Raw genomic sequence first — 56,775 nt, 5'->3', positions numbered from 1 at the left:
TGATAGCAGGGTCTGCGGCCTAATGGCACACCGGTCGGCAGCAGCCCTGCAAGCACGTCAATGGAGCTTGGATTCGTCCTTGCCCTTGACGCAGGCGAAGTCTTCTTCACGCAGCTCGGGCAGATCTTTCGCACAGTAATTGCTGCCCAGATCCTTCAACGCGCCGCACATTCCCTCCAGACGCCCGTCCACCGCTTGCAGGTGATCGAGCAACTGGCCAATGGCGCGCGCCACCGGATCGGGCATGTCTTCGCTGACGCCGTAGGCATCGAAACCGATCTTTTCGGCCATCGCCTTGCGCTTGGCGTCGACCTCATCATCAGACTTGACGATGATCCGCCCCGGAATCCCCACAACAGTGGCGCCCGGAGGCACTTCCTTGGTGACCACGGCGTTGGAACCGACCTTGGCGCCAGCACCTACAGTGAACGGACCAAGCACCTTTGCGCCCGCACCCACCACAACGCCGTCACCGAGCGTCGGGTGACGCTTGCCCTTGTTCCAGCTGGTGCCACCCAGAGTCACACCCTGATAGATCGTCACGTCATCGCCGATTTCAGCGGTTTCGCCGATCACGATGCCCATGCCATGGTCAATGAAGAAGCGTCGACCGACCTTGGCGCCCGGATGGATCTCGATCCCGGTCAGCCAGCGACCGAAGTTCGACACCAGCCGCGCCAGCCATTTCAAATCGTTGCGCCAGAGCATGCCGGCCAGTCGGTGAATCCAGATTGCATGCATGCCGGGGTAGCAGGTCAGGACTTCAAAAGCGTTACGCGCCGCCGGGTCTCGGTGGAATACGCTCTGGATATCTTCACGCAAACGCTCGAACATCATTAATCCTTCCGCTTAAGGAGCTCGCCACGGGCCGCTTTCTGGGTTTCCGTGAGGATGCCACGCAAAATATTCATTTCCGCCCGGCTGACCGAGCTGCGTCCGTACAACCGGCGCAGGCGCGCCATCAAGTGCCGCGGTTTTTCCGGATCGAGGAATTCGATGGCCACCAGGGTTTGCTCAAGGTGTTCATAGAACCGCTCCAGCTCATCCATGGTCGCAAGCTCTGCGCTTTTCACGGAGGCCACTTCTTCCTTCTCGATCTTGGTCGGCTGGCCTTGTGCAGCCAGCCACGCCATGCGCACTTCATAACTCAACACCTGCACCGCCGCCCCGAGGTTCAGCGAGCTGAACCCAGGATCGGAGGGGATGTGCACGTGATAGTGACATCGCTGCAGCTCGTCATTGGTCAGGCCGGAATCTTCACGACCGAACACCAGCGCGATTTCCGCGCCCTGCCCTGCCTCCTCGACCACTTTGGTCCCGCACTCGCGCGGATCCAGCAATGGCCAGGGAATACGCCGGTCACGGGCACTGGTGCCGAGAACCAGATTGCAACCGACCAGGGCGTCTTCCAAGGTGGCGACGACTTGCGCGTTTTCAAGGATGTCGCCGGCACCCGAAGCGCGGGCATCGGCTTCGTGATGCGGAAAGACACGCGGATCAACCAGCACCAGACGCGACAGACCCATGTTTTTCATGGCGCGCGCGGTCCCGCCGATGTTTCCCGGATGGCTGGTATTGACCAGGACGACACGAATATTTTGCAGCACGGCGGGCGCTCTCGGACTCGGCAAAGGGGTGCAAATCTTACAGAACAGCCTACCGTTAAGCTATGAAAGCGAACAGCGACCTTCACCTGAAGAAAAGTTCTGATAGAATGCGCGGCTTTCTTTAACAACCTTAGGTGACACATCCATGCAGCCCATGCTGAATATCGCGCTGCGCGCCGCCCGCAGCGCCAGTGAACTGATCTTCCGCTCCATCGAGCGCCTGGATACCATCAAGGTCGACGAAAAAGACGCCAAGGATTACGTATCCGAGGTAGATCGCGCTGCCGAACAGAAAATCATCGACGCCCTGCGCAAGGCTTACCCGAATCACTCGATCATGGGTGAAGAGACTGGCCTGCACGCCGGCACCGGCATCGAAGGCGAAGAATACCTGTGGATCATCGATCCACTGGACGGCACCACCAACTTCCTGCGCGGCATTCCTCACTTCGCTGTCAGCATTGCCTGCAAATACCGCGGCCGCCTGGAACACGCCGTTGTTCTGGATCCGGTTCGTCAGGAAGAATTCACCGCCAGCCGTGGTCGCGGCGCTCAACTGAATGGTCGTCGCCTGCGTGTCAGCGGTCGCACCAGCCTTGAAGGCGCCCTGCTCGGCACCGGTTTCCCGTTCCGTGACGACCAGATGGACAACCTCGACAACTACCTTGGCATGTTCCGCGCCCTGGTTGGCCAGACTGCCGGTATCCGCCGCGCCGGTGCGGCGAGCCTGGACCTGGCTTACGTAGCCGCCGGTCGTTTCGATGCGTTTTGGGAGTCGGGTCTGTCCGAATGGGACATGGCTGCCGGCGCCCTGCTGATTCAGGAAGCAGGCGGTCTGGTGAGCGACTTCACCGGCGGTCACGACTTCCTTGAAAAAGGCCACGTCGTTGCCGGCAACACCAAATGCTTCAAGGCAGTTCTGACGGCGATCCAGCCGCACCTGCCGGCCTCGCTGAAGCGCTAAGCGTTTCGCGAAACCAAAAACACCCTTCGGGGTGTTTTTTTATGGGCATGAAAAAAGCACCTCGAAAGGTGCTTTTTCTATAAGCCATCAGCCAATCACTGACCTGGCTGGTTCTGCGACAGGATCAGCTTGCCTTCCTTGTCGACCGGAATCTGGTTGCCCGGATCACGATCCATCCGCACCTTGCCTTCCTTGCCGTCCAGCGAATACCGGACGTCATAGCCCACGACCTTGTCGTTGATGTCATTCACCGTGTTGCAGCGAGTCTGAGTCGTCGTGTAGGTATCACGCTCCTGCATACCCTCCTGAACCTTGTTACCGGCGTAACCGCCACCGACCGCACCGGCCACCGTGGCAATCTTCTTGCCGGTACCGCCACCGATCTGGTTACCCAGCAGGCCACCTGCCAGCGCACCGACCACGGTGCCGGCGATCTGGTGTTGGTCTTTCACCGGCGCCTGCCGGGTCACCGTCACATCCTTGCACACTTCACGTGGAGTCTTGATCTGTGTCTTGACCGGCTCTACCGCCAGCACTTGCGCATACTCAGGGCCGCTTTTCACCAGGCTGTAGGTGGCAACAGCACCCCCGGCAGTCACACCGACAGCACCCAATACCGCACCAACCAGCAACGACTTGTTCACATGAACCTCCTGACCATCACATGCGGGAACGCGCCCGCGCTTCTCCCAGCCTTGGAGCAAAAAAAAAGACGCGAGTTCAACTCGCGTCTTTTTTGACTGACCGCCGGGAAAACGATGACCGTTATGGACGGTCGTCGACTTCCTTCTCGGTGTTGGCCGGAGGAATGAGATCTTCAGAACTCAGGTTCAGCCAGATCAACACCACGTTCGCGATGTAGATCGACGAGTAGGTACCCGCCAGAACACCGATAAACAGGGCGATGGAGAAGCCGAACAGGTTATCGCCACCAAAGAACAGCAGCGCCGCGATCGCCAGCAGGGTGGAGATCGACGTCGCCATGGTCCGCAGCAGAGTCTGAGTTGTCGAGATGTTGATGTTCTCGATCAGCGAAGCCTTGCGCAGGACACGGAAGTTCTCACGCACCCGGTCGAATACGACGATGGTGTCGTTGAGCGAGTAGCCGATGATCGCCAGCACCGCCGCCAACACCGTCAGGTCGAAGGTGATCTGGAAAAACGACAGGATACCGATGGTCACGATCACGTCGTGGACCAGCGATACGATGGCGCCGACCGCGAACTTCCACTGAAAGCGGAAAGCCAGGTAGATCAGGATGCCGCCGAGTGCCAGCAGCATGCCGAGGCCGCCCTGGTCACGCAGCTCTTCACCGACCTGCGGGCCGACGAACTCCACGCGCTTGACGGTAGCAGGATTATCGCCGCCGACCTTTTGCAGCGCTTCTGCAACCTGATGACCCAGTTGCGGGTCTTCACCCGGCATGCGCACCAGCAGATCGGTGGTTGCACCGAAGTTCTGCACGACGGCCTCGTGGTAACCCGAAGTCACCAGCTGCTCGCGCACCTTGGTGACGTCAGCCGGACGCTCGTAGGTCAGCTCGATGAGCGTACCACCGGTGAAGTCCAGTCCCCAGTTCATGCCCTTGTGGAACACACTGAAGATGGCCAGCAAGGTCAGAAATACTGTGACGCCGAACGCAAAGTTGCGGACGCCCATGAAGTTGATTGTACGTAACATGGCAGCCCCTTAAATCCACAACTTCTTGAAGTCACGTCCGCCAAAGATCAGGTTGACCATTGCGCGGGTCACCATGATGGCCGTGAACATCGAGGTAAAGATCCCGAGGGACATGGTCACTGCAAAGCCCTTCACCGGGCCGGTGCCCATGGCGAAGAGGATGCCGCCGACCAGCAAGGTGGTCAGGTTGGCGTCAAGAATCGCAGTGAATGCCCGGCCGAAGCCTTCGTTGATTGCACGCTGCACGGTCATGCCGGCGGCGATCTCTTCACGAATCCGCGAGAAGATCAGCACGTTGGCGTCGACCGCCATACCCATGGTCAACACGATACCGGCGATACCCGGCAGGGTCAGCGTAGCCCCCAGCAGCGACATCAGCGCCAGCAGCAACACCATGTTCACTGCCAGAGCAACGGTGGCGATGACGCCGAAGAAACGGTAGATGGCGATGATGAACAGCGAGACGAACAGCATGCCCCACAGCGATGCATCGATACCCTTGGTGATGTTGTCCGCACCCAGGCTCGGGCCGATGGTGCGCTCTTCAGCGAAGTACATCGGAGCAGCCAGGCCACCGGCACGCAGCAGCAGCGCCAGCTCGGACGACTCGCCCTGACCGTTCAGGCCGGTGATACGGAACTGCGCACCCAGCGGCGACTGAATGGTCGCCAGGCTGATGATTTTCTTCTCTTCCTTGAAGGTCTGCACCGGAACGTCTTTCTCGACGCCATCAACCATTTGCTTGACGTAAGTAGTGACCGGACGCTGCTCGATGAAGATCACCGCCATGCTGCGACCGACGTTGCTGCGGGTCGCGCGGTTCATCAGATCGCCACCGTGACCATCCAGACGGATGTTCACTTCAGGCGTACCGTGCTGCGAATCAAAACCGGCCTTGGCATCAGTCACCTGGTCACCGGTGATGATCAGGCCACGCTCGATCTGGGCAGGAGGACGCTTGCCTTCACGGAACTCGAAGGTTTCGGAAGTGGCTTTCGAAGCGCCAGGTTCTGCAGCCAGACGGAACTCGAGGTTGGCGGTCTTGCCGAGGATACGCTTGGCTTCGGCAGTGTCCTGCACGCCCGGCAGCTCAACTACGATACGGTTGGCGCCCTGACGCTGGACGATCGGTTCGGCAACACCCAGCTCGTTGACGCGGTTACGTACCGTGGTCAGGTTCTGCTTGATGGAGTATTCACGGATTTCCGCCAGCTTGGCCGGGGTCATCGCCAGACGCAGCACCGGTTGACCGTTGAGGTCGGCCGGAACAATGTCGAAATCGTTGAAATTCTTGCGGATCAGCGCGCGGGCCTGTTCGCGGGAGTCAGCATCGCTGAAGCCCAACTGAATGGCGCCATTGAGTTGCGGCAGGCTGCGATAGCGCAGTTTCTCTTTGCGCAGCAGGCTCTTGACGTCGCCTTCATAGACTTTCAGGCGGGCGTCGAGGGCTTTGTCCATATCCACTTCCAGCAGGAAGTGCACACCACCGGACAAGTCCAGACCCAGCTTCATCGGGTGCGCGGCCAGGTTGCGCAACCATTGCGGGGTGGTTTGCGCCAGGTTAAGCGCGACGACGTAGTCATCACCCAATGCCTTGCGGACAACGTCCTTGGCCGGCAGCTGGTCTTCAGCCTTGGTCAGACGGATCAGACCGCCCTTGCCGTTCGCAGCCAGGCTCGAAGCCTTGACGTTGATCCCGGATTCCTTGAGCGCGGTGCTCGCGCGATCCAGATCGGCCTGATTGACCTGCAGGGCCGTGCTGGCGCCGCTGATCTGAATGGCCGGGTCATCGGGGTATAGATTCGGAGCGGAATAAATCAGACCGATCGCCAGCACCGCCAGGATCAGAATGTATTTCCACAGAGGGTATTTGTTCAGCATCACGCCGCCCGTTATGAACGCGGGGCGCCTTGCGCGCCCCGTCGATTGAGTAGAAGTTGGAACCTTAGATCGCTTTCAGCGTGCCTTTTGGCAGCGTGGCGGCGATGGCGCCCTTCTGGAACTTCATTTCCACGGTGTCGGAAACTTCCAGAACCACGAAGTCATCGGCCACTTTGGTGATCTTGCCGGCGATGCCGCCGGTGGTGACCACTTCGTCGCCCTTCTGCAGGCTGTTCAGCAGGTTCTTCTGCTCTTTGGCGCGCTTGGCCTGTGGACGCCAGATCATCAGGTAGAAGATGACCAGGAAGCCGACCAGGAAAATCCACTCGAAGCCGCCGCCCATAGGCGCTGCAGCCGGTGCAGCCGCGTCAGCCATGGCATTAGAGATAAAAAAGCTCATTTAGCACTCCAGTTGCAAATGTTGAATCTTGGGGTCAGAAAACTCAGTCCAAAGGCGGAACGGGAAGCCCGCGTTTGGCGTAGAAGGCATCGACAAAGGCGGCCAATGTACCCTGTTGAATAGCCTCGCGCAAACCAGCCATCAGCACCTGATAATGGCGCAAATTGTGGATGGTATTGAGCATGCTGCCGAGCATTTCGCCGCACTTGTCCAGATGATGCAGATAAGCACGGGAGAAGTTCTGGCAGGTATAGCAATCGCAGGTCGGATCCAGAGGCGAATCATCATGGCGATGGAACGCGTTACGGATCTTCAGCACGCCTGTATCAATGAACAGATGCCCGTTGCGGGCATTACGGGTTGGCATCACGCAATCGAACATGTCCACACCGCGGCGCACACCCTCAACCAGATCTTCCGGTTTGCCAACGCCCATAAGGTAACGAGGTTTGTCAGCCGGCATCATGCCCGGCAGGTAGTCCAGCACCTTGATCATTTCGTGCTTGGGCTCGCCCACCGACAGACCACCGATGGCCAGGCCGTCGAAGCCGATCTTGTCCAGGCCTTCCAGCGAGCGCATGCGCAGGTCCTGGTGCATGCCGCCCTGGACGATGCCGAACAGCGCCGCCGTGTTGTCGCCGTGGGCGTTCTTCGAACGCTGGGCCCAGCGCAGCGACAGCTCCATAGACACTCGGGCGACGTCTTCGTCAGCCGGGTACGGCGTGCATTCGTCGAAGATCATCACGATGTCCGAGCCCAGATCGCGCTGAACCTGCATCGACTCTTCCGGGCCCATGAACACTTTCGAGCCGTCGACCGGGGAGGCGAAGGTCACGCCCTCCTCCTTGATCTTGCGCATGGCGCCGAGGCTGAACACCTGGAAACCGCCGGAGTCGGTCAGGATCGGGCCTTTCCACTGCATGAAATCGTGCAGGTCGCCGTGCTCCTTGATCACTTCGGTGCCCGGACGCAGCCACAGGTGGAAGGTGTTGCCCAGAATGATCTCCGCGCCGGTGGCGACGATGTCACGCGGCAACATGCCCTTGACCGTGCCGTAGGTGCCCACCGGCATGAAGGCCGGGGTCTCGACGGTGCCACGCGGGAAGGTCAGACGACCGCGACGAGCCTTGCCATCGGTGGCAAGCAGCTCAAACGACATACGGCATTGGCGACTCATAGTGTTTCCTCAGGGCCACGTGGTGCGGGATTACGGGTAATGAACATCGCATCACCGTAGCTGAAAAAGCGGTATTGGTTGTCGACGGCAGCTTTGTAGGCGGCCATGGTCTCGGGATAACCGGCAAACGCCGAAACCAGCATCAACAGCGTGGATTCGGGCAAATGGAAATTGGTGACCAGCGCATCGACCACATGGAACGGCCGGCCCGGGAAGATAAAGATGTCGGTGTCGCCGCTGAACGGCTTGAGCACGCCGTCGCGGGCGGCGCTTTCCAGCGAACGCACGCTGGTGGTGCCGACAGCAATCACTCGACCGCCACGGGCGCGACAGGCCGCGACCGCATCGACCACTTCCTGACCGACTTCCAGCCATTCAGTGTGCATGTGGTGATCTTCGATCTTCTCGACGCGCACTGGCTGGAACGTACCCGCGCCAACGTGCAGCGTGACGAACGCAGTCTCGACGCCCTTGGCGGCGATCGCGTCCATCAGCGTCTGATCAAAATGCAGCCCGGCGGTCGGTGCCGCCACGGCGCCGAGCTTCTCGGCATACACGGTCTGATAGCGCTCGCGATCCGAACCTTCGTCCGGGCGATCTATATAAGGAGGCAACGGCATATGCCCGACGCGATCAAGCAGCGGCAGCACTTCTTCGGCAAACCCTAGTTCGAACAGCGCATCGTGACGCGCCAGCATCTCGGCTTCACCGCCGCCATCGATCAGGATCTTCGAACCCGGTTTCGGCGACTTGCTGGAACGCACATGAGCCAGCACGCGGTGGGAATCGAGCACGCGCTCGATGAGGATTTCCAGCTTGCCGCCGGACTCCTTCTGCCCGAACAGGCGCGCCGGAATCACCCGGGTATTGTTGAACACCATCAGATCGCCGGGGCGCAAATGCTCCAGCAGATCAGTGAATTGACGGTGTGCCAGGGCGCCGCTGACCCCATCCAGGGTCAACAGGCGACTACCGCGACGCTCGGCCAAAGGATGGCGGGCAATCAGCGAATCAGGAAGCTCGAAGGTAAAGTCAGCAACGCGCATGATGGGGTTCGTCTAGCAGGGCCGGAAAGTCTAGCGGAAATATCGAAAATTGACCATGAAACGTGATTGACCAACGGTAGGCACCTCTCTATACTTCGCCGCCATTGAGCCCTGATGGCGGAATTGGTAGACGCGGCGGATTCAAAATCCGTTTTCGAAAGGAGTGGGAGTTCGAGTCTCCCTCGGGGCACCAAAATCAAGAAAGGTCTTGCTTAGCAAGGCCTTTTTTTTCGTCTGCCGGAAAGTGCCGCTGGCCCTCCGGCGAGATCTGACACAGGTTCACCCCATGGAAACGTCACTGGAAACCGTCGCCCTGTTCTCCCTGAAACTCGCTTACGAGGAAGAAGGCCTGAGCCCGATTCTGCGCGATGACCTGGTCATGGGCGATTATCAGAAAGACGTGTTCGAACTGCTGGTGCGCCGGGGTGATGTCCAGACGATTCAGTTCAAGATGCACGAGTGCCTGGCGCTGGCGATGGATGCCTTGGGTGGCGTCGAGAAACCATTGGGGCGGGAACTGCAGAAATTGTCGACCGACTTCCGCCAGGCGCAATCGCTGGAGCAGCTGGATCAGCCGCTCCTCGCGCTCAAGGGTTATCTCAAGGACATTCTGTAATTAAGACGCGCGATCCGGAGAAACGGGGCGACTGCTTTGCAGTCAGCGCCGAGCCTTCAACACCCGAACATCCGTCGCAAAACCGTCTGCACCGACCATTTTCTTCCAGCCCACATACTGGAATTCGCCCCGCCCATCGATGTAATCACCCTTCTCCACCGACCTGCCGCCGACGATCGCCACGCGTTTTTCCTCACCACAGCCGCCATCCGACGGCCGAACGGTGTAGATCACATACGGCTTCACATATTGCGTGGCGCGAAAGTATTGGCCGCAGACTTCATCGACGGTAATCAGCATGGTTTTCAGGCGTGCTTCACCGCCCGTGTCTTCGTGGAGTTTGAGGAAGGAAATTTCGCCGACATCGCTGAAGCCGAGCGAACGGGCGCGTTGGTATTCGGGGGAGTTCTGGTGGGCGATGCGGCCTTGCTCGGCGGCCTGGTTCATTCTGTCGGCGAACTCGGCTTTGCCACAGGCAATCATCGCATCGGCCTCGGCCGCCACGTTTTCGCATTGAGCGAATTCCCGCGAGGCGAGGTATTGGGGAGGCAGGTTCGTGCGGCGTTCATTCATGCTCCCCAGGCTGTTCTCCAGATCGCCCATCACCTCAAAGGCGCCGGATACACGACCGCTCTGGACGTCGGCCATTTTTTCCTGCATGCGCTGACAGTTGGCAAGGTAATACTTCCAGCTGTTTTCCGGGTGCTCTTTCCAGGCGGCGAATGCCGGAGTCATGGCGCTGGCGAAAGTGATTGCGCACAGCAGACGCAGAGCAGGGGCGACTTTTGACATGAGTAGTCCATTACAGGAATCAGGAGAGTGGCGCGAAGCTACTATTTTGCTATCGTGCCGTCCACTGTCGCCAGGCTTATCAAATGCATGCAACGCGACTGATTCAAAAGGATGAATTCGATGGATGGTGTGATTGCCTTAATGGCTTGGGCCGGCATGTGGGTGTGGGTTGTCCGGCAACGCGGCGCGTGGAATCTGCTTCTCGCCAATGTGCTGGGCGCAGCCAGCGGCATGGTGGTGGCTGTGACGGTCAGCGAGCTCTGTATCGGCCTGTTCGGATCAACCCGACCGCCGATTTACGGCGTCATGGGCATATTGCTGGAAATAATGGCAACGGTTGCCACGCTGGTGGGTGTCTGGATGCTGGTTGCCCGTCGCTCGCAGGCTGAACACCCCGCCATGCGTCAGCTTCAAGGCGCCGCATGCGGCATGGGGGCGTGCTTGGCGGCAATCATATTGTTTGCAATCATCAATTCACCCAAAAACGGCATGTAAATGTCTTCGTGGCGTCAGACTTCCATTTTGGTATCTTGCCGCCCCATCGTCGGGACTCATTCTGCGCGACGCACTGTTTTCAGGTTTTTGCAGGTTAAGGAAAGGATCGAATGGAGTTTCTGCGTTTTCTGGCATTTGTCGCGGCCTGGGGTTTGATGTGGCGCTGGGTGGTGAAAAACCGCGGCAGCTGGCATTTGTTTTACGCCAACCTAGTCGGTGTAGCGGGCGGTTTCATTGTTTCGATGGTGGTGCTGGCGATCACTTTTTCGCTGTTCCCGTCGGCGCATCGCTACGAAACTGCGCAGACTGAAAACGTCGTGGCACAGCAAGAAGCCGAGCCGACCTCGTTGCTGCCGGAAGCCGAAGCGGTCGCAAGCCCTGCTGTGCTGAAAGACGCACCGGTGTTTGCCGCTATCGAGCCGGATAACAAGCCTTCTCCAGCGGATTCCGCATTGCTGCCGAACTACGCCAGTCGCGCCCCGAAGACGATGTCGGTGCAAACCGTGATCGACCAGAGTGACGATCAGGGGCGCAAGGCCCTGACGGCGCTGAGCAAAAAATCGCGCGCCGACGCCCAGGGCGACAAATCAATGCTCGCGTATGTGATGTGCAGCCCGTTTGTGACCAGCACCTTGCGCTTCCCCGCTTCTGCCCGGTTTGCCGACAGCAAAAGCCTCACGCCACAGCGCTTCAAGGATCAGATTTACTCGTTCAGCAACACCGTCACCGCACGGAACATGAATGGCGACGATGTGACGTACCGCTTCGACTGCTCCGTAAAGGAACAGCCAAGCGTCGACGCGACACCTGCCGAATGGCGCCTGCTGGCGCTGAAGCTGGAAAAAGCCGGCGCTTAAGCCTGGTTTAAGGGTTCAAGGCGCCGGCTGCGCTATCATCGCCGGCCTGTGTGCCTTGAGCTTTTCCCCAATGCCTGCGACACCTGATGACCTGAGCCCGTTGCCTGCTGTTCTGGCCGGGCCACTGCTGCGCCGACTGGAACCGACGCGCCTGGTGCTTTGGCTGGTCGGCAGCCGCGAGCTGTCGCTGACCTTGCGCCTGCAAGGCGTAGGAGATATTCCACTGGATGCCGGGAAATGCACTGTCATTCCTGTGGGCACCGGGGCGTTTGTCCACCTGATCGACGTTGCGCTGGAAACCGCCCTGCCCTGCGACACCCGCATCGACTACGACCTGTTGATCGATGGCCAGCAGCCCATCGCCGACTGGGCGCCACACCTGCTCTACGACAACGCCACCGGCCCGAACTTCGTCCTGCGCTCGCGCATCGACCAGTTGCTCCACGGTTCCTGCCGCAAGCCGCATCACCCGGCCGCCGACGGTCTGCTCTGCGTTGACCGGTTGCTGGCCGCCGAAACTGATCCGCAGCAGCGCCCCGCGCTGTTGATGATGAGTGGTGATCAGGTTTACGCCGATGACGTGGCCGGTCCGATGCTGCGGGCAATTCATGCCCTGATCGAGCGCCTCGGCCTCTTTGGTGAGCACCTCGAAGGCGCGGTGGTCAGCGACAGCGCGAAGCTCTACGAACACCCGGCCAGTTACTACCACCGTGCGGATTTACTGCCGGCACTGGAAAGTAACGAGACACTGCGCGAGCGTTTCTTCGGGGGTGCGCGCAAGCCGATCTTCACCAGCAGCAGCGCCGACAATCACCTCGTGACGTTTGCCGAAGTGATGGCGATGTATTTGCTGGTGTGGTCGCCAACCCCTTGGGCACTGGTCAATCCGCAACCGCCAGCGCTGACGCCTGAACGCCTCAAGCGCTATAACCTCGAGCAGACCCGCATTGACGGGTTCAAGGCCGGACTCGGCCAGGTTGCCCGGGCGTTGGCGCACTTGCCGAGCCTGATGATTTTCGATGACCACGACATCACCGACGACTGGAACCTGTCCGCGCAATGGGAGGAAACGGCCTACGGCCACCCGTTCTCCAAACGCATCATCGGCAACGCGCTGATCGCCTACATGTTGTGTCAGGGCTGGGGCAACCATCCGGATGCATTCAGCGCAGTGCTGGAGAAAACCCGAGGCCTGAGCGCGAGCGGTGACGATCGCTACCTCGACGCGCCCGTGCAGGACGCATTGATCGAGGAACTGCTGCGTTTTCAGCAATGGCATTTCGTATTGCCGACCAGCCCGGCGCTGGTGGTACTCGATACCCGCACCCGACGCTGGCGCAGCGAAATGGCGCTCAAGCAACCGTCGGGTCTGCTGGACTGGGAAGCTCTGAGCGAACTGCAGCAGGAACTGCTCGACCACCCTTCGGCGATCATCGTTTCGCCGGCACCGATCTTCGGTGTGAAGCTGATCGAAACCGTGCAACGAGTCTTCAGCTGGTGCGGTTATCCCCTGCTGGTGGACGCGGAAAACTGGATGGCCCATCGCGGCGCGGCCCAGGTGATCCTGAACATTTTCCGACACTCACGTACACCGGGCAGTTACGTGGTGCTGTCAGGCGACGTGCATTATTCCTTCGTCTACGAAGTCCTGATCCGACATCGCAAGGCCGGCCCGCGCATCTGGCAGATCACCAGCAGCGGCATCAAAAACGAATTCCCGCCGACCCTGCTGGAATGGTTCGACCGCCTCAACCGCTGGCTCTACTCGCCGCGCTCACCGCTCAACTGGCTGACCAAACGCCGCCGCATGCGCATCGTGCCTTACGTGCCCGAGCACGCCGAAGCGGGTGAACGCCTGTGGAATTCGGCGGGGATCGGCCAGGTGTTTTTCAATCAACAGGGACAGCCGAACGACATCATTCAGCACAACGCGAACGGCGCACCGAAGACCCGAATGCTGGCGCCGGATTTGTCGGACTACCCTGATTAAAAAAAATGGCTGCCGAAAAAACGGCAGCCATTTCAGACGCGACCGCGACAATCAGCTTTCGCCCAGCACCCGAGCCACCCCTCTGACAATCATCCCCACCTCCCGCTCATCAATCGTCAGCGGCGGCAGCAGCCGGATCGTCTTGCCGCGAGTGACGTTGATCAGCAGTCCATGATCCCGCGCGGCAATCAGTGTCAGGTCGCGGACCGGCTGTTTGAGTTCGATGCCGATCATCAGCCCTCGCCCGCGAATCGCGAGCACATTCGGATTGTCCGCCAGCTCTGCACGCAAACGGGTCAGCAGGCGCTCGCCCTGAACCCTGGCATTTTCCAGCAGGCCCTGTTCCTCGATGATCTCCAGGACCGTGCAACCAACCCGGCACGCCAGTGGATTGCCGCCGAAGGTGCTGCCATGGCTGCCGGGGGTGAACAGATCCGCCGCCCGGCCCCGTGCCAGGCAGGCGCCGATCGGCACGCCGTTGCCCAGGCCCTTGGCGAGGGTCATGACGTCGGGAACGATGCCTTCGTGCTGGAACGCAAACCAGCGACCGGTGCGGCCGATGCCGGTCTGAATCTCGTCAAGCATCAACAGCCAGGCGTGGCGATTGCACAATTCACGCAGGGCTTTGAGGTAGCCGGGCGGCGCCAGTTGCACGCCGCTTTCACCCTGAATCGGTTCGACCAGAATCGCCACGATCCGCTGGCCATGTTTGCGCTGCACTTGCTCCAGCGCCTGAAGATCGCCGAACGGCACTTTGATGAAATCCCCGGGCAAGTCATTGAAACCCAGGCGCACCGCCGGCCCATCGCTGGCGGACAGGGTGCCGAGGGTACGCCCATGAAATGCATTGGCCATCACCACCACCAGCGGCTGTTCGATGCCTTTGCGCCAGCCGTACAGGCGCGCCAGTTTCAGCGCGGTTTCGTTGGCCTCGGCACCGGAATTGTTGAAGAACGCTCGCTCCATCCCCGCCAGCCGCGTCAGCTTCTGCGCCAGCGACTGTTGCCAGTCGATGCTGTAGAGGTTGGAAGTGTGCAGCAGCAATCCCGCCTGCTCGCTGATTGCCGACACGATGCGCGGGTGCGAGTGGCCGACATTGGTCACCGCCACACCCGCCACCGCGTCCAGGTATTCGCGACCCGCCTGATCCCAGAGTCGGGTGCCCAGGCCTTTGATGAAGCTCAAGTCCAGCGGTTGGTAGGTGTTCATCAGGGCGGCGGTCATGTCGGCAAACTCCAGCGAGGTGAGAGGTGCTGGCAGTATGGTTATCCACCTGAACTGGATAAACTCGACAAAACTTCAATCATTTAAAAGCCGGGCTTGATAATGGATTTGTTCCAGTCGATGAGCGTGTACGTCAAGGTTGTGGAGTCCGGCAGCATGACGGCGGCCGCGCTGCAGTGCGAAATGTCCACGACCATGGTGGGCAATCACCTGCGTGCACTGGAGCAACGGCTCGGCGTGCAACTGCTGCAACGCACCACCCGCCGTCAGCGGCTGACCGAATTTGGCAGCGTTTACTACCAGCGCTGCCTCGAAGTGTTAGGTCTGGTCGCCGACTCCGAACGGCTCGCCGAACAGACGCTGGATGAACCGCGCGGCATTCTGCGGGTTACTGCGCCGCTGACCTTTGGTGTCGAACGCCTGGCCCCGGCGCTCAGTGAGTTTTCCCTGCAATGCCCGCAGGTCAAACTCGACGTGATCCTGACCAACCGCCGCCCGGATCTGCTGGAAAGCGGTCTCGACGTGGCCTTCCGACTGGGCTACTTCGACCAGTCCAACCTGATCGCCCGCCCCCTCATCGACTACACCCTGACGGTATGCGCCTCTCCGGAATACGTGGCCCGACGCGGCATGCCGCTCACCCCTGAGGAACTGCGCCAGCACGATTGCCTGTCGTTCGCCTACCCCGCCGGTGACGACTGGCAATCGGTGGAAAAACAGTGGCGCCTCAGCGGTCCGGACGGAGAAATCATGGTCGACGTCAAAGGCCCGATGCTGATCAACAGCTCCGCCGGCCTGCATCAGGCCGCGCGCACCGGCATGGGCATCGTGATGCTGCCGGACGCGCTGGTGGAGCAGGACCTGCGCGACGGCCGACTGGTCGTCGTGATGCCGGACTACCAGCCGCCAAACCGCCCGATGCATCTGCTCTACGCGCCGGATCGCTACCGGCTGCCGAAACTGCGTCGCTTCGTCGAGTTCGCCATGCAGATGTGGGGCAGACCGTAAGCAACGCGACTACTGTTGGAAATACACCAGGGACGGGATCAACGAATGAACAAAGACATTTCAATACGCGACCTCCTGCCCACGGAAGTGGAGGCGGCAAGGCAGTTTCTCGAGCGGCACGGCTGGGGCCACCGCACCGGCACCGCCGAGCATTTCGCCCAGCTCATCCAGAACTCCCAACGCACCGCCGTTGCATTGAGCGGCCAGCAGATTGTCGGTTTCGCCCGAGGCCTCACCGATGGTTTGTCCAACGGTTACCTGTCGATGGTAGTGGTCGACGGGCAACATCGGCGCGCGGGCATCGGGCGGGCGCTGGTTGAACATGTGATGGGCGACAACACCGACATCACCTGGGTCCTGCGTGCCGGGCGCGAAGGTGCGGAGGCATTTTTTGCCAGCCTGGGGTTTGAAACATCGGTGATCGCAATGGAGCGTTTGCGGTTGAAATAGCCGACGGTTGCCGTGACCCCGGCTATGCTCCACCCTCCTCCTTTTCCAGCATGGATGCTGCGCAATGCTCACGATTCTGCAAAACACCCCGTTGCGGGTTTACCTGATTCTTCTGCTGGTGGTCTGTCTCGGTATCAAGGCATTTTCTCCTCGCCGTGAAAGCCGCGCCTCAATGCTCATAACACCCCCGGCGTTTCTCGCGTGGTCGCTGTACTGCGTGAATCTGACGATCAACCCGGTCTTGTTTTTGAGCATCTGGTTCGGTTCGCTTATGTTGGGTGGAATCTCGGCCTGGCTGGTGTTCTCCCGGCGGGGCGTAGTGCTCGACGACTCCGCGACCGGGCTGATCATGCCCGGCACGGTAAAAACCCTGATCATGTATTTGATGTTCTTTTTCGCAAACTACTACTTCAATTATCAGCATGACGTGCATCCGGAGCTTTCCTCCTCCCCCGACCTGCTGCTGCTCAAGTCCGGTATTGCAGGTTTCATGTGCGGCCTGATCGGTACCCGCTCGTTGAAGCTCTACTGGTCGCTGCGTGACCTGGCGTCCCGGCGGTTGCCGATAAATGCCGTCGCCAATGAATAACGCAGGGCGCTCGCGGTGCCTGGTTACCCATCAGAAAACATCAGGATAAATAATCGGCACCGCCGGCCCCTTGCTCCGTGACAACGCCGCCGCGCTCCCCTAAATTAGTCGGCCTGAAAAAGCCTTCAGCGCTTTCTCGTCTCATCTCAAGTTAAAAAAGTAGTGAAATTTCAATGTCCGATTTCAACACCGCTGAATCCGTAGTCACTCTGTCGTCCAAAGCGGAATACGAAAACTCCATCAATCTTTCACAACACATTCCACAAGCGAAGATCATCAGCGAGATGGTGCTCGACGCGTTTCAATCGACCCGCGAGAGCGAGCAGATCCGCGAACTGCGTGCCGCGATCCGTCAGGCTCACGATCGCTTCGATGACGATCAGGCCTACGAGCTGATGGGTCAGCTCAAGCGCCTGAAGGACGCCGAGGCCGCCGACATCGCCGCCCTCGAAGACCTCAGCAGCAAATTCCCGATCAGCCGCATCCTGTCCAGCTTCAAGGACGATCCGGCGTTCCAGGAAATCGTCTACGGCCTGGCCCTCAAAGTGCTGAACCAGACCCATCAAGCGATCAGCAACCCGAGCGGCGGCAAGGGCAAAGCCGCACGCGCCAAGAAAGACGTCGAAGTATTCAGCATCAGCAAGGACGGCATCAGCGTGACCTTGCCGATGCGCACACCACGTTCGCGCCTGAGCGTGGATCGCGAGGCGCTGGAATTCCTCGGTTTCACCTTCGTCGGTGAAGGCGATGAGGCGGAAATCGAAGGCGAAACGTTCGTCGACAACGCTGGCACCGAGCACGCGATCAACCGCAAGAACATCATCACCGCCCTGCAACAGCAGACCGCGTTCGACGGTTACAGCATCGCCGCCCAGTAATACCGGCGCTGACGAAAAAGCCCCGCTCTGAAATTCAGGCGGGGCTTTTTGTTGGGCTCTGATTGGCGATTATGCCGATGGGTGCACGGCGGCAATCATGTCGACTTCGATGGCTGCATTCTTCGGCAACTGATAAACGCCGACGGTGGTGCGAGTGTGACGCCCGACATCGCCCAACACATAACTGAATACATCCGAAGCGCCGTTGGCGACTTCGCTGAGGTCAACGAAATCCGGCGTGGACTTCACGTACACCGTGACCCGCAACAACGCCCTGACCTTGTCCAGCGAACCGACTGCATCGACGATGAACGCCAGGCAACGCATGGCGCTGATGCTCGCGGCGGCTTGCGCATCCTTGAGCGTCAGCTCCAGCCCGACCCGGCCGGGATACTGAATCTTGCCCTCGGTGCGCGGCACCATGCCACTGATGTACAGCTCATCGCGATGACGCACCAGCGGCGCGTAATTGCCGCCCACCGTGTTCTCGCCATTGATGTCGTAATTCAGCTCTTTTGCAAGGGCAATGAAGCGCTCGTCGCAGGTCATCCTCTCAGTCATTTCGCCCAGCCTCTTGATCGATGCATGTCGTTGGATCCGAATCTAGGGCTTTTGCCTACCGACCGCAACCTGTCGATTTCGAGCGAGTCGCTTCGGGAGAATGGCTGGTTACCGCGCCCTTTCGGGAGAAGGTCTGTCGGCGACAATTGACGTCGTTTCTCCAGCATCCGAGCAACAAAAAACCCCGCTCATCTCTCGATGAACGGGGTTTTTCGTACAGCGTTCGAACCTTACGGCGCGTACGTCAACAGCAGCTCGGTCGGCACCTTGAAGTCCAGGGACATCATGACGCTCAACGCGGTGATGGTGAAGATCGAGAACACGAACAGCTTGCGTGCCCAGACCGTGTCATCCACCGCCTTGTAGCCGGTCCAGGCCATGTACAGCCAGTACATGCCCATGGCCGCGGCGACGGCGAGGTAGCTCATGCCGGCGTAGCCGCTGAAGGTCAGCATCAGGGTCGCCACGAGGAACGCCAGGATGTAGAACAGGATGTGCTTCTTGGCCACCTGGATCCCGCGCTTCACTGGCAGCACCGGAATCGATGCGGCCAGGTAATCGTTGAAGCGGAAGATCGCGATGGCGTAGGAATGCGGCATCTGCCACAGACTGAACATCACCAGCAGGGTCAGCGCGGCCATGTCGAAGCTGTTGGTCACGGCCACGTAACCGATCACCGGCGGCATGGCGCCCGACAGACTGCCCACCAGCGTGCCGTGAACCGACTTGCGCTTGAGGTACAGGCTGTAGAAGCCGACGTAGATGATGAAGCCGATCACGGCGAACAATGCAGCCAACGGGTTGGCCACCTTGTACAGCAACGCAACGCCGGCGACACCCAGGACGGTCGCATAGACCAGGGCCAGTTTCAGGGAGATCAAGCCCTGGACCAGCACCCGGTTCTTGGTGCGTTCCATCTTCAGGTCGATGTCGCGGTCGATGCAGTTGTTGAACACGCAACCGGAGGCCACGACCAGGGAAGTGCCGATCATGGCGGCCAGGAACACCGCCAGATCTACATGCCCTTTCGAGGCCAGGAAGAACCCGCCTGCCACAGAAAGCACGTTACCGAAAATGATCCCCGGTTTGGTGATTTGGATAAAGTGCTTGAGCGACATCGGGTTTACCTCACTTCGCCATCATGTAGGTGTGGATGCTGAACATGATCCACAGCGACAGACCGACCAGCAGCACGATCACGATGGCCGTAAAGACGAACGCAATCACGTTGTTACGTTGAGCGATGGAACGGTCCAGGTGCAGGAAGTAATACAGGTGAACGATCACCTGGATCACGGCGAACAGCAGGACGATTGCCAGCGTCGTCGACTTCGGCAGGGTTGGGTACATCACCAGGCCGAACGGGATGACGGTCAGGATTACCGACAGGATGAAGCCGATGGCGTACGACTTTACGCTGCCGTGGCCAGCATCATGGCTGTCATGGGAGTGTGCATTAGCCATTACAGGGTCCCCATCAGGTAAACAACGGTGAATACGCAGATCCACACCACGTCCAGGAAGTGCCAGAACAGGCTCAGGCAGCTCAGACGGGTCTTGTTGGTCGCCGTCAGGCCGTGCTTGTTGACCTGGTACATCATGATGCCCATCCAGATCAGACCGGCGGACACGTGCAGACCGTGGGTACCGACCAGCGTGAAGAACGCCGACAGGAAGCCCGAACGGCTAGGACCGAAGCCCTCGGAGATCAGCAGGTGGAACTCGTTGATCTCCATGGCGATGAAGCCTGCGCCGAGCAGGAAGGTCATGAACAACCAGCCCAGAACCTGCTGCTTCTTGCCCTTGTACAACGCCAGCATGGCGAAGCCGTAGGTGATCGAACTGAACAACAGCAGAGCGGTTTCGCCCAGCACGTATGGCAGTTCGAAGATGTCGTGGCCCGACGGGCCACCGGCGACGTTGTTTACCAGTACCGCGTACACCGCGAAGATCGACGCAAACAGAATGCAGTCGGTCATCAGGTAGAGCCAGAAACCGTATACGGTCATCTCGCCCGAGTCGTGGTGATGGTCATCGTGCCCATGGTCATGACCATGGGCGTGTCCAGCATTGGTCACTAAGTTCGACATTGTTTAAGCCTGTTCCAACTTGGTTTCAACACGGGTTGCGGAAGCAGGGATCTTCCCGGCCGCTACCAGACGCTTGTGCTGCTCGGCTTCGATGCGCTCGATCACATCGACCGGCACCATGTAGCCCTGATCGTCACGTGCTGCGTGGATCACGAAGTAGATGACAGTGCCGGCCAGGCTGGCGATCGCCAACCACCAGATGTGCCAGATCATCGCGAAACCGAACACGGTCAGCAGTGCGCCCATTACCACGCCAGTGGCGGTGTTGTTCGGCATGTGGATCGGTTCGTACTTGGCCGGAGCCTTGTACGCGGTCCCGTTTTCCTTGGCCTCGGTGAACGGATCGATGCAGTCTGCTTTTGGCAGTACAGCGAAGTTGTAGAACGGAGGTGGCGACGAGGTCGACCATTCCAGGGTATGGGCATTCCACGGGTCACCGTGTTCGCACATGTTTTCCGGCTTGTTGCGGTCACGTACCGACACGTACAGCTGGATCAGCTGGCAAGCGATACCCACAGCGATCAGGATCGCACCGAACATGGCAACGTACAGGTACGGTACCCACTCAGGGTTGGTGGTGGCGTTCAGACGACGGGTCATGCCCATGAAGCCCAGAGCGTAGAGCGGCATGAACGCGACGAAGAAGCCCGAGATCCAGAACCAGAACGCTGCTTTACCCCAGCCTTCGTGCAGCTTGAAGCCGAACGCTTTCGGGAAGTAGAAGCCGAAGCCTGCGATGTAGCCGAATACCGCGCCGCCGATGATCACGTTGTGGAAGTGAGCGATCACGAACAGGCTGTTGTGCAGAACGAAGTCAGCACCCGGGATGGCCAGCAGTACGCCGGTCATGCCGCCGATGGCGAAGGTCACCATGAAGCCCAGAGTCCACAGAACCTGGCTGGTGAAGCGCAGACGGCCCTGGTAGATGGTGAACAGCCAGTTGAACAGTTTCACACCCGTCGGGATGGAAATCAGCATCGTCGCCAGACCGAAGAAGGCGTTGACGCTCGCACCCGAACCCATGGTGAAGAAGTGGTGCAGCCAAACCATGAAGCCCAGTACCGAGATCGCGCCCGAAGCGTAGATCATCGAGTGGTGGCCGAACAGTTTCTTGCCGGTGAAGGCCGAGATCACTTCCGAGAAGATGCCGAAGGCCGGCAGGATCAGGATGTAAACCTCAGGGTGGCCCCATGCCCAGAACAGGTTGACGTACATCATTGGATTGCCACCAAGTTCATTGGTGAAAATGTGGAAATCCATGTAACGGTCAAGGGTCAGCAGTGCCAGGGTAGCGGTCAGGATCGGGAACGAAGCCACGATCAGAACGTTTGCCCAGGTGCAGGTCCAGGTGAAGATCGGCATGTCCATCAGCTTCATGCCCGGGGTACGCATTTTCAGCACGGTCGCCAGGAAGTTAACCCCGGTTAACGTTGTACCCAGACCCGATAGCTGTAGCGCCCAGATGTAGTAGTCCATCCCCACGCCAGGGCTGTATTGCAGACCCGACAGCGGTGGATAGGCAACCCAGCCGGTCTTGGCGAATTCGCCGACGCCCAGGGACAGGTTGATCAGCACGACGCCGGACACCAGCAGCCAGAAGCTCAGGGAGTTCAGGAACGGGAACGCAACGTCACGCGCGCCGATCTGCAGCGGCACTGCAAGGTTCATCAGGCCGGTGAAGAATGGCATCGCCATGAAGATGATCATGATCACACCGTGAGCGGTGAAGATCTGGTCATAGTGTTCAGGTGGCAGGTAGCCAGGCGAACCCTCGGTGGCCATGGCCAGCTGGGTACGCATCATGATGGCGTCGGCAAAGCCGCGCAGCAGCATGACCATGGCGACGATGATGTACATCACGCCGATTTTCTTGTGGTCGACCGACGTCAGCCACTCGGTCCACAGGTAAGTCCACTTCTTGAAGTAGGTGATTGCAGCGAACAACGCCAGACCACCGAGCGCGATCATCGAGATGGTGACCATCACGATCGGCTCGTGGAAAGGGATCGCTTCCCAACTTAATTTACCAAACATCGTTTACTCCTCTGCCCCGGCAGCTGAATGCGAATTCGAGTCCATATCCGTTGCCGCCACTTCTTTCTCTTTCTTCTCGTGCTTCAGCGGCTTGCCCGGTTTCATGCCTTCGTACTTGTCGACGATGGTCTGGAACAGGTTCGGCGTGACCGAGGAGTAGAGCTCGACTGGATTGTTCTGGCTTGGCTTGGCAAGGGCTGCGTATTCAGCTGGTTCAAGCTGTTTAGGTGCCTTTTTGACTTCACTTACCCAGGCGTCGAAATCTTCCTGAGAAGTTGCGATCGCTTTGAATTTCATACCGGTGAAACCAGCGCCGCTGTAGTTGGCGGAGATACCGTCCATTTCAGCGTTGCGGTCAGCGATCAGGTGCAGCTTGGTGGTCATGCCCGCCATCGCGTAGATCTGGCCGCCCAGGCCCGGGATGAAGAACGAGTTCATCACCGCGTCCGAAGTGATCCGGAAATTAACTGGCGTGTGCGCCGGGAACACGATCTTGTTGACCGTGGCGATGCCTTGTTCCGGGTAGATGAACAGCCACTTCCAGTCCAGCGCGACCACTTCGATGGTCACAGGCTTGACGTCGGATTCGATCGGACGATACGGATCCAGCGAGTGGGTCGACTTGTAGGTGATGTAACCCAGGGCAATGATGATCAGCACCGGGATGGTCCAGACTGCCACTTCGATCTTGGTCGAGTGCGACCATTTCGGGGTGTAGACGGCATTCTTGTTGGAGGCGCGGTACTTCCAGGCGAACAGGAAGGTCATGACGATGACCGGCACAACAACCAACAGCATCAGCAGCGTAGCGGTGATGATCAGGTTGCGCTGTTCCAGGCCGACCTGGCCCGTTGGATTGAGCAAGGTCATGTTGCAGCCTCCCAGCAACAACGTGCCGAGCAGCGGCACTAGGCCTAGTAATCTGGGGTACCTGTTTTTACTCATCTCACGACCTCTAAAGCAGCTTGCGCAATGCAGTTGGGTTTTGATCGCCAACACTTCACCCTGCCAAGGGTTGGCATTTTCTTTGGATTGAATAAGGGCCGCCCGTCGCGCGTCAGACGCTCGACAAAACCTGGGACAGCGTTCAGTTCTTATTCGAATTCGTGGTCAAAGGCCTTGTTACAGACCAATTCCATTTGGTGCGGAAAGTTGGAAGGCACCGACACCTGGGTGTCTCGCATGCCTCTCGGCTGCTCGACACCCGACTTCCTGCTCGCCTCCTTAATAAAGGCTGAACAGTGCCGGGAATTCAGTGCGGGCGATTGTAGATAGGTAGCGCCCTATACACCATGTCTTATCCCGAAATAATTTTTATCGCTCAGAGCAACAATCCATCACCGTTTTTGCAAAAGTTCCGCATGTTATCGAAATCGATTCTCAACAAAAACACCAAAAAATGTAGGTCTATCGGCATCAGTTCAGACAGCTCCGAGGGCTTTTTCCCACCGCGCGATCCGCGCAAAGCCCGATATGCCAAGGCTTTTGGCCATCTGTCGGAGTCTGTTAAAACTGCCTGTTCCGGCACACGCGTGCAAAAACCGAAAAACGCTGAAACAGACCAATCCTTTTTTGTAACAGCACTCCAATCCGGCCCTGTGAATCGCCCTGCGACAGGGCGTGTGTGACAACATGTCGCACACCTGTCGCACCCTTCCTTGCCGTTCGTCACGGTGTTTTCACACAGACCCTGAAATGCAAAACGCCTCGAGTCGCATCACTGCAAATCGAGGCGTTTGTTTTATCGGCGCAAGCGCCGAAAAGTTGATTCAGCGCAGTGCTTTTCGGTTACGCGAGGTCAGCAGCGGCACCAGAATCACCACCAGCACGAAGGCCACCAGTGCCCATTGCGCCAGCGACAGGCCAAGGATCGGCGGGTACGGCGTCGAACAGAAACCGTCGACCTGGAAGCCCAGCGGGAAGATCTTCGCCAGCGGCAAATCATCGACGATCGGCTGCAACACATCGATGCCGCAACTCACCGCCGGATAAAACTGGGTGTACACGTGATGCCCGGCAACACCGGCCCCGGCGATGGCACAAATCACCACCAGCACCTCAAACACCGTGATGCTGCGGCGGGTGCGCATGGCCGCGCCGATGAACGCGAACAGCGCGATCAGCAGCAACGCATAACGCTGCAGGATGCACAGCGGGCACGGTGCCTCGCCCAGCACGATCTGCATGTACAGCGCGCCGCCGATCAGCGCCAGGCAGATGATGCCCAGCAACACCAGATAGCGCCGCTCACGTCCCAATCGAATCGTTTCCTCGCTCATCGCGTTTCCCTTTCATGTCCATGGTTCAGCTGGCCGGCGGCTGCGCTTGCAGTTGCGCCATCAGGCTGATGTTGTCTTCGATATGCCAATTGGCCGCGATGCGACCGTTGTCGATCTGATAGATATCGGTTGCCCGGAAGTCTACACGCTGGCCCTGCCCTTTGAGAGCCTTGAACGTGCCGGTGAAATGCCCGCGAAAGTGCAGATGCACCACCACGCGATCCCCGGCGACGATCATTTGCTCGATCTCGCAACTCAAGTCCGGCACCGCCGTGCGAAAGAACTTCGATGCCAGCAGTGGCCCGGTCGGCCCCTGCACCCGGCCTTCCGGTGGAGTCTTGTCGACAAACTGCGGCGACAGGGCCGCAGTGGCCAGCGCCTCTTCGCCGGTGTTCCAGAAACTGCCGTAACGCCGTGCCGCCAGTTCCATCGCATCACGCTGCGCCTTGGGCAGGCTCTGATCGACGATCAGGGTCCGGGGTTCGATCAAGGCGGACTCGGCAAAGGCAAACGGGCTGGACAGCAAGGCAACCGACAGGCCTAACGTGGCCAGGCTGAAACGACGGGAAGAGGCGAAGTGCGACATGGGGCGATCCTGATCATGTAAACGAACGAGCGCCTATCATCAGCATCGGGGAATAAACGATAAACCGGTTAAGAAACGATTAACCTTTAAACAGAATTTAAGAATCAAGACCGCATAACGGCCAATCGTCGGATCGCCGCCCGGAGCAGGCTCGCTCCCACAACGGATTGCATTCCAGTGTGGGAGCGAGCTTGCTCGCGAATGAAGGCGACTCGATTCCGGATTATTCCAGAGCAGCAGCCGGCCCGAAGAACTCATACCGGCTCTGCTTCTCCGGCACGCCCAGCGCCTTCAGATGACGCTTGATCGCCCCCATGAAGCCTTTGGGCCCAAGGAAGTAGGCGTCCACATCACGCTCCGCCGGCAACCACTCGCCCAGTTGCTCCTCGCTCAACAACCCGACCTTGTCCGCCGCCGGGCTCACGCCGTCATCTTCGGCGTAGCAATAGAAGCGCTTGAGCTGCGGATGACGCTCGGCGAGCCCGTCGATCCAGTCACGGAACGCATGCACGCTGCCGTTGCGGGCGCTGTGGATGAAGTAAACCGGACGCTCGGTTTCCAGTGCCGCTTCCAACATCGCCAGCGTCGGCGTGATACCGACGCCGCCGCTGATCAGCACCAGCGGTTTGTCGCTGGCAGTCAGGGTGAACTCGCCCGATGGCGGGAACAGTTGGATGCTGGAACCAACATGCAACTGATCGTGCAAATAATTGGAAGCTCGGCCACCCGGTTCACGCTTGACGCTGATGCGGTACTGACCTTTGTTGGCCAGGGCCGACAGCGAGTAGTTACGGCGGATTTCTTCGCCGTCGAGCATCAGCGTCATGCCGATGTACTGACCGGGCTCGGCTGCCAGGATCGGGCCCTTGTCCGCCGGCTCGAAGTAGAACGAAGTGATTTCCGCACTCTCTTCGACCTTGGCTGCGACGATGAACTCCCGCGCCCCGCGCCAGCCGCCGACGGCTTGCTCTTTCTGGTCATAAATGGCGGTTTCGGCGCCGATCAGGATATCGGCCAACTGACCGTAGGCCGCGCCCCAGGCGTTCATCACTTGCGGGGTAGCGATCTCTTCGCCGAGCACTTCGCTGATCGCGCGCAGCAGGCAGGCGCCGACGATCGGGTAGTGTTCGGGCAGAATTTGCAGGGCCACGTGCTTGTTGATGATCTTGGCCACCAGATCGCCCAACTGGTCGAGCTGATCGATGTGACGGGCGTACATCAACACGCCGTTTGCCAAGGCGCGAGGCTGGTCACCGCTGGCCTGGTGAGCCTGGTTGAACAGCGGGCGGACTTGCGGGTATTCGGAGAGCATCATGCGGTAGAAATGGGTGATCAGCGCTTCACCGCCGCTTTCCAGCAGAGGCACAGTGGATTTGACGATGGCACGATCCTGGACGCTAAGCATAAGGGTGACTCCTGAGCTTTCTCTAAAAGTGCCTTATCCATTCCATCAATCGTGCCAACTATTTTTTCTATATAAATCAATCATTTGAAAATTATGTAGTCAGATCGACACAAGCACCTATATAGTCGCTTCGACTACAACATGTCTCTTTGACTACAAGCCCATGTCCGCCAAATCATTGCTCACCGCCCTGCTCCCCCTGGTCTCCGACCTGTCCCGCGAACTGCCCGAAGGCGAGCGCTACCGACGCCTGCTCGAAGCCATGCGCGCCCTGCTGCCGTGCGACGCTGCGGCCCTGCTGCGTCTCGACGGTGAATGGCTGGTGCCGCTGGCGGTGGACGGTTTGAGTACCGATACCCTCGGCCGCCGCTTCAAGGTCAGCGAACATCCGCGTTTTGAGGTGCTGCTGGCCGGCGAAGGGCCCACCCGCTTCGCCGCCGACAGCGATCTGCCCGATCCGTATGACGGACTGGTCGACGGCCTCGACGATCACCTCGAAGTTCACGATTGCCTCGGTTGCCCGTTGTTCGTCGATGAAAAACTCTGGGGGCTGATCACCCTCGACGCCCTCGATCCCGAACGTTTCGAACCGATCGAACTCGACGCCCTGCAAGCCTTCGCCAGCCTCGCCTCGGCCACGGTCAATGCCGCCGAACGCATTGAGCGCCTGGCGATTCGTGCCGAGGACGAACACCAGCGCGCCGAGGTCTATCGCCAGGCCAGCGGCCAGCAGAACCGCGAAATGATTGGCCAGAGCAAGGCGCATAAACGGCTGGTGGAAGAAATCAATCTGGTCGGTGGCAGCGACCTGACCGTGCTGATCACCGGCGAAACCGGGGTCGGCAAAGAGCTGGTGGCCCAGGCGATCCACGCCGCTTCCAAGCGCGCCGACAAACCGATCATCAGCCTCAATTGCGCAGCCCTGCCGGACACGCTGGTGGAAAGCGAACTGTTCGGCCATGTGCGCGGCGCCTTTACCGGCGCCACCAGCGACCGACGCGGCAAGTTCGAACTGGCCAACGGCGGCACGCTGTTTCTGGATGAAGTCGGCGAGTTGTCGCTGACCGTCCAGGCCAAGCTGTTGCGGGTGTTGCAGAGCGGCCAGTTGCAACGTCTGGGTTCGGACAAGGAGCATCAGGTCGATGTGCGCCTGATCGCCGCGACCAACCGCGACTTGGCCGAAGAAGTGCGCAGCGGCCGCTACCGCGCCGACTTCTACCATCGCCTCAGCGTCTACCCGTTGCGGGTGCCGGCACTGCGTGACCGGGGGCGCGACGTGTTGCTGCTCAGCGGCTATTTCCTGGAGCAGAACCGCTCGCGCATGGGCCTTAACAGCCTGCGCCTGAACAGCGACGCCCAGGAAGCGCTGCTGGCCTACACCTGGCCGGGCAATGTGCGGGAACTGGAGCATTTGATCGGACGCAGCGCACTGAAGGCGCTGGGTAACTGCAAGGTGCGGCCGAAGATCCTCAGCTTGAGCGCGATGGATCTCGATCTGCCGCGCGAGATTGTGGATAACTCGCCGGCGCCGTCCGAAGCGACTGCCACTGCGCCATTGATCAGCGGTGACCTGCGTGCAGCCACCGAGCAGTATCAGCGGCAGTTGATCAGTGCAGCGCTTGAGCGCAATCAGGACAACTGGGCCAGCGCCGCCCGCGAACTGGGGCTGGACCGGGCGAACCTGGGGCGGCTGGCCAAGCGGTTGGGGATGAAATAAAAGTCCCGCCGTCGGATTGGCGCCAGAATCCCTAAAGCCTGCCGGTTACAAGTCGATAACCCGGCATCGATACCTGCTGGCGATCCGTGCGATCGCCGCTCACCTTTTCCACAGAAGGTTTTTATGTCTTCCAACAAAGCCCGCGCAGATTCACTTTCGCTTCTGCTGTTTACCTTGCGCAGCGGCAAGCTGATGGCGATCAACCTGCTGAAGGTCAGTGAAATCATTCCCTGCCCGCCGTTGACCAAGCTGCCGGAGTCGCACCCGCACGTCAAAGGCATCGCCACCCTGCGCGGTGCTTCGCTGTCGGTGATCGACCTGAGCCGCGCCATCGGCGAGCGGCCGCTGGAAGATCCGAACGGCGGCTGCCTGATCGTCACCGACGTCAGCCGCTCGAAACAGGGCCTGCACGTGCAGGCGGTGAGCAAGATCGTGCATTGCCTGACCACCGACATCAAACCGCCGCCGTTCGGTTCCGGTGGTTCGCGCGCCTACATCACCGGCGTGACCTCGGTGGACGGCACGCTGGTACAGGTGCTGGACATCGAAAAAGTCATCCACGGCATCGCCCCGGCGCAGATCGAAATGGCCCCGACCGAGCTGAGCATGGAAGACGCCGAAGTGCTGGGCAACGCGCGAATCCTGGTGGTCGACGACAGTCAGGTGGCGCTGCAGCAATCGGTGCACACCCTGCGCAACCTCGGCCTGCAATGCCATACCGCGCGCAGCGCCAAGGAAGCCATCGACTGCCTGCTGGACCTGCAAGGCACGGCGCAGCAGATCAACCTGATTGTCTCGGACATCGAAATGTCCGAGATGGACGGCTACGCCTTCACCCGCACCCTGCGCGAAACCCCGGACTTCGCCCACCTCTATGTGCTGCTGCACACCTCGCTGGACAGTGCGATGAACAGCGAAAAGGCCCGCCTCGCCGGGGCCAACGGCGTGCTGACCAAGTTCTCCTCGCCCGAGCTGACTCACTGCCTGATCGAAGCGGCCAAGCATGTCGCCGCTCACGGCCACTGAGTCTTGAGCGAGACATTCTGCTTTCTGATGCGGCGCGACCTGAACCAGGACGTGCCGGCCATCGAATGGCCGAACAGTAGCGAGCTCACCCCCTACAGCGCCGAACGCGCAGCCGCCGTGCATGAACTGATGCTGATCGGCTACCGTCAAGGCGGTGGTCGGGTGCCGGCGCTGGACGTCTGGCAACAGCAGTTCGAAAACGATCCGGAATACGATCCGGCACTGTGTTTCATTGCTAGCGATGCCGCAGGCGTCATCGGCGTGGCGCAATGCTGGACCAGTTCCTACATCAAGAATCTGGTGGTGCATCCTCGCGCCCAGGGCCATGGACTGGGTCGGGCGTTGCTGCTGCATGCGTTCAAGGTATTTCAGGATCGGCGTGAAGGGTTTGTCGACCTGAAGGTGCTGGAAGACAACCATCGGGCGCTGAGCTTGTACGAAAGGTCTGGAATGTATGTGGTCCGCCGGGAACTGGTGCCGGACTGACAGACTGCCATTGCTGGCAAGCCAGCTCCCACAGGTTTCCGGGTGCTTGCAAAATCTGAATACGTCATCAATCCCCTGTGGGAGCGGGCTTGCCCGCGATGACGGCCGCAAGACAACTTTCCTCGCTCAGGCATACTCCAATCCTGGACTGAACCCAAGGATGCCCGAACCATGAAACGCCTCGCCCTCTCCGTACTTTGCCTCATCGCCCCGTTGGCCCACGCCTCCAGCCCCGACGCCTGGGCGACCTACGACAAAACCGTGCTCGCCAGTTGCACCAAGGCCAGCGGCCTGAAAAACGCCAAACCAGTCGGTAACGCCGCGCAATTCGATGACCGCGTCGGCTACACCGCGCTGTTGCTGCAAGGCCAATACCCGCAAAAACACATGAAGGGCCAGCAAGGCACCGAGCTGTGCCTGTACAACAAGAAGTCGAAAACCGCGTTCGTCACCGAATGGGACTCGATCCGCCCGACCGCCAAACCCTGAGCGAATGGCGCACAACTTGCTTCACTCCGGGCCTGTACGGCGGCTTTATGTCGCCGATTCACACCCTGATTGAAGATTGCCCGCTCAATGAATACGACCTTTTCCTGCGTAGGCTGCGGCAAATGCTGCACCGATCACCATGTGCCCCTGACCCTGGCCGAAGCCCGTATGTGGGCGGCCGACGGCGGTCAGGTGATCGTGCTGGTGGAGGCGTTTCTCGCCAACGGCCTGGGCCTCCCGGAACAGCAGCGCGAACATGCGCAACGTCGTTCGGCGGTGGTGCGCAGCGGAATGTCCGACGCCCATGTGGCAATCACTTTTGCCGCCTACAACGTCGGCCCCTGCCGGAATCTTGACGAAGACAAACTGTGCCGCATCTACGAGCGCCGGCCGTTGGTGTGTCGCATCTATCCCGCCGAAATCAATCCGCACATTGCGCTGAACCCTGCCGCCAAGGACTGCCCGCCGGAGTCGTGGGAGCAAGGGCCGGACCTGATCGTCGGTGGTGAACTGGTGGATCAGGAACTGCTGACACTGATCCAGCGCTCCCGTCAGGCAGATCGCGACGACATCCGGATCAAGGATGCGATCTGCGGTTTGCTCGGCATCCGCACCACCGCGCTCAAGGGCGACGGGTTCACCGCATACCTGCCGGACATGAGCGCGTTTGCCTCGGTGATCGATCAGGTCACGTCGCAGCCACTGACTGCCGGCCACAGCGAATGGCTGTTCCATGTCTCCGGCGACGACATCGCCGGGCAAGTGCGCGCGGCCGGAGCACAAGTGGTGTCCGAGCCGCCGCAGACTTACGCGTTCATTTCGTTGCGGGCGGCCTAAACGCCCTGCCGCCGCCCCCAGAACTCCCGCGCCAGCGAACGCAAATCCCCCGCCAGCCCCGCCACATCCTGTGAGTTGAGCTGGCTCTGGCGCCCTTCATCCACAGTCAGCTCGCAAGCCGTGCGAATGCTGACGATGTTGCGGTTGATGTCCTCGCTCACCGCGCTCTGTTCTTCGACCGCTGCGGCAATCTGCAGACTCATCTCGGTAATCTGCTCGACCCGCCCGCTGATCCCGTCCAGCGCCCGCGCCGCACGTTGCGCCTGTTCGACGCTGTTATCCACATGCTCGCTGCTCTGCTGCATCACCAGCACCGCATCCCGCGCACCGTTCTGCAGGGTGCTGATCATCCGTTGAATCTCGTTGGTCGACTGCTGGGTGCGCTGGGCCAGCCCCCTCACCTCGTCGGCCACCACCGCGAACCCACGCCCGGCATCCCCGGCCCGGGCCGCTTCGATCGCCGCGTTGAGCGCCAGCAGATTGGTCTGCTCGGCGATGCTGCGAATCACCTCCAGCACCCCGGAAATCTCGCTGCTGTGGCCTTCGAGCTGATGAATCACCTCTGTCGCCCGGCCCAACTCTTCCGCCAGTCGCAACACCGCACTGCGACTCTCGCCGACCAACAGATGCCCCTCACGGGTTTCCGTCCCCGCCATATCAGCCGCCACCGACGCTTGCTGCGCATGGCTGGCCACCTCCGCCACACTGGCCGCCATCTGATGAATCGCCGCCGCCACCTGATCGGTTTCCGCCTGCTGCGCCAGCGTACTGGTATGACTGCTGTGCAGATGATCGGCCAACTGCGCCGCATGCCCGGCCAGCCGTTGCGACGCATCACCGATCCGCCCGACCACCGCACCGACCTGCGCTTCAAGCATCTGCAAGGCAAACTCGATCTGCCCGAACTGATCCCGCCGCCCGGTATAAATGCCCTGGCTCAACGGGTTATCAGCAATCACCCGAGCACGCTCGGTCAGCCGCTCCAAGGGCCCCAGTAACCAACCCACGCCCAGCGCACACGCCCCACTGCCAGCCACCAGCGCAGCGGCTTCGATGCCCATGGATTCAGGCCGCAGCCAGGCTTCCATCCCCAGCACCACCGCCAGCACCGAACTGGTCAACGCCATGATCTTCGCCCGCAAACCCAACACCGGCAGCCGCTGCCACCGCGCCACCCGCCCCTCGCGCAACTGCGCATACGCCCGCTCCGCCGCCGCAATCTGCCGTGCATCCGGCCGCGTGCGCACCGACTGAAACTCCACCGCCGCACCATTCTGCGTAACCGGCGTGACATAGGCACTGACCCAATAGTGATCACCGTTCTTGCAGCGATTCTTCACCAGCCCCATCCACGACCGCCCGCGCTTGAGCGTCTGCCACATATGGGCAAACGCCTGCGCGGGCATGTCCGGATGACGCAGCAGGTTATGCGGCGTGCCCAGCAGCTCATCGCGGCTGTAACCGCTGATCTTGATGAAGTCGTCGTTGGCGTAGGTGATCGCGCTGGTCAGATCGGTGGTCGAGAGAATGTTCGCATCCGGCGCAACATCAACATTGCGCCCGGTCACCGGGAGATTGATCTTCATGGAAAGCGCGCTCGTTTTATTGGAAAGAGTCGGCAGGGCTGCTGACTCTAAGCGCACTCATCGGTTAAACGTTGATCTGGCTCAGGAACTGAGCAATTAGCCATCACTGTGACCGAAAATCACAGCGACGGCCGAGGCCGGAATGAATCAGCGCTTGCCCATCGAACGGCGCGTGCCCGACGGCGCCACACCCGGGGTCCTGGCGTGACGGTCACCGTCCTTGCCCTTGAACTGCGGCTGCCTGGCGCCTTTGGCGGCGGCCAGCTCACCTGGCTTGAACGGAAACTTGAAGGCAGGAATGGTCGGTTTGGATTCGCCGGCCTCGGCCAGCTCTGCCGGGACATCGCTCACAGCGTTGTCGATTGGGGAAGTCATGAAAGCTCCGGGAAGCAAAAGTCCGGCCCGGTGGATGAGCCGCGAAGGCGCGCAGTATACCTGCGCGCGCAGACTTTAAAGAGTCCCCGAAAGGGCATGACCGGTGCCTTTTCGGGACTCTTCGACTAGCGGATCACGTTGGCGGATCAACCCGATCCAGCGCCCGATTCACTGCAAGCTCAGCCAGCATGATGATCTGCTGGATCCCGAGCGCCGTACTGCGCTGCGGGCTTGTGAGTTCGTTGGCGAAATTGCTGGCGATGGTACTGGCCGAGGCCAGGGATTCGCAGGCATTGACCAACAGGCTTTCGGTATCGACGTTGGGAGTGACCATGTACATCGTGCTCGGGCGTGGTTTCGAGGGCTTCGGGCAAAGGTAATAGTCGAGGGCGCGTTTGATGGCTTCGCGGTTACGGGCGAGGTCTTCGGCGCGCATGGCTTCTTCGAGGGGGGTGGGGGATTCGTAGGGTGGATCGGGTATCAGTTTGTCCATGAAAAACTCCTACTTGGCTATGGAGCCATCCCTCGTCGTTTCCACACGACAAAAGGTGGCAGCTGTACGCAGGGTGGAAAACCGATAAGTAGGCAACCGGCCAGACCGAAGTCTGCCTGCGCACAGCCGCCGCGACGCAGTTTGCAGACGAAAGAAGACGTCGGCAACGGTTACGGGGAGAAGCTTTGCAACTACTTGAAATCAGGTTTCCACACCTGTTCGCTGAATTGGCAGCGACAGCCAAAGACTAGAGAGCGTGCTTCCGACGGACAACCTGAAAACCTTGTGGGAAGGTTCAGTGAATCCCACACATCTTTAAACATTCGAAAATGGAACGCGGAGCGTCCCGGGCTGCATTCCCACGCGGAGCGTGGGAACGATCAAAAGCACTGCAACAACAAACGGTACCCCCCCCCCCACATTTCCAAACATCCGAAAATGGAACGCGGAGCGTCCCGGGCTGCATTCCCACGCGGAGCGTGGGAACGATCAGAGCAAAAGCAGTCCGCTTTCTGCTTTCTGCTTTCTGCTTCTAACCACTCAACACAATGAGCGTTAGCTCGAGTACCGCTTTTGACGTGCCGGCCCCATCGGAAGGCTGAGTGGAGGGATTTATCCGGGGGTGGGAGCGCAGCGACCGTGCGGCGCAGCCGCATGCATCGAGAGGAGGTGCAGCGAAGCAAACCGTAGGCGATGCCCCCGGATGAATCCCGGAACGAAGGAACGCCGAGCCACAGCGAGGCGCCGAACGCAGGGGCCAAGCCTTTTGGTTCCTTTTTGGCGTTTGAAAAAGGGACTCGCCGTAAGGGCGAAACCGCCAGCCGCAACACCCGAAGAAACGGATATACACCCAAACCCAAAACAGCATGGTCGGCCCAAAGGCCGCCAAGTCAAAAGCCGAAACTGACAGCGCCGTCAGTTAGCCGTCACCCTCCTGACCCGCAAACAAGTTTATAAAGACAAAACCTGCCCAAACCCCGTCCCCCTGGCGCCCCACAAGCATGCAAATCCAGAAGAAAAAGGCCCTGCTCGCCACCCTGCTGATCGCCCTTGCAGCCGCCGGCCTGTGGTATGCGGTAAAACCCGCCCCGGCCAAACTGGCCGCCCCCACCGCCATCCCGGTGCGGGTCGTCGCCGTCAGCGAAAAAGACGTCCCCCGCTACACCAGCGGCATCGGCTCGGTCCTCTCGCTGCACAGCGTGGTGGTGCGCCCACAGATCGACGGCATCCTCACCAAGCTGTTGGTCAAGGAAGGCCAGCTGGTAAAACAGGGCGACCTGCTCGCCACCATCGACGACCGCTCGATCCGCGCCAGCCTCGACCAGGCCCGGGCGCAACTGGGCGAAAGCCAGGCGCAACTGCAAGTCGCTCTGGTCAACCTCAAGCGCTACAAACTGCTGAGCGTCGACGACGGCGTATCGAAGCAGACCTACGACCAGCAACAGGCACTGGTCAACCAGCTCAAGGCCACCGCCCAGGGCAATCAGGCTTCGATTGACGCGGCTCAGGTACAACTTTCCTACACCCAGATTCGCTCCCCGGTCACCGGCCGCGTCGGGATTCGCACGGTCGACGAAGGCAATTTCCTGCGCATGACCGACACCCAGGGTCTGTTCACCGTGACCCAGATCGACCCGATCGCCGTCGAGTTTTCCCTGCCCCAGCAAATGCTGCCGACCCTGCAAGGCTTGATCAGCGATCCGCAGCGCGCTCAGGTCAAGGCGTACATCGGCGCCGACACCGACGGCGAAACCGGCAACCTGCTGGGCGAAGGTCACCTGACGCTGATCGACAACCAGATCAACGCCAACACCGGCACCATCCGCGCCAAGGCCGAATTCGACAACCCGGACCAGAAGCTCTGGCCCGGCCTGCTGGTGACGGTAAAGATTCAGACAGCGCTGGATAAAGATGCGCTGGTGGTCCCGCCCACCGTCGTACAACGCGGCCTCGATCAACATTTCGTGTACCGGGTCAACGGCGACAAGGTTGAAGCCGTGCAAGTGCAGATGGTCTATCAGGGCAGCGGCCAGGACATCATCAAGGGCGTGAAACCCGGCGACGTATTGGTCAGTGATGGCCAGTCGCGGCTCAAGCCCGGCTCGACCGTGCAGGTCATGAGCGAACCGCCGCAGGTGGTGCAAGCGGAGACCCAGCCATGAAGCAGCACAAAGGCGTTTCGACCTGGTGCATCGATCATCCGGTGGCGACGATTCTGCTGACCATCGCGCTGGTACTGGTCGGAGTGATTGCCTTCCCGCGCCTGCCGGTCGCCCCGTTGCCGGAAGCGGAATTTCCGACGATTCAAGTTTCCGCACAGTTGCCCGGCGCCAGTCCGGACACCATGGCCTCGTCCGTGGCCACGCCGCTGGAGGTGCAATTCAGCGCCATCCCCGGCATGACCCAGATGACCTCCAGCAGTGCGCTGGGCTCCACTCTGCTGACCCTGCAATTCACCCTCGACAAGAGCATCGACACCGCCGCCCAGGAAGTGCAGGCCGCAATCAACACCGCCGCCGGCAAACTGCCAAAAGACATGCCGACCCTGCCGACCTGGAGGAAGGTCAACCCGGCCGACAGCCCGGTGCTGATCCTCAGCGTCAGCTCCACGCAAATGCCCGGCACCGAACTCAGTGACCTGGTGGAAACCCTCCTTGCGCGTCAGATCAGTCAGGTCGACGGCGTAGGCCAAATCAACATCACCGGCCAGCAACGTCCGGCGATTCGCGTACAGGCCTCGGCGGACAAACTGGCGGCCATCGGCCTGACCCTCGCCGATATTCGCGTGGCGATCCAGCAGACCAGCCTCAACCTCGCCAAAGGTGCGCTGTACGGCAAGTCGAGCATTTCCACGCTGTCGACCAACGACCAGTTGTTCCACCCCGAGGAATACAGTCAGCTCATCGTTTCCTACAAGGACGGCGCCCCGGTTCACCTCAAGGATGTCGCCAAAGTCGTCAACGGTCCGGAAGATGCCTACGTGCAAGCGTGGGCTGGCGATCAGCCGGGCGTGAACCTGGTGATCTTCCGCCAGCCCGGCGCCAACATCGTCGAAACGGTGGACCGGATTCAGGCCGCCCTGCCCGGCCTCGAAGCCATGCTGCCAGCCTCGGTGCAGGTCAAAACCCTGATTGACCGTACCCAGACCATCCGCGCCTCGCTGCATGAAGTGGAAATCACTTTGCTGATCGCGATCCTGCTGGTGGTGGCGGTGATGGCACTGTTCCTGCGTCAGCTGTCGGCGACGATGATCGTTTCGGCGGTACTCGGCGTGTCGCTGACCGCCAGTTTCGCCCTGATGTACTTGCTCGGTTTCAGCCTGAACAACCTGACGCTGGTGGCCATCGTCGTGGCGGTAGGTTTCGTGGTCGACGATGCGATCGTGGTGGTGGAAAACATTCACCGCCACCTCGAGGCCGGCGACAGCATGCGCGACGCCGCAATCAAGGGCGCCGGCGAGATCGGTTTCACCGTGGTCTCGATCAGTTTCTCGCTGGTGGCGGCGTTCATTCCGCTGCTGTTCATGGGTGGCGTGGTCGGGCGGTTGTTCAAGGAATTTGCCCTGACGGCCACCTCGACCATCCTGATTTCCGTGGTGGTGTCGCTGACCCTGGCGCCAACCCTCGCCGCGCTGTTCATGCGCAAACCGGTGCATCACGCCCATGACAGACCGGGCTTCAGCGAACGCCTGCTCGGCTGGTACGAGAAGGGCCTGCGCCGCGCCCTCGCCCACCAGAAACTGATGATCGGCGTGTTCGGCCTTTCCGTCGCACTGGCGATTGGCGGCTACGTGTTTATCCCCAAAGGGTTCTTCCCGGTGCAGGACACCGGCTTCGTCCTCGGTACCACCGAAGCTGCAGCCGATATCTCCTACAGCGACATGGTGAAAAAACACCTGGCGATGGCCGAAATCGTCGCTGCCGATCCGGCCGTCCAGGCGTTTTCCCACTCGGTGGGCGTATCCGGCAGCAACCAGACCATCGCCAACGGGCGCTTCTGGATTGCGCTGAAAAAACGCGGCGACCGAGATGTTTCAGCCAGCCAGTTCATCGACCGCATTCGTCCGCAACTGATGAAAGTCCCCGGCATCGTGCTTTACCTGCGCGCCGGCCAGGACATCAACCTCAGCTCCGGCCCGAGCCGTGCTCAGTATCAATACGTGCTCAAGAGCAACGACGGGCCGACCCTCGCCACCTGGACCCAGAAACTCACCGAAAAGCTGCGCAGCATTCCGGCGTTCCGTGACATTTCCAACGACCTGCAACTGGGCGGCAGCATCACCCACATCAGCATCGACCGCAGCGCCGCCGCGCGTTTCGGCCTGACGGCGAGTGATGTCGATGAAGCGCTGTACGACGCCTTCGGCCAGCGGCAGATCAACGAATTCCAGACTCAGGTCAACCAGTACAACGTGATCCTGGAGCTGGACACCAAGCAGCGCGGCAAGGCCGAAAGCCTCAACTATTTCTACCTGCGCTCACCGCTGAGCGGAGAAATGGTGCCGCTGTCGGCGCTGGCCCGCTTCGACGCGCCGACTATCGGCCCGCTGTCCATCGCCCACGACGGCATGTTCCCGGCCGCCAACCTGTCGTTCAACCTGGCGCCCGGTGTGGCACTGGGCGATGCAGTGATTCTGCTCAATCAGGCCAAAGCCGAAATCGGCATGCCGACCGCAATCAGCGGCAACTTCCAGGGCGCGGCCCAAGCGTTCCAGAGTTCGCTGAAAAGTCAGCCGTGGCTGATTCTCGCGGCGCTGGTGGCGGTGTACATCATCCTGGGCGTGCTCTACGAGAGCTTCGTCCATCCGCTGACGATCATCTCGACCCTGCCGGCGGCGGGTCTGGGCGCGGTGATCATGCTGTGGATCTGCGGTCAGGACTTTTCGATCATGGCGCTGATCGGGCTGGTGCTGCTGATCGGTATCGTCAAGAAGAACGGCATCCTGATGATCGACTTCGCCCTTGAGGCGCAGCGTCATCGCGGGCTGTCGCCGCAGGATGCGATTTTCGAAGCGTGTATCACGCGGTTCCGGCCGATCATCATGACCACCCTCGCCGCGCTGCTTGGCGCCCTGCCGCTGATGCTCGGCTACGGCACCGGCGCCGAACTGCGCCAGCCGCTGGGGATCGCGGTGGTGGGCGGCTTGCTGGTCAGCCAGATGCTGACGCTGTTCACCACGCCGGTCATATACTTGTGGCTTGAGCGGCTGTTCCACAAGCCCAAACCTGCGCCCGTCGCGGCGCTGGCAACGACAGACTGAGGCGGGTCATGCGCGTTCTGATTATCGAAGACGAAGAGAAAACCGCGGACTACCTGCACCGCGGCCTGACGGAACAGGGTTATACCGTGGATCTGGCCCGCGACGGCATCGAGGGCCTGCACCTGGCGCTGGAAAGCGACTACGCGGTGATCGTCCTCGACGTGATGCTGCCGGGCCTCGACGGTTTCGGCGTGCTGCGCGCATTGCGTGCGCGCAAGCAGACACCGGTGATCATGCTCACCGCCCGCGAGCGGGTCGAGGACCGGATCAGGGGCCTGCGCGACGGCGCCGACGATTACCTCGGCAAACCGTTTTCCTTCCTCGAACTGGTGGCGCGCCTGCAAGCGCTGACCCGCCGCAGCGGTGGCCATGAACCGGTGCAAGTGAGCATCGCCGACCTGTGGATCGACCTGATCAGCCGCAAGGCCACCCGCGCCGGTACCCGGCTGGATCTGACGGCGAAAGAGTTTTCGCTGCTCAGTGTGCTGGCCCGGCGTCAGGGCGAAATACTGTCGAAAACCGCGATTGCGGAAATGGTCTGGGACATCAATTTCGACAGCGACGCCAACGTCGTCGAAGTCGCGATCAAGCGCCTGCGGGCCAAGCTCGACGGGCCGTTCGAGGAGAAATTGCTGCACACGATCCGCGGCATGGGTTATGTGCTGGAGAGCCGCGGTGTCCAGTAACTCGATAGCGCTGCGCCTGAGCGGGATGTTCACGCTGGTGGCGCTGCTGGTCTTCCTGTTGATTGGCGGCGCGCTGTATCAACAAGTGGACAAGGGCCTCGGCCTGCTGCCGGAAGCGGAACTGGATGCGCGTTACAGCGTGCTCGAATCCGCGCTCAACCGCTATGGCACTCCCGAGCATTGGGTAAAGATCAATGCCAAGCTCAAGCTGCTCGGCGAAGAAGACAAGCGCATCCATTTCTGGGTGGTCAGCGGCAATCCGGGGTACGAATTCGGCGAGCCGGATGCCTTGATCCGTGCGTTCGCCCAAGGTGCGCCGGGCATGCGCGACCTGCAACTGCCCAACCATCCTTACCCGCTGAAAGTGCTGCTGACCGAACTGCCGGCCAAGGATCAGCGCCCGCCGCTGCGCTTCATGATCGGCATCGACACCGAGACCCTTCACCAGACCCAGCATCAGTTGCTGATCGCGCTGATCAGTCTGGCGGTGATCGGCGTGCTGCTGGCCTCGGCATTGGGTTACTGGGTGGCGCGAATCGGCCTCAAACCGCTGATCAAACTGTCCCATGAAGCCCAACGTCTGGCGCCGCCGTTGCGGGCCGGGCGCCTGCGCATGTCGCCATTGCCGCCGGAACTGGAGCAGTTCGTCGACTCGTTCAACTCAACGCTGGAGCGGGTTGAACAAGCCTATTCGCGGCTTGAATCCTTCAACGCCGACGTCGCCCATGAACTGCGCTCGCCGTTGACCAACCTGATCGGCCAGACCCAGGTCGCGCTGACTCGCGGGCGCTCTGCCGAGCATTATTTCGAAGTGCTGCAATCCAACCTCGAAGAGCTGGAACGCCTGCGCTCGATCATCAACGACATGCTGTTTCTGGCCAGCGCCGATCAGGGCAGCAAGGCCACCAAACTGACCTCGACTTCACTGGCCGATGAAGTGGCGACCACCCTCGAATACCTCGACTTCATCCTCGAAGATGCGCAGGTTCAGGTTCGGGTGAGCGGCGATGCGCAGGTGCAGATCGAGATCGCTCATCTGCGCCGGGCCTTGATCAATCTGCTGAGCAACGCGGTGCAACACACCGCGCCCGGACAGGTGATCGAAGTGCAGATCGCGGTCGAGGAACATCAGGTCAGCATCGGCGTGGCCAACCCCGGCTCGCCGATTGCCAGCGAGCATTTACCGCGCTTGTTCGAGCGTTTCTACCGGGTCGATGCATCGCGCACCAACAGCGGCAACAATCACGGGTTGGGGCTGGCGATCGTCAAGGCGATTGCGTTGATGCATGGCGGCGACGTGTTTGTGCGCAGTGATCGCGGGATCAATACTTTCGGGATTCACTTACCGGTCTGACCCCACCCCTCATCGTTCCCACGCTCTGCGTGGGAATGCCGCCCGGGACGCTCCGCGTTCCATTCCAAAGTCGAACACAGAGCTTCCATTAAGGTGTTCCCACGCCGAGCCCAGTAATGTTCACCTGTTGATCTTTGCTTGTGCTGTAACAGTCATTTATGAAAATCACGCTGTTTCCCAACGCCCGGCAACCTTATCTTTGCCCGCACCAAACAGCACTTGCCAAGCAAGAAGGTTTTCAAGATGTCCAACAGTATGGGTATTGCCAGCGCTTTCGTTTTGTCCTCATTGATCCTGTCGCCGATGGCGATGGCTGAAGAATCGCAGTCGTTCGCAGCGCACAATGCAGCTCGCGCTCAAGCGTATGAACAGCATCAGGCAGAAATGATGGCCAAGGCCAAGGACGCCACGCAAGCCCCGCAGGCCGGCCTTTCCCAAGCGCAGTCCGACTCCGGATCCGACAGCTGAGGCGCGCACCGCTCCGTTTCCCTCGACGCGGTTGTTTGGCTCTTCCCGTTCAACCGTCGTCCTTCCAGGCCGCTGATTTTCAGCGGCCTTTTTTCGTTGTGGTGTGAAAGCTGTCTGGTGCGTCTTTAACAACTGAAACATCCCGCACCTCAAGACATTGAAGTGTCAGTTGACCCAAGGAGCTTTACCGCACGTGCGTTACCCAGTTCGCTTTACCCCGCTTTTCATTGCAATTGCCGCAACGATTGTCCCCGCCGCCCATGCTGCCGAAGCCGAGAAACAGGGTTTCATCGAAGGCGCGAGTCTCAACCTCAACGCGCGCAACTACTACATGAATCGCAACCGTCTGCAGCAGACGGATGACAACATCGAGTGGGGCCAGGGTTTGCTCGGCAAATTCGAGTCGGGTTACACCGAGGGCACGGTCGGCTTCGGCATTGATGCCCACGCCATGCTCGGTCTGAAACTCGACGGCGGTGGCGGCACCGATAACTCCAGCATCCTGCCCGTCAGCGACGGCAACGGCAAAGCGCCGGGCTCGTTCTCCACGGCGGGCGGTACGCTGAAAATGCGTGCGTTCGATACCGAACTGAAGGCCGGTGACCTGTTCCTCGCCAATCCGGTGATCGCCGGTGGCGAGACGCGCATGCTGCCGCAGACTTTTCGTGGCCTCAGCCTGACCAACCACAGCTTCGACGGCTGGATGATCGAAGGCGGCCAGGCCAGTTTCACCAAACCCTACAACCAGAGTGGCCACAAACGCATCGGCACTTCTTACGGCACCCTCGCCGACGGCGACAAGAGCCGACACCTGAACTGGGCCGGCGTGGCCTGGAGCGGTGAAGGCCTGACCAGCAGTCTGTACGCCTCCGAGTTGAAGGACATCTGGAACCAGTACTACTACGACCTCGACTACACCTGGGCGCTGAACGATCGGGTGACCCTCAACCCGGGCCTGCACTTCTATCACACGCAGGACACCGGCGACGCGCTGCTGGGCAACATCGACAACAACACCTACAGCCTGCATTTCACCGTGGGTATCGGCAATCACAGCGTCACCGCCGCGTACCAGCGGGTCAACGGCAACACGCCGTTCGATTACATCAGCCAGGGCGACAGCGTTTACCTCGACAACTCGCAGCAGTACTCGGACTTCAACGGACCGAACGAGCGCTCGTGGAAACTCAAGTACGCCTACGATTTCGCAGGACTCGGCTTGCCAGGCCTGACCTCTTCGTTGTCCTACTCCCGCGGCACGCTGGACCTGACCAAGGTCGATCCGCAGAGCAAGGGTTACGCCTCGTGGTACAGCGCCGATGGCCGCAACGCCAAACACTGGGAGCGCGATATCGACCTCAAGTACGTGGTGCAGAGCGGTCAGGCCAAAGACCTCGCAGTGCGCCTGCAATGGGCGACCAACCGTGGCGGCAACGGTTACGGTGCGCTGGATACGGACACGGATGAATACCGTGTGATCATCGACTACCCGATCAACGTCTTCTAAGATCGGCGCTACAGTTGAGAGGCCGGCCTTATGCGCTGGCCTTTTTCTTGCGTGTGCGGCAGCGACGTTTGTACAACTACGCTTATAAGACTCCTCAACCGACAACCCAACCATGATCGCGAGCCGTACCCCACCTGCTGCGGGCAAGACCGGACGTCCCGAGCTGCTGCTGATCCTCGGCAGCCTGCTGAGCGTGATCGCGATTGTGTGTATCGTCACGTTCCTGCTGATCCGCGAACACGCCAACGCTCAGGAATCGGCCACCCGCAGCGCCACTACCATTGCCCAGTTGATCGACGCCGATGTGCTGCGCACCGTCGAGTTGTATGACCTGACGTTGCAAGGACTGATCGCCGCCGCCCAGCGTGACGACTTGAAAGACGTGTCGCCGCAGATCCGCCATCTGGCGCTGTTCGATCGCTCCACCACAGCGCGTTTCAAGGGCGACATTCTGCTGCTCGACAAGCATGGCGAGGTCATCGCCGACTCCTCGCGGGTCGAACCGCTACCGGGCAATTTCGCCGACCGCGATTACTTCCTGGCCCACGCCTTCAACCGCGACGCCGGCATGTTCATCAGCCGCCCGTTCAAGCCCCGTTGCGATTGCGACGACGCCAACCAGTGGCGCATCAGTTTCAGCCGGCGGATTTCCTCGGACACCGGCGATTTCCTGGGCGTGGCCGTGGCGTCGATGAAACTCGACTACTTCGATCAGCTGTTCAACAGCCTCGATATCGGCATCGACAGCACCCTGAACATCATCAACAACGACGGCATCCTGCTGGCGCAAAAGCCTTACCTGCAAAGTGATTCGATCGGCAAGAGCTTCGCCACCCGGCCCAATGTGGTGCGGATCCTGCGCGACAGCAGCGGCAGCGGCAGTTTCAACAGCATTTCGAGCATGGATTATCAGCAACGGCTGTACACCTATTCGCGGGTCGGCAATCTGCCGCTGACGGTGATCGTTGCCCTGTCCAGCGAAGAAGTATTCGGCGCGTGGCGACGCACGGCGATCCTGATCAGCGGCGCCACCGGCGTGCTGTGTGCCGGCCTGCTGTGGCTGACCTGGCTGCTGGCCCGGGAGCTGCGCCTGCGCCAGCGGGCCGAACGGGAACTGGCGCAATTGGCGGCGACCGATGCCCTGACCGGGGTCGCCAACCGGCGGATGCTCGATCAGTCGCTGCGCCACGAATGGTTCCGCGCCCAGCGCTCGGGCAAGCCGCTGTCATTGCTGATGATCGACGCGGACCACTTCAAGGCCTTCAACGACCGACACGGGCACCAGGCCGGGGATCAGGCGTTGCGTGAACTGGCCAGGGTAATCACCTCCAATGTGCGGCGTCCGGCGGATCTGGTGGCGCGGTATGGCGGTGAGGAGTTTTCGGTGATTCTCGCAGAGACCGACAGCCTGGGAGCACAACAGATCGCCGAGCACATTCGCGCGGCGGTGGAACAACTGCCGGGCGTGAATCAAGACCAGTCACCGATGACCGTGAGCATCGGCATCAGCACCTGGACAGCCACCAGCGAGATCAGCCTGGAGCAGCTGTTGTTCGCAGCGGACAAGGCGCTGTATCAAGCCAAGGAAGGTGGGCGAAACCGGGTAGTCATGGCCTGAGAGCAGGCATAAAAAAAGGCCACCCAAAGGTGGCCTTCAAAAAACTAGAGAGGTTTTTTACTTACACCGCCGCAACCGGGCGCATGTAAGAGATTGGTGCAGTGCTGGCGTCTTCGAACGTCACGACTTCCCAGGCATCTTTCTGCTCAATCAATTTGCGCAGCAGCTGGTTGTTCAGTGCGTGGCCGGACTTGAAGCCCTTGAACTCACCAATCAGGCTGTTGCCCAGCAGGTACAGGTCGCCAATCGCATCGAGGATCTTGTGCTTCACGAATTCGTCTTCATAGCGAAGGCCGTCTTCGTTCAGTACGCCATCGGCATCGACCACGATCGCGTTTTCCACGCTGCCGCCGAGTGCGAGGTTGTGCTTGCGCAGGTACTCGATGTCACTCATGAAACCGAAAGTACGGGCGCGGCTGACTTCTTTTACGAACGAAGTGCTGGAAAAGTCCACGCTTGCACTTTGGGTGCGGTCCCGGAAAACCGGGTGATCGAAATCGATCTCGAAGCTCACCTTGAACCCTTCGAAAGGGACGAAAGTGGCGCGCTTGTCGCCGTCTTCCACTGTCACTTCACGCAGGATGCGGATGAATTTCTTGGCGGCGTCCTGTTCTTCCAGGCCAGCCGATTGAATCAGGAATACGAAAGGTCCTGCGCTGCCATCCATGATCGGGACTTCAGACGCGGAGAGCTCGACGTAGGCGTTATCGATGCCCAGGCCAGCCATGGCCGAGAGCAGGTGCTCCACCGTGTCTACCTTCACGTCACCGTTGACCAGCGTCGTCGACATGGTTGTCTCGCCGACGTTGGCCGCGCGAGCCGGTATCTCGACAACCGGATCGAGATCGGCACGACGAAAGACGATCCCGGTGTCGACAGGTGCAGGCTTGAGGGTCAGGTAAACCTTCTCCCCGGAGTGCAGACCTACACCGGTGGCACGGATAATATTTTTCAGTGTGCGTTGTTTAATCATGGCATGGGCCGCTTCAGCGCAAATTGCGAACTGGTATCAACAAAGGCTGGCGATGATAGCAGACCGAGCCTTTGCTGAACACCAATCACCTGAATACCCCTGATACATTTCATCAATCGGCCTGACGACGCAGGAAAGCCGGGATGTCCAGGTAGTCCAGGTCATCTTGCGGATTCATCTTCGCGGCAGTCGCAGCACCGGCCTGAGCCTGGTTGCGCATGACGGTCGGACGGTCCAGGTCACGGTAGTTCACCGCTGGCTGTTCCTGACGAGCGGGTGCCGGTTGCTGCACTGGAGCAGCCGCCATCGAGGTGTGAACGGTGTTGTCGATGACCTTCACAGGCTTCTCGATTTTCGCGCCCAGACCGGTAGCAACCACGGTCACGTGCAGTTCATCGCGCATGTCCGGATCGATCACGGTACCGACCTTGACCATGGCGTGCTCGGAAGCGAAGGCTTCGATGATCGAACCCACGTCGGAGTACTCACCCAGAGACAGGTCAGGACCGGCAGTGATGTTCACCAGAATGCCGCGTGCGCCTTGCAGGTTCACGTCTTCCAGCAGCGGGTTGCGGATGGCCGCTTCGGTCGCTTCACGTGCACGGTTCGGACCGCTGGCGCAGCCAGTGCCCATCATCGCCATGCCCATTTCGCTCATCACGGTGCGCACGTCGGCGAAGTCGACGTTGATCATGCCCGGACGCTTGATGATGTCGGAGATACCGCGAACGGCGCCGGCCAGTACATCGTCAGCCTTGGCGAAAGCCGACAGCAGGCTTGCGTCTTTACCGAGAATGGTCAGCAGTTTTTCGTTCGGAATGGTGATCAGCGAGTCGACGCTTTCCGAGAGCATGCGGATGCCTTCGTCGGCGATCTGCATACGCTTGCGACCTTCGAACGGGAACGGACGGGTCACGACCGCAACGGTCAGGATGCCCATTTCCTTGGCCACTTCGGCGATGATCGGCGCAGCACCGGTACCGGTACCGCCGCCCATGCCGGTGGTGATGAACACCATGTTGGTGCCGGCCAGCACTTCAGCAATGCGCTCGCGATCTTCCAGCGCAGCCTGACGGCCGACTTCCGGGTTGGCGCCGGCGCCCAGGCCTTTGGTCACGCCGGTGCCCAGTTGCAGAATGGTGCGCGCGCCGATGTTTTTCAGCGCTTGAGCATCGGTGTTGGCGCAGATGAATTCCACGCCTTCGATGTTGCTCTTGACCATGTGGTTGACAGCGTTGCCGCCGCCACCGCCAACACCGATAACTTTGATTACCGGGCTTGCGGGGATGTTGTCTACGAGTTCGAACATTTTCCCTCTCCTTACATTCTCTAGTTTTTTCGCCTACTGCTGATTTGTTGCGGTGCTGCGGTAAAGCGTCAGAAGTTGCCTTGAACCCACTTCTTCAAACGGTCCAGCAACGGCGCCTGCGGCTCATCGCTGCTGTAGCTGTCGCGGTTGCCGATGCCCGAGAACGAGATCCCGTCGGACTGCTTCTGCAGGCCGTACATCAACAAGCCAACGCCAGTGGAATAAATCGGGTTGCGTACCACGTCATCCAGCCCCTTCACGCCGTGCGGCACGCCCAGGCGGACCGGCATGTGGAAGATTTCTTCGGCCAGTTCGGTAGCGCCTTCCATCTTCGAGGTACCACCGGTCAGCACGATGCCGGCCGGGATCAGGTCTTCGTAGCCGCTGCGGCGCAGCTCGGCCTGGATCAGGGTGAACAGTTCGTCGTAACGCGGCTCGACCACTTCGGCCAGGGCCTGACGCGACAGTTCGCGCGGCGGACGGTCGCCGACGCTCGGCACCTTGATGGTCTCGCCGGCACCGGCCAGTTTGGCCAGGGCGCAGGCGTAACGGATCTTGATTTCTTCGGCGTACTGGGTCGGAGTGCGCAACGCCATGGCGATGTCGTTGGTCACCTGGTCGCCCGCGATCGGGATCACCGCCGTGTGGCGGATGGCGCCTTCGGTGAAGATCGCGATGTCGGTGGTGCCGCCGCCGATGTCGACCAGGCAAACGCCCAGCTCTTTTTCGTCGTCGGTCAGGACCGAGTAGGCCGAGGCCAGTTGCTCAAGAATGATGTCGTCGATTTCCAGACCGCAGCGACGCACGCATTTTTCAATGTTCTGTGCAGCGTTGACGGCGCAGGTGACCACGTGAACCTTGGCTTCCAGACGCACGCCGGACATGCCCAGCGGCTCGCGCACGCCTTCCTGGTTATCGATCACGTAATCCTGCGGCAGGGTGTGCAACACACGCTGGTCAGCCGGGATCGCCACGGCCTGGGCGGCGTCGAGTACGCGCTCCAGGTCAGCGGAGCTGACTTCGCGGTCGCGGATCGCGACGATGCCGTGGGAGTTCAGGCTGCGGATGTGATTGCCTGCCACGCCGACGAACGCCGAGTGAATGCGGCAGCCCGCCATCAACTGGGCTTCCTCGATCGCGCGCTGGATCGACTGCACGGTGGACTCGATGTTGACCACCACGCCTTTTTTCAGGCCGCGGGACGGATGGGTGCCGATCCCGACGATATCGAGCGTGCCGTCGTCCGCAACCTCGCCGACCAGCGCCACCACCTTGGAGGTGCCGATATCGAGACCGACGATCATTTTGCCGCTTTGCACGTTTGCCATGGGTCCTGCCTCTTCTTAATTCTTTGCGACAGCGGGTTGGGCTGTCGTCGGCGCTACTGGTTCCCGCCAGCCAACAGCGAGGCCGTTGGCGTAGCGCAGATCGATGCGCGCAATGTTCGTAATCTGGTCTTTAAGCGTCTTGTCGTAGATGGCAATGAAGCGGCGCATCCTTTCCACCAGGTTGCCGCGTCCCAGCAGCAGTTCGATCCCGGGACCGGAACTGCCGGCACCGGTGGTCAGGAACCAGCTGCCACGTTCACGCAGCTCGAGCCGCGCAATCGAGAAGCCCAATGGCCGGAGCATCTGGCTCAGTACCTGGTATTGCTGCATCACTTGCTGCTGGGCCCGCTGCGGGCCGAACAGCTGCGGCAGGTGTTCGTAGTTCGCCAGTTCCTTGGGCGTGAACGCCTGGCCCTGGTTGTTGAGCAACGACTCGTCGCCCCAGCGGGCCACCGGCAGTTGCTCTTCGAGGCGGATCACCACCTGATCCGGCCAGACCCGACGTACTTCGGCGTGGGCGATCCACGGCATCTGCTCAAGCTCGGTGCGCATGCTCGCCAGGTCGATGGTGAAGAAGCTCGACGCCACGTACGGGGCGATCCGCTGCTGCACCGCTTGCTGGCTGATGTAACTCAGGTCGCCCTGCACGGCGATCTTGGTGATCGGCCGGTCGGCGTACGGCAACAAACGCTGCGCGCCTTCGTAAGTACCGAACCCCAGGGCCACCAGCAGCACCGGCCAGAACAGACTTTTCAAGAAGCCGAAGTTGGCTTTCGGCAGGCGCGCGGACATCGGCTCTTTGGCCACCATTCGGCTGGCACCCCGCGGCACCGGCTTGCGGCCGGGTGCGGGTGGCTGATGTCTGAGATGTGCGCCTTGCATGGTCTTAACCTCGCGCCTCTTTCTTGCCATCGGCATCGACACTGGCGGCCAGAATGGCCAGGACCAGTTGCTGGAAATCCAGACCGGCCGCTTTCGCCGCCATCGGTACCAGGCTGTGATCGGTCATGCCGGGAGCGGTGTTGACTTCCAGAAACCAGAATTTGCCGTCGGCGTCCTGCATCACGTCCGCCCGGCCCCAGCCGGCGATGCCCAGCGCCTCGCAGGCTTGCGCCGTGAGGTCCATGAGTTCCTTTTCCTTGGCGGCATCGAGCCCGCACGGAATCCGATACTGGGTATCGTTGGCGATGTACTTGGCGTCGTAGTCGTAGAACGTGTGTGGCGTGCCCAGCGCGATAGGCGGCAACACCTGGTCACGCAGGGTGGCGATGGTGAACTCGGGACCGTGGATCCATTGCTCGACCAACACTTGCGAATCGTAGGTACTGGCCGCTTTCCATGCGTCGATCAACTCGGACGCAGAACTCACTTTGGCCATCCCGATACTTGAACCTTCATGCGCCGGTTTGACGATCAAAGGGAAGCCCAGTTCCGTCGCTGCCGAAATACAATCGGCCTCGCTGCGCAGCACGGCGTGACGCGGCGTCGGAATCCCGAGCGTGTGCCAGACCTGCTTGGTGCGCAATTTGTCCATCGCCAGCGCCGAAGCCAGGATGCCGCTGCCGGTGTACGGAATGCCGGCCACTTCGAGCAGACCCTGCATGCTGCCGTCTTCACCGCCGCGACCGTGGAGGATGATGAACGCGCGGTCGATCTTCTCGCTCAGCAGGCGCTGCAGAATGTCGGCACCGACGTCGATGCCGAACGCGTCCACACCGGCGCTTTGCAACGCAGAGAGCACCGCGTTGCCGGACTTCAGCGAGACCTCACGCTCGGCGCTCAGGCCACCGTACAGCACGGCCACCCGGCCGAAATCCTTCGGGGCGATGGTGGAAAACAGATTGGCGTAGGCAGCAGTCATTTCAACTTCCCCTCGACCGGTGCCGCCACGGCACCGGCGAACAACTCGCTTTTCAACAGTTTTGGTGCAAGGCCACCGATATCACCGGCGCCCTGGCACAGCAGGATGTCGCCGGCACGCAGCAGCGGCTTGACCAGCGGTGCCAGGTCGACGCCGCGCTCGATGTAGATCGGGTCAAGCTGGCCGCGCTGACGGATGCTGTTGCACAGCTTGCGGCTGTCGGCACCCGGGATCGGCTCTTCGCCGGCCGGATAGACTTCCATCAGCAACAACACGTTGGCATCGGCCAGCACATTCACGAAGTCGTCGTACAGATCGCGGGTGCGGCTGTAGCGGTGCGGCTGGTAAACCATCACCAGCCGGCGCTCAGGCCAGCCACCGCGCACGGCCTTGATGACTGCCGCGACTTCGGTCGGGTGGTGACCGTAGTCGTCGACCAGCATCACCTTGCCGCCGTCCACCGGCAGTTCGCCGTAGACCTGGAAACGCCGGCCAACACCCTGGAACCCGGACAGGCCCTGGACGATGGCTTCATCGCTGACGCCTTCGTCGGTGGCGATGCAGATGGTTGCCAGTGCGTTGAGTACGTTGTGGTTGCCCGGCATGTTCACGGACACATCCAGCGGCTCACGCTCGGGGCGCAGTACGGTGAAGAAGGTCTGCATGCCCTGCTGGCGAACATTGATGGCGCGCACGTCGGCTTCTTCGCTGAAGCCGTAGGTGACGACCGGACGTTTGACCTGCGGCAGGATTTCACGCACCACCGGATCGTCCAGGCACACCACTGCCAGACCGTAGAACGGCAGGTTGTGCAAAAACTCAACGAAGGTTTTCTTCAGCTTGTTGAAGTCACCGTCGTAGGTCGCCATGTGGTCGGCGTCGATGTTGGTGACCACGGCCACCAGCGGTTGCAGGTGCAGGAAGCTTGCGTCGCTCTCATCGGCTTCGGCGATCAGGTAACGGCTGGTGCCGAGCTGGGCATTGGTGCCCGCGGCGTTCAGACGGCCACCGATGACGAACGTCGGATCCAGGCCACCGGCCGCGAACACCGAAGCGATCAGGCTGGTGGTGGTGGTCTTGCCGTGAGTACCGGCGACGGCGATGCCGTGGCGGTAGCGCATCAGTTCGGCGAGCATTTCGGCACGCGGAACCACCGGGATGCGGCGTTCCAGAGCGGTCGCCACTTCCGGGTTGGACGTGTTGACGGCGCTCGACACCACCAGCACATCGGCGGCAGCGGCGTTCTCGGCACGATGGCCGATAAAGATCTGCGCACCGAAGGATTCCAGGCGCTCGGTCACCGGCGAAGCTTTAAGGTCCGAACCGGATACTTCATAGCCCAGGTTCAGCAGCACTTCGGCGATGCCGCACATGCCCACGCCGCCGATCCCGACGAAGTGGATGCGACGGATGCGGCGCATTTCCGGTTGCGGCATGGCTTTCTGATTCTCAACCATGGGCCACCTCCAGACAGGTATCCACCACGCTGCGGGTGGCTTCGGGTTTTGCCAGACGGCGGGCCGCTTGGGCCATTTGTTCGAGTCGTTGCGGTTGCATCAAGACCTCTGTCAGGCGCGCGGCAAGGTCCGCGGCGCCAGTCGTTCTTTGCGGCATCAGGAAGGCAGCGCCTTCGCGGGCCAAATAATCGGCGTTGCGGGTCTGGTGATCGTCGATCGCGTGGGGCAAAGGCACCAGCATCGAGGGCAGACCGGCGGCGGCCAGTTCGCTGATGGTCAATGCGCCGGCGCGGCACACCACCAGGTCAGCCCAGCCATAGGCCTGGGCCATGTCTTTGATGAACGGCTGCACCTGCGCATCCACGCCGGCGGCGCGGTAGCGCTCTGCAGTCACTTCATCGTGGTTTCTGCCCGCCTGATGGAACACTTCCGGACGCAAGTCGGCAGCGACTTGTGCCAGGGCTTCAGGCAGCAACTTGTTCAACGGCTCTGCGCCCAGGCTTCCGCCCAGGATCAGCAAACGCGCCTTGCGTCCGGCCAGGGCCGGGCGCGGTGTTTCGAGGAACAGCTCGTTGCGCACCGGATTACCGGTGGTACGGCGGCTGTCCGACAGGGTAAAGGTGTCGGGGAAGGCTTCACACACCCGGGCGGCGAACGGCACCAGCAACCGATTGGCGGTCCCCGCCACGGCGTTCTGCTCATGAACGATCACCGGCACGCCGGCCAGTTTGGCGGCGATACCGCCGGGGCCGGTCACATAGCCGCCGAATCCGACCACGCACACCGGACGCAACCGGCGAATGATCGCCCGCGCCTGCCATACCGATTTCAGCAACATGAACGGTGCCTTGAGCAACGACAGCTTGCCCTTGCCGCGCAGGCCGGTAGCGTTGATGCGGTGCAATTCAAGACCCGCCGCCGGCACCAGATCGTTTTCGATTCCGCGCGGCGTGCCGAGCCAGTGCACGGTGTAGCCGCGCGCCTGGAATTCACGGGCACAGGCCAGCGCCGGGAACACGTGGCCACCGGTGCCGCCAGCCATGATCAAAACGTTAGCGCCCATGGTTCGGCTCCTCGGCGAAGTCGCTCTCATGGAACTCCATCTCTTCACTGCCCAGGTGGGTCCGACTCTCCCACTCGATCCTCAACAACAAGCCAAGGCAGGCGCAGCAGATCACCAGGGAACTGCCGCCATAGCTGAGGAACGGCAAGGTCAGGCCCTTGGTCGGCAGCAGGCCGACGTTCACGCCGATGTTGATCAGGAACTGGCCGATCCACAGGAAGGACAGCCCATAGGCAACGTAAGCGGCAAAGAACTGTTTGGCTTTCTCGGCCCACAGACCGATGTACATGCCGCGAATACACACGAACACGAACAGCGCCACAGTGCACAGCGAACCCACGGCGCCGAGCTCTTCGGCCAGAACCGAGAACACGAAGTCGGTGTGTGCTTCCGGCAGGTAGAACTGCTTCTGCACGCTGTTGCCCAGGCCTACGCCCAGCCATTCACCGCGACCGAACGCGATCAAGGCTTGCGACAACTGATAACCGGCGCCGAACTGGTCGGCCCACGGGTCGGCGAAGTTGGTCAGACGCGCCATCCGGTACGGTTGCATCTGAATCAGCAACACCACCGCCGCCACGGCCAGCACCACCATCAGCGAGAACCGGAACAGCCCGACCCCGCCGAGGAACAGCATCGCCGCCGCGGCGCCCATCATCACGACGGTGGCACCGAAGTCCGGCTCCATCAGCAACAGGCCGGCCATCGGCAGCAGCACGATGAACGGCTTGAAGAAGCCCATCCAGCTCTCGCGCACTTCTTTCTGGCGACGCACCAGATAACCGGCGAGGTAGATCACCACGAACACCTTGGCGATCTCGGACGGCTGGACGTTGAAGAAGCTGAAACCGATCCAGCGCATCGAACCGTTCACCTCACGACCGATCCCCGGGATGATCACCATCACCAGCAGACCGAACGCACCGATCAGCATCATCCAGCCGAGGCGCTGCCAGGTGGCGATCGGGATCATCATCGTGACGACGCAGGCCCCCAGGCCCAGCACCACGTAAATCAGGTGACGAATCATGTAATACAGCGGGCTGCCCGACTGCACGGCGGCCACTTCGGTGGAAGCCGAGGCGATCATGATCAGGCCCAGGCCGAGCAACGCCAGGCAACCGGCGAGCATCGGGAAGTCGAGGTCGATCCCACGTCCGGTAATGAGCGGCGACGGGTATGGCTTGATGATGTTTCTCAAGCTCATGCCAGACCCTCCACGGCGCGGACGAACTGGTGACCACGGTCTTCGTAGTTCTTGAACATGTCGAAACTGGCGCAGGCCGGCGACAGCAGCACCACGTCACCCGGTTGGGCGGCGGCGCGGCATTTCTCGACGGCGTCGATCAGTGTGGTGGCGCGGATCAACGGCACGGCATCGCCAATGGCTTCGCCGATCTTGTCGGAGTCGCGCCCCATCAGGATCACGGCACGGCAATGGGCCGCCACCGGATCGCGCAGGTCCTTGAAGTCGGCACCCTTGCCGTCGCCACCGGCGATCAGCACGACCTTGCCGGTGATGTCCGCACCCAGGCCCTCGATGGCAGCCAGTGCGGCGCCCACGTTGGTGGCCTTCGAATCGTTGTAGTAACCGACGCCGTCCAGATCACGCACCCACTGGCAACGGTGTTCGAGACCGGCGAAGGTGCGCAGCGCTGCCAGCATGGCGTCGAACGGCAGCCCGACCGCGTGGCCGAGCGCCAGCGCCGCCAAGGCGTTGGACTGGTTGTGGGCACCGCGAATCTTCAATTCGCGCACCGGCATCAGGTTCTGGAATTCGAAGGCCAGGTATTTCTCGCCATTCTCTTCGCGCAGACCGAATGCCTTGAAATCGGGTTTGGTCAGGCCGAAGGTCCAGCACGGCTGGCCCTCGCCCATCAGCGGCCGGGTCAGGGCGTCCTGACGGTTGACCACGAACTGCTTCGCACCACGGAAGATCCGGTGCTTGGCCAGGTGATAGGCCGGCAGACCGCTGTAACGGTCCATGTGGTCTTCGCTGATGTTGAGCACGGTCGCTACTTCGGCGTTGAGCTGGTCGGTGGTTTCCAGCTGGAAACTCGACAGCTCCATCACGTACAGCTCGACGTCATCGCTGAGCAGATCCAGCGCCGGCGTACCGAGGTTGCCGCCCACAGCGACGCGTTTGCCGGCCGCAGCCGCCATCTCGCCGACCAGGGTGGTGACGGTGCTTTTGGCGTTGGAGCCGCTGATGGCCACGATCGGCGCCTTCGCGTTACGCGCGAACAGCTCGATGTCGCCTGACAGCTTCACGCCACGGGCCGCAGCGGCTTGCAGGGCCGGGGTCGCCAGCGCCAGGCCGGGGCTCACGTAGAGCTCGTCGGCACGGCACAGGAACTCGACGTCCAGCTCGCCACAACGCACTTCCACGTGCGGATAGTCACGCTGGAGCGTGGCCAGTTCCGGTGGATTTTCCCGCGTGTCGGCCACGGCAAACGCCACGCCCCGGTTCGCCAGGAAGCGAACCAGGGACATGCCGCTCTTGCCGAGGCCGACAACGATGCGGAAGTGGTCAGAAGCGATCAGAGACACTCGTTCTACCTCAGCTTCAGGGTGGCAAGGCCGATCAGCACGAGAATCACGGTGATGATCCAGAAACGGACGATCACGCGCGGCTCGGGCCAGCCCTTGAGTTCAAAGTGGTGGTGAATCGGTGCCATGCGGAACACACGGCGACCGGTCAGCTTAAAGGACGCAACCTGAATGACGACTGACAGGGTTTCCATCACAAACACGCCGCCCATGATGAACAGGACGATTTCCTGACGGACGATCACCGCGATGGTGCCCAGGGCCGCGCCCAGCGCCAGTGCGCCGACGTCGCCCATGAAGACTTGCGCCGGGTAGGTGTTGAACCACAGAAAGCCCAGGCCGGCACCGATCAGCGCGCCGCAGAACACGATCAGCTCGCCTGCGCCCGGTACGTAAGGGATCAGCAGGTACTCAGCGAATTTCACGTTACCCGACAGGTAGCAGAAGATGCCCAGGCCGCCGCCGACCATCACTGTCGGCATGATCGCCAGACCGTCGAGGCCGTCGGTGAGGTTGACCGCGTTGCTCGAACCGACGATCACGAAGTACGTGAGCACGATGAAGCCTGCGCCCAGCGGAATGCTGTAGTCCTTGAGCATCGGCAGGATCAGGGTGGTTTCCACCGGCGTGGAGGCGGTCATATAAAGGAAGATCGCCGCGCCGAGGCCGAACACCGACTGCCAGAAATATTTCCAGCGACTCGGCAGACCACGGGAGTTCTTCTCGATCACCTTGCGATAGTCGTCGACCCAGCCGATGGCGCCGAACAGCAGAGTCACCAGCAACACGACCCACACGTAGCGGTTGCTCAGGTCGGCCCACAACAGGGTGCTGACACCGATCGAAGACAGAATCAGCGCGCCGCCCATGGTCGGCGTACCGGATTTGGACAGGTGCGATTGCGGGCCGTCGTTACGAACGGCCTGACCAATCTGACGGTTCTGCAGGGTGCGGATCATCCACGGGCCGTAGCACAGCGACAAGACCAGCGCGGTCAGCACACCGAGAATCCCGCGCAGGGTCAGGTACTGGAAGACCGCGAAGCCTTTGTAGAACTGTTGCAGATACTCCGCTAGCAGCAGCAGCATTAATGTTTCTCCAGACTGGACCCGCACAGGGCCGCAACGATGTTTTCCATCGCCGCGCTGCGCGAACCCTTGATCAAAATGGTGGTGTTTGTGTCCTGCTCGGCGTCGAGGGCCTGGATCAGTTCGGCCTGTGTGCCGAAGTGATGCGCCTGTTCGCCGAATGCGTTCACGGCGTGGATCATGTTCGGCCCGACGGCATAAAGCGCGGAAACCTTGCCCCGGGCGTACTCGCCCACGTCGCGGTGCCCCTGCTCCGCCCAGTCGCCCAACTCGCCGATATCCCCGAGCACCAGGACGGTGCGGCCGGAAAAGCCGGCGAGTATATCAACGGCCGCGCACATGGAGGTGGGGTTCGCGTTGTAAGTGTCGTCGATCACTCGCATGCCGTTTTTCGCCAGCTGCGCGACGGTGCGACCCTTGACCGGTTGTACCGCGCCAAGCCCCGTGGCGATGCCGAACAGCGACACGCCCAAGGCGTGCGCGGCAGCGGCGGCAGCCATGGCGTTGGCGACGTTATGGGTGCCGAGCAGGTTCAGTTGAACCCGTTCCACACCTTCAGGAGTGTGCAGGTTGAACGCCGGGCAGCCACGGGCATCGGTGGCCAGGTCGCTGGCGTAAAAATCCGCCTGAGAGTT

The 56,775-nt window shown here is 60.8% G+C and carries 55 protein-coding genes, 1 tRNA gene and 1 pseudogene (1 of these 57 running past the window's edge); 23 read left to right on the top strand and 34 right to left on the bottom strand.

Going from position 1 to position 56,775, the window contains the following annotated elements; genetic code table 11:
• Positions 1-57 precede the first annotated feature (57 nt).
• Together cysE and trmJ are read right to left on the bottom strand one after the other, a co-directional pair.
• Positions 58-834 (bottom strand): serine O-acetyltransferase, encoded by a 777-nt coding sequence (gene cysE / locus AC1MDC_RS11305; protein WP_085699842.1) that lies wholly within the window; start codon positions 832-834, stop codon positions 58-60.
• Between the two features lie 2 nt (positions 835-836).
• The gene (gene trmJ, locus AC1MDC_RS11300; RefSeq protein ID WP_085699844.1) at positions 837-1,607 is read right to left on the bottom strand and encodes a tRNA (cytosine(32)/uridine(32)-2'-O)-methyltransferase TrmJ; all 771 of its coding nucleotides are present in this window, start codon (positions 1,605-1,607) and stop codon (positions 837-839) included.
• A gap of 145 nt (positions 1,608-1,752) precedes the next feature.
• On the opposite strand from trmJ, the gene suhB reads away from it, so the two are divergent.
• Entirely contained in the window at positions 1,753-2,571 is an 819-nt protein-coding gene (gene suhB, locus AC1MDC_RS11295) for a type III secretion system regulator SuhB (protein WP_085699846.1), read from the top strand.
• Between the two features lie 95 nt (positions 2,572-2,666).
• On the opposite strand, the gene AC1MDC_RS11290 is transcribed toward suhB, so the two are convergent.
• From AC1MDC_RS11290 to queA, 6 genes are all read right to left on the bottom strand, one after another.
• Positions 2,667-3,215, bottom strand: a complete 549-nt coding sequence (locus AC1MDC_RS11290; protein WP_480393011.1) for a glycine zipper 2TM domain-containing protein — start codon at positions 3,213-3,215, stop codon at positions 2,667-2,669.
• 121 nt (positions 3,216-3,336) lie between these two features.
• Positions 3,337-4,251, bottom strand: coding sequence for a protein translocase subunit SecF (gene secF / locus AC1MDC_RS11285; RefSeq protein ID WP_085699848.1), 915 nt, complete (start codon positions 4,249-4,251; stop codon positions 3,337-3,339).
• Between the two features lie 9 nt (positions 4,252-4,260).
• Complete coding sequence (gene secD, locus AC1MDC_RS11280) at positions 4,261-6,132, bottom strand: protein translocase subunit SecD (RefSeq protein ID WP_085699850.1); 1,872 nt, start codon at positions 6,130-6,132, stop codon at positions 4,261-4,263.
• Between the two features lie 64 nt (positions 6,133-6,196).
• Complete coding sequence (gene yajC, locus AC1MDC_RS11275; protein ID WP_065257675.1) at positions 6,197-6,532, bottom strand: preprotein translocase subunit YajC; 336 nt, start codon at positions 6,530-6,532, stop codon at positions 6,197-6,199.
• Between the two features lie 43 nt (positions 6,533-6,575).
• On the bottom strand, positions 6,576-7,691 hold the full coding sequence (gene tgt / locus AC1MDC_RS11270; protein ID WP_161794909.1) for a tRNA guanosine(34) transglycosylase Tgt: 1,116 nt from the start codon (positions 7,689-7,691) through the stop codon (positions 6,576-6,578).
• A gap of 14 nt (positions 7,692-7,705) precedes the next feature.
• Positions 7,706-8,755, bottom strand: coding sequence for a tRNA preQ1(34) S-adenosylmethionine ribosyltransferase-isomerase QueA (gene queA, locus AC1MDC_RS11265; protein WP_085701759.1), 1,050 nt, complete (start codon positions 8,753-8,755; stop codon positions 7,706-7,708).
• Between the two features lie 108 nt (positions 8,756-8,863).
• Here queA and AC1MDC_RS11260 point away from each other — a divergent pair.
• Both AC1MDC_RS11260 and AC1MDC_RS11255 read left to right on the top strand, forming a co-directional pair.
• Positions 8,864-8,948 (top strand) — tRNA-Leu (locus tag AC1MDC_RS11260).
• A 93-nt stretch (positions 8,949-9,041) separates the two neighbouring features.
• Positions 9,042-9,371 carry a hypothetical protein gene (locus tag AC1MDC_RS11255; protein WP_480393010.1) on the top strand — a complete coding sequence of 110 codons (330 nt, stop codon included), beginning with the start codon at positions 9,042-9,044 and terminating at the stop codon, positions 9,369-9,371.
• Between the two features lie 42 nt (positions 9,372-9,413).
• On the opposite strand, the gene AC1MDC_RS11250 is transcribed toward AC1MDC_RS11255, so the two are convergent.
• On the bottom strand, positions 9,414-10,163 hold the full coding sequence (locus AC1MDC_RS11250) for a hypothetical protein (RefSeq protein WP_480393009.1): 750 nt from the start codon (positions 10,161-10,163) through the stop codon (positions 9,414-9,416).
• Between the two features lie 120 nt (positions 10,164-10,283).
• Between AC1MDC_RS11250 and AC1MDC_RS11245 the strand changes: the two genes are divergently transcribed.
• The 3 genes from AC1MDC_RS11245 (at position 10,284) to AC1MDC_RS11235 (ending at position 13,505) form a co-directional block, all read left to right on the top strand.
• Positions 10,284-10,658 (top strand): hypothetical protein, encoded by a 375-nt coding sequence (locus AC1MDC_RS11245; RefSeq protein ID WP_085699875.1) that lies wholly within the window; start codon positions 10,284-10,286, stop codon positions 10,656-10,658.
• Between the two features lie 110 nt (positions 10,659-10,768).
• The gene (locus AC1MDC_RS11240) at positions 10,769-11,515 is read left to right on the top strand and encodes a hypothetical protein (RefSeq protein WP_480393008.1); all 747 of its coding nucleotides are present in this window, start codon (positions 10,769-10,771) and stop codon (positions 11,513-11,515) included.
• A gap of 70 nt (positions 11,516-11,585) precedes the next feature.
• Positions 11,586-13,505, top strand: coding sequence for an alkaline phosphatase D family protein (locus AC1MDC_RS11235; protein ID WP_480393007.1), 1,920 nt, complete (start codon positions 11,586-11,588; stop codon positions 13,503-13,505).
• Positions 13,506-13,556: 51 nt separating this feature from the next.
• On the opposite strand, the gene AC1MDC_RS11230 is transcribed toward AC1MDC_RS11235, so the two are convergent.
• Positions 13,557-14,729: an acetylornithine/succinylornithine family transaminase gene (locus AC1MDC_RS11230; protein WP_480393006.1), complete on the bottom strand. Its 1,173-nt coding sequence runs from the start codon at positions 14,727-14,729 to the stop codon at positions 13,557-13,559.
• A 102-nt stretch (positions 14,730-14,831) separates the two neighbouring features.
• Between AC1MDC_RS11230 and AC1MDC_RS11225 the strand changes: the two genes are divergently transcribed.
• From AC1MDC_RS11225 to AC1MDC_RS11210, 4 genes are all read left to right on the top strand, one after another.
• A complete protein-coding gene (locus AC1MDC_RS11225) occupies positions 14,832-15,737 on the top strand; it encodes a LysR family transcriptional regulator (protein WP_480393005.1) in 906 nt (301 codons plus the stop codon).
• Between the two features lie 45 nt (positions 15,738-15,782).
• Entirely contained in the window at positions 15,783-16,187 is a 405-nt protein-coding gene (locus AC1MDC_RS11220) for a GNAT family N-acetyltransferase (RefSeq protein ID WP_085699886.1), read from the top strand.
• A gap of 64 nt (positions 16,188-16,251) precedes the next feature.
• The gene (locus AC1MDC_RS11215) at positions 16,252-16,776 is read left to right on the top strand and encodes a hypothetical protein (RefSeq protein ID WP_227233482.1); all 525 of its coding nucleotides are present in this window, start codon (positions 16,252-16,254) and stop codon (positions 16,774-16,776) included.
• A 173-nt stretch (positions 16,777-16,949) separates the two neighbouring features.
• The gene (locus tag AC1MDC_RS11210; RefSeq protein ID WP_227233483.1) at positions 16,950-17,654 is read left to right on the top strand and encodes a hypothetical protein; all 705 of its coding nucleotides are present in this window, start codon (positions 16,950-16,952) and stop codon (positions 17,652-17,654) included.
• A gap of 69 nt (positions 17,655-17,723) precedes the next feature.
• On the opposite strand, the gene AC1MDC_RS11205 is transcribed toward AC1MDC_RS11210, so the two are convergent.
• From AC1MDC_RS11205 to cyoA, 6 genes are all read right to left on the bottom strand, one after another.
• Complete coding sequence (locus AC1MDC_RS11205; protein WP_085699892.1) at positions 17,724-18,215, bottom strand: RidA family protein; 492 nt, start codon at positions 18,213-18,215, stop codon at positions 17,724-17,726.
• 230 nt (positions 18,216-18,445) lie between these two features.
• Positions 18,446-19,333, bottom strand: coding sequence for a heme o synthase (gene cyoE, locus AC1MDC_RS11200; protein WP_039765651.1), 888 nt, complete (start codon positions 19,331-19,333; stop codon positions 18,446-18,448).
• Between the two features lie 10 nt (positions 19,334-19,343).
• Positions 19,344-19,679 carry a cytochrome o ubiquinol oxidase subunit IV gene (gene cyoD / locus AC1MDC_RS11195; protein ID WP_011335842.1) on the bottom strand — a complete coding sequence of 112 codons (336 nt, stop codon included), beginning with the start codon at positions 19,677-19,679 and terminating at the stop codon, positions 19,344-19,346.
• Positions 19,679-20,305: a cytochrome o ubiquinol oxidase subunit III gene (locus tag AC1MDC_RS11190; protein ID WP_007956720.1), complete on the bottom strand. Its 627-nt coding sequence runs from the start codon at positions 20,303-20,305 to the stop codon at positions 19,679-19,681. The genes cyoD and AC1MDC_RS11190 overlap by 1 nt, the downstream gene beginning before the upstream one ends.
• A gap of 3 nt (positions 20,306-20,308) precedes the next feature.
• Positions 20,309-22,339: a cytochrome o ubiquinol oxidase subunit I gene (gene cyoB, locus AC1MDC_RS11185; RefSeq protein WP_085699894.1), complete on the bottom strand. Its 2,031-nt coding sequence runs from the start codon at positions 22,337-22,339 to the stop codon at positions 20,309-20,311.
• A 3-nt stretch (positions 22,340-22,342) separates the two neighbouring features.
• A complete protein-coding gene (gene cyoA, locus AC1MDC_RS11180; RefSeq protein ID WP_085606895.1) occupies positions 22,343-23,284 on the bottom strand; it encodes a ubiquinol oxidase subunit II in 942 nt (313 codons plus the stop codon).
• Between the two features lie 347 nt (positions 23,285-23,631).
• Between cyoA and AC1MDC_RS11175 the strand changes: the two genes are divergently transcribed.
• On the top strand, positions 23,632-23,967 hold the full coding sequence (locus tag AC1MDC_RS11175) for a hypothetical protein (RefSeq protein ID WP_139832617.1): 336 nt from the start codon (positions 23,632-23,634) through the stop codon (positions 23,965-23,967).
• 141 nt (positions 23,968-24,108) lie between these two features.
• Here the strand turns inward: AC1MDC_RS11175 and AC1MDC_RS11170 are convergent, their stop codons facing one another.
• From AC1MDC_RS11170 to hmpA, 3 genes are all read right to left on the bottom strand, one after another.
• Positions 24,109-24,618 (bottom strand): disulfide bond formation protein B, encoded by a 510-nt coding sequence (locus AC1MDC_RS11170; protein ID WP_007956723.1) that lies wholly within the window; start codon positions 24,616-24,618, stop codon positions 24,109-24,111.
• A 25-nt stretch (positions 24,619-24,643) separates the two neighbouring features.
• The gene (locus AC1MDC_RS11165; protein ID WP_085701770.1) at positions 24,644-25,204 is read right to left on the bottom strand and encodes an ester cyclase; all 561 of its coding nucleotides are present in this window, start codon (positions 25,202-25,204) and stop codon (positions 24,644-24,646) included.
• A gap of 223 nt (positions 25,205-25,427) precedes the next feature.
• Positions 25,428-26,609 carry an NO-inducible flavohemoprotein gene (gene hmpA, locus AC1MDC_RS11160; RefSeq protein WP_480393004.1) on the bottom strand — a complete coding sequence of 394 codons (1,182 nt, stop codon included), beginning with the start codon at positions 26,607-26,609 and terminating at the stop codon, positions 25,428-25,430.
• 163 nt (positions 26,610-26,772) lie between these two features.
• Between hmpA and norR the strand changes: the two genes are divergently transcribed.
• From norR to AC1MDC_RS11135, 5 genes are all read left to right on the top strand, one after another.
• Positions 26,773-28,326, top strand: coding sequence for a nitric oxide reductase transcriptional regulator NorR (norR, locus tag AC1MDC_RS11155; protein ID WP_085700815.1), 1,554 nt, complete (start codon positions 26,773-26,775; stop codon positions 28,324-28,326).
• A 123-nt stretch (positions 28,327-28,449) separates the two neighbouring features.
• Positions 28,450-29,352: a chemotaxis protein CheV gene (locus AC1MDC_RS11150; RefSeq protein ID WP_085700816.1), complete on the top strand. Its 903-nt coding sequence runs from the start codon at positions 28,450-28,452 to the stop codon at positions 29,350-29,352.
• Positions 29,353-29,379: 27 nt separating this feature from the next.
• Positions 29,380-29,838 (top strand): GNAT family N-acetyltransferase, encoded by a 459-nt coding sequence (locus AC1MDC_RS11145; protein WP_480393046.1) that lies wholly within the window; start codon positions 29,380-29,382, stop codon positions 29,836-29,838.
• A gap of 171 nt (positions 29,839-30,009) precedes the next feature.
• Entirely contained in the window at positions 30,010-30,327 is a 318-nt protein-coding gene (locus AC1MDC_RS11140; protein ID WP_480393003.1) for a hypothetical protein, read from the top strand.
• 87 nt (positions 30,328-30,414) lie between these two features.
• Positions 30,415-31,164, top strand: a complete 750-nt coding sequence (locus AC1MDC_RS11135; protein WP_227233486.1) for a YkgJ family cysteine cluster protein — start codon at positions 30,415-30,417, stop codon at positions 31,162-31,164.
• Here the strand turns inward: AC1MDC_RS11135 and AC1MDC_RS11130 are convergent.
• The 4 genes and pseudogenes from AC1MDC_RS11130 to AC1MDC_RS11115 all read right to left on the bottom strand — a co-directional run bounded on the left by AC1MDC_RS11130 (position 31,161) and on the right by AC1MDC_RS11115 (position 33,618).
• A complete protein-coding gene (locus tag AC1MDC_RS11130; protein ID WP_413541600.1) occupies positions 31,161-32,225 on the bottom strand; it encodes a methyl-accepting chemotaxis protein in 1,065 nt (354 codons plus the stop codon). The two genes, AC1MDC_RS11135 and AC1MDC_RS11130, sit on opposite strands and share 4 nt — an antisense overlap.
• Before the next feature lie 243 nt (positions 32,226-32,468).
• Positions 32,469-32,750 (bottom strand): annotated as a pseudogene (locus AC1MDC_RS11125) (PAS domain-containing protein); the annotation flags it as partial.
• A gap of 147 nt (positions 32,751-32,897) precedes the next feature.
• Entirely contained in the window at positions 32,898-33,125 is a 228-nt protein-coding gene (locus AC1MDC_RS11120) for a hypothetical protein (RefSeq protein ID WP_227233490.1), read from the bottom strand.
• A gap of 133 nt (positions 33,126-33,258) precedes the next feature.
• The gene (locus tag AC1MDC_RS11115) at positions 33,259-33,618 is read right to left on the bottom strand and encodes a DUF6124 family protein (RefSeq protein WP_480393002.1); all 360 of its coding nucleotides are present in this window, start codon (positions 33,616-33,618) and stop codon (positions 33,259-33,261) included.
• Positions 33,619-34,619: 1,001 nt separating this feature from the next.
• On the opposite strand from AC1MDC_RS11115, the gene AC1MDC_RS11110 reads away from it, so the two are divergent.
• From AC1MDC_RS11110 to AC1MDC_RS11080, 7 genes are all read left to right on the top strand, one after another.
• On the top strand, positions 34,620-35,780 hold the full coding sequence (locus AC1MDC_RS11110; protein WP_480393001.1) for an efflux RND transporter periplasmic adaptor subunit: 1,161 nt from the start codon (positions 34,620-34,622) through the stop codon (positions 35,778-35,780).
• On the top strand, positions 35,777-38,878 hold the full coding sequence (locus AC1MDC_RS11105; RefSeq protein WP_480393000.1) for a multidrug efflux RND transporter permease subunit: 3,102 nt from the start codon (positions 35,777-35,779) through the stop codon (positions 38,876-38,878). Before AC1MDC_RS11110 ends, AC1MDC_RS11105 begins: the two co-directional genes overlap by 4 nt.
• An 8-nt stretch (positions 38,879-38,886) precedes the next feature.
• Positions 38,887-39,564: a heavy metal response regulator transcription factor gene (locus tag AC1MDC_RS11100; protein ID WP_227233495.1), complete on the top strand. Its 678-nt coding sequence runs from the start codon at positions 38,887-38,889 to the stop codon at positions 39,562-39,564.
• Positions 39,554-40,918, top strand: coding sequence for a heavy metal sensor histidine kinase (locus AC1MDC_RS11095; protein ID WP_085700826.1), 1,365 nt, complete (start codon positions 39,554-39,556; stop codon positions 40,916-40,918). Before AC1MDC_RS11100 ends, AC1MDC_RS11095 begins: the two co-directional genes overlap by 11 nt.
• A gap of 243 nt (positions 40,919-41,161) precedes the next feature.
• Positions 41,162-41,386 carry a hypothetical protein gene (locus AC1MDC_RS11090; RefSeq protein ID WP_085700827.1) on the top strand — a complete coding sequence of 75 codons (225 nt, stop codon included), beginning with the start codon at positions 41,162-41,164 and terminating at the stop codon, positions 41,384-41,386.
• A 193-nt stretch (positions 41,387-41,579) separates the two neighbouring features.
• Positions 41,580-42,893, top strand: coding sequence for an OprD family porin (locus AC1MDC_RS11085; RefSeq protein ID WP_480392999.1), 1,314 nt, complete (start codon positions 41,580-41,582; stop codon positions 42,891-42,893).
• Between the two features lie 112 nt (positions 42,894-43,005).
• A complete protein-coding gene (locus tag AC1MDC_RS11080) occupies positions 43,006-44,511 on the top strand; it encodes a sensor domain-containing diguanylate cyclase (RefSeq protein WP_480392998.1) in 1,506 nt (501 codons plus the stop codon).
• A gap of 61 nt (positions 44,512-44,572) precedes the next feature.
• On the opposite strand, the gene lpxC is transcribed toward AC1MDC_RS11080, so the two are convergent.
• The 11 genes from lpxC to AC1MDC_RS11025 form a co-directional block, all read right to left on the bottom strand.
• Positions 44,573-45,484: a UDP-3-O-acyl-N-acetylglucosamine deacetylase gene (gene lpxC, locus AC1MDC_RS11075; protein ID WP_007956752.1), complete on the bottom strand. Its 912-nt coding sequence runs from the start codon at positions 45,482-45,484 to the stop codon at positions 44,573-44,575.
• A 112-nt stretch (positions 45,485-45,596) separates the two neighbouring features.
• A complete protein-coding gene (gene ftsZ, locus AC1MDC_RS11070) occupies positions 45,597-46,793 on the bottom strand; it encodes a cell division protein FtsZ (RefSeq protein WP_085700830.1) in 1,197 nt (398 codons plus the stop codon).
• 68 nt (positions 46,794-46,861) lie between these two features.
• Positions 46,862-48,121 (bottom strand): cell division protein FtsA, encoded by a 1,260-nt coding sequence (gene ftsA / locus AC1MDC_RS11065; protein WP_085700831.1) that lies wholly within the window; start codon positions 48,119-48,121, stop codon positions 46,862-46,864.
• A gap of 15 nt (positions 48,122-48,136) precedes the next feature.
• Complete coding sequence (locus AC1MDC_RS11060; RefSeq protein ID WP_085700832.1) at positions 48,137-49,003, bottom strand: cell division protein FtsQ/DivIB; 867 nt, start codon at positions 49,001-49,003, stop codon at positions 48,137-48,139.
• A 4-nt stretch (positions 49,004-49,007) separates the two neighbouring features.
• Complete coding sequence (locus tag AC1MDC_RS11055) at positions 49,008-49,982, bottom strand: D-alanine--D-alanine ligase (protein WP_085700833.1); 975 nt, start codon at positions 49,980-49,982, stop codon at positions 49,008-49,010.
• On the bottom strand, positions 49,979-51,439 hold the full coding sequence (gene murC / locus AC1MDC_RS11050; RefSeq protein ID WP_085700834.1) for a UDP-N-acetylmuramate--L-alanine ligase: 1,461 nt from the start codon (positions 51,437-51,439) through the stop codon (positions 49,979-49,981). Before murC ends, AC1MDC_RS11055 begins: the two co-directional genes overlap by 4 nt.
• Positions 51,432-52,502, bottom strand: coding sequence for an undecaprenyldiphospho-muramoylpentapeptide beta-N-acetylglucosaminyltransferase (murG, locus tag AC1MDC_RS11045; protein ID WP_480392997.1), 1,071 nt, complete (start codon positions 52,500-52,502; stop codon positions 51,432-51,434). Before murG ends, murC begins: the two co-directional genes overlap by 8 nt.
• Entirely contained in the window at positions 52,492-53,709 is a 1,218-nt protein-coding gene (gene ftsW / locus AC1MDC_RS11040; protein ID WP_085700836.1) for a putative lipid II flippase FtsW, read from the bottom strand. The genes murG and ftsW overlap by 11 nt, the downstream gene beginning before the upstream one ends.
• Complete coding sequence (gene murD, locus AC1MDC_RS11035; protein ID WP_085701783.1) at positions 53,706-55,052, bottom strand: UDP-N-acetylmuramoyl-L-alanine--D-glutamate ligase; 1,347 nt, start codon at positions 55,050-55,052, stop codon at positions 53,706-53,708. The genes ftsW and murD overlap by 4 nt, the downstream gene beginning before the upstream one ends.
• A 5-nt stretch (positions 55,053-55,057) precedes the next feature.
• A complete protein-coding gene (gene mraY / locus AC1MDC_RS11030) occupies positions 55,058-56,140 on the bottom strand; it encodes a phospho-N-acetylmuramoyl-pentapeptide-transferase (RefSeq protein ID WP_085700838.1) in 1,083 nt (360 codons plus the stop codon).
• A protein-coding gene (locus tag AC1MDC_RS11025; protein ID WP_085701784.1) for a UDP-N-acetylmuramoyl-tripeptide--D-alanyl-D-alanine ligase crosses the window boundary here: on the bottom strand, positions 56,140-56,775 show its 3' end. It continues 732 nt past the right edge of the window; only the last 636 of its 1,368 coding nucleotides appear in the window; the start codon falls outside the window, past its right edge; it ends in the stop codon at positions 56,140-56,142. Before AC1MDC_RS11025 ends, mraY begins: the two co-directional genes overlap by 1 nt.

The sequence above is a fragment of the Pseudomonas sp. 1 genome (genome assembly GCF_056626735.1).
The sequence above is the reverse complement of the archived record's forward strand: the minus strand, read 5'-3'. Positions and strand labels throughout refer to the sequence as shown.

Bases quoted from the DNA above. Each gene is read 5' to 3' on its own strand.
- cysE (WP_085699842.1), bottom strand. From the start codon at position 834: ATGTTCGAGCGTTTGCGTGAAGATATCCAGAGCGTATTCCACCGAGAC.
- suhB (WP_085699846.1), top strand. From the start codon at position 1,753: ATGCAGCCCATGCTGAATATCGCGCTGCGCGCCGCCCGCAGCGCCAGT.
- secF (WP_085699848.1), bottom strand. From the start codon at position 4,251: ATGTTACGTACAATCAACTTCATGGGCGTCCGCAACTTTGCGTTCGGC.
- secD (WP_085699850.1), bottom strand. From the start codon at position 6,132: ATGCTGAACAAATACCCTCTGTGGAAATACATTCTGATCCTGGCGGTG.
- yajC (WP_065257675.1), bottom strand. From the start codon at position 6,532: ATGAGCTTTTTTATCTCTAATGCCATGGCTGACGCGGCTGCACCGGCT.
- tgt (WP_161794909.1), bottom strand. From the start codon at position 7,691: ATGTCGTTTGAGCTGCTTGCCACCGATGGCAAGGCTCGTCGCGGTCGT.
- queA (WP_085701759.1), bottom strand. From the start codon at position 8,755: ATGCGCGTTGCTGACTTTACCTTCGAGCTTCCTGATTCGCTGATTGCC.
- AC1MDC_RS11255 (WP_480393010.1), top strand. From the start codon at position 9,042: ATGGAAACGTCACTGGAAACCGTCGCCCTGTTCTCCCTGAAACTCGCT.
- AC1MDC_RS11250 (WP_480393009.1), bottom strand. From the start codon at position 10,163: ATGTCAAAAGTCGCCCCTGCTCTGCGTCTGCTGTGCGCAATCACTTTC.
- AC1MDC_RS11245 (WP_085699875.1), top strand. From the start codon at position 10,284: ATGGATGGTGTGATTGCCTTAATGGCTTGGGCCGGCATGTGGGTGTGG.
- AC1MDC_RS11240 (WP_480393008.1), top strand. From the start codon at position 10,769: ATGGAGTTTCTGCGTTTTCTGGCATTTGTCGCGGCCTGGGGTTTGATG.
- AC1MDC_RS11235 (WP_480393007.1), top strand. From the start codon at position 11,586: ATGCCTGCGACACCTGATGACCTGAGCCCGTTGCCTGCTGTTCTGGCC.
- AC1MDC_RS11230 (WP_480393006.1), bottom strand. From the start codon at position 14,729: ATGACCGCCGCCCTGATGAACACCTACCAACCGCTGGACTTGAGCTTC.
- AC1MDC_RS11225 (WP_480393005.1), top strand. From the start codon at position 14,832: ATGGATTTGTTCCAGTCGATGAGCGTGTACGTCAAGGTTGTGGAGTCC.
- AC1MDC_RS11220 (WP_085699886.1), top strand. From the start codon at position 15,783: ATGAACAAAGACATTTCAATACGCGACCTCCTGCCCACGGAAGTGGAG.
- AC1MDC_RS11215 (WP_227233482.1), top strand. From the start codon at position 16,252: ATGCTCACGATTCTGCAAAACACCCCGTTGCGGGTTTACCTGATTCTT.
- AC1MDC_RS11210 (WP_227233483.1), top strand. From the start codon at position 16,950: ATGTCCGATTTCAACACCGCTGAATCCGTAGTCACTCTGTCGTCCAAA.
- AC1MDC_RS11205 (WP_085699892.1), bottom strand. From the start codon at position 18,215: ATGACTGAGAGGATGACCTGCGACGAGCGCTTCATTGCCCTTGCAAAA.
- cyoE (WP_039765651.1), bottom strand. From the start codon at position 19,333: ATGTCGCTCAAGCACTTTATCCAAATCACCAAACCGGGGATCATTTTC.
- cyoD (WP_011335842.1), bottom strand. From the start codon at position 19,679: ATGGCTAATGCACACTCCCATGACAGCCATGATGCTGGCCACGGCAGC.
- AC1MDC_RS11190 (WP_007956720.1), bottom strand. From the start codon at position 20,305: ATGTCGAACTTAGTGACCAATGCTGGACACGCCCATGGTCATGACCAT.
- cyoB (WP_085699894.1), bottom strand. From the start codon at position 22,339: ATGTTTGGTAAATTAAGTTGGGAAGCGATCCCTTTCCACGAGCCGATC.
- cyoA (WP_085606895.1), bottom strand. From the start codon at position 23,284: ATGAGTAAAAACAGGTACCCCAGATTACTAGGCCTAGTGCCGCTGCTC.
- AC1MDC_RS11175 (WP_139832617.1), top strand. From the start codon at position 23,632: ATGTCTTATCCCGAAATAATTTTTATCGCTCAGAGCAACAATCCATCA.
- AC1MDC_RS11170 (WP_007956723.1), bottom strand. From the start codon at position 24,618: ATGAGCGAGGAAACGATTCGATTGGGACGTGAGCGGCGCTATCTGGTG.
- AC1MDC_RS11165 (WP_085701770.1), bottom strand. From the start codon at position 25,204: ATGTCGCACTTCGCCTCTTCCCGTCGTTTCAGCCTGGCCACGTTAGGC.
- hmpA (WP_480393004.1), bottom strand. From the start codon at position 26,609: ATGCTTAGCGTCCAGGATCGTGCCATCGTCAAATCCACTGTGCCTCTG.
- norR (WP_085700815.1), top strand. From the start codon at position 26,773: ATGTCCGCCAAATCATTGCTCACCGCCCTGCTCCCCCTGGTCTCCGAC.
- AC1MDC_RS11150 (WP_085700816.1), top strand. From the start codon at position 28,450: ATGTCTTCCAACAAAGCCCGCGCAGATTCACTTTCGCTTCTGCTGTTT.
- AC1MDC_RS11145 (WP_480393046.1), top strand. From the start codon at position 29,380: ATGCGGCGCGACCTGAACCAGGACGTGCCGGCCATCGAATGGCCGAAC.
- AC1MDC_RS11140 (WP_480393003.1), top strand. From the start codon at position 30,010: ATGAAACGCCTCGCCCTCTCCGTACTTTGCCTCATCGCCCCGTTGGCC.
- AC1MDC_RS11135 (WP_227233486.1), top strand. From the start codon at position 30,415: ATGAATACGACCTTTTCCTGCGTAGGCTGCGGCAAATGCTGCACCGAT.
- AC1MDC_RS11130 (WP_413541600.1), bottom strand. From the start codon at position 32,225: ATGGGCATCGAAGCCGCTGCGCTGGTGGCTGGCAGTGGGGCGTGTGCG.
- AC1MDC_RS11120 (WP_227233490.1), bottom strand. From the start codon at position 33,125: ATGACTTCCCCAATCGACAACGCTGTGAGCGATGTCCCGGCAGAGCTG.
- AC1MDC_RS11115 (WP_480393002.1), bottom strand. From the start codon at position 33,618: ATGGACAAACTGATACCCGATCCACCCTACGAATCCCCCACCCCCCTC.
- AC1MDC_RS11110 (WP_480393001.1), top strand. From the start codon at position 34,620: ATGCAAATCCAGAAGAAAAAGGCCCTGCTCGCCACCCTGCTGATCGCC.
- AC1MDC_RS11105 (WP_480393000.1), top strand. From the start codon at position 35,777: ATGAAGCAGCACAAAGGCGTTTCGACCTGGTGCATCGATCATCCGGTG.
- AC1MDC_RS11100 (WP_227233495.1), top strand. From the start codon at position 38,887: ATGCGCGTTCTGATTATCGAAGACGAAGAGAAAACCGCGGACTACCTG.
- AC1MDC_RS11090 (WP_085700827.1), top strand. From the start codon at position 41,162: ATGTCCAACAGTATGGGTATTGCCAGCGCTTTCGTTTTGTCCTCATTG.
- AC1MDC_RS11080 (WP_480392998.1), top strand. From the start codon at position 43,006: ATGATCGCGAGCCGTACCCCACCTGCTGCGGGCAAGACCGGACGTCCC.
- lpxC (WP_007956752.1), bottom strand. From the start codon at position 45,484: ATGATTAAACAACGCACACTGAAAAATATTATCCGTGCCACCGGTGTA.
- ftsZ (WP_085700830.1), bottom strand. From the start codon at position 46,793: ATGTTCGAACTCGTAGACAACATCCCCGCAAGCCCGGTAATCAAAGTT.
- ftsA (WP_085700831.1), bottom strand. From the start codon at position 48,121: ATGGCAAACGTGCAAAGCGGCAAAATGATCGTCGGTCTCGATATCGGC.
- AC1MDC_RS11060 (WP_085700832.1), bottom strand. From the start codon at position 49,003: ATGCAAGGCGCACATCTCAGACATCAGCCACCCGCACCCGGCCGCAAG.
- AC1MDC_RS11055 (WP_085700833.1), bottom strand. From the start codon at position 49,982: ATGACTGCTGCCTACGCCAATCTGTTTTCCACCATCGCCCCGAAGGAT.
- murC (WP_085700834.1), bottom strand. From the start codon at position 51,439: ATGGTTGAGAATCAGAAAGCCATGCCGCAACCGGAAATGCGCCGCATC.
- murG (WP_480392997.1), bottom strand. From the start codon at position 52,502: ATGGGCGCTAACGTTTTGATCATGGCTGGCGGCACCGGTGGCCACGTG.
- ftsW (WP_085700836.1), bottom strand. From the start codon at position 53,709: ATGAGCTTGAGAAACATCATCAAGCCATACCCGTCGCCGCTCATTACC.
- mraY (WP_085700838.1), bottom strand. From the start codon at position 56,140: ATGCTGCTGCTGCTAGCGGAGTATCTGCAACAGTTCTACAAAGGCTTC.